This window comes from Salinicoccus sp. CNSTN-B1 (assembly GCF_054792835.1).
This window is the reverse complement of the sequence record NZ_JBTWMN010000004.1, coordinates 749,328-806,998: the sequence shown is the minus strand read 5'-3', so window position 1 is coordinate 806,998 and position 57,671 is coordinate 749,328. Positions and strand designations below refer to the sequence as shown.

Sequence of the window (57,671 nt, the reverse complement as noted above, 5' to 3'; positions counted from 1 at the left end):
GCTTATCTTTAAGCTCAGCATCCTGCTCCGCAACGAATGTCTCCAATTTCGAATCATGTCTTAAGATTTTCTTGAAGTTATTGAATATCGCATTGTAGACCCCTTTATTCATCATCCACATGAATCCGCCGGCTATGAACAGCAGTAGCCCAACCATGAAAAATAAGTTAAGATATTCTATCGGTATGTTTACGGCAACAGGCAATAATATGAGACAGGCTGCTGCAGTGAGATAAATTAAAACTGTTTTTTTACTTACTGTCTTCAATCCATTCCACCCCTTTACCTTCAACCTGCTCTTGTCTATATGCTTCCATTTCTTTTTCGGTGCATGACACGAAGTGCCCCGGGTCACTTCCCTCATCTGGCCGGGATCCTTGACCTTCTCCCAGGCGATGTCTTCTTCCTTACTTCGGTTCTTTTCATTGCGCGGATCAGGCACCGGTATGGCGCCAAGCAAAGACTGCGTATATGGATGCAAAGGGTTTTCGAATAGTTCATCACTATCTGCAACTTCCACTAATCTACCTTTATACATTACCCCGATCCTGTCACTGATGTGTTTCACCATCGACAAGTCATGGGCGATGAATAAGTATGTCAGTGCATTCTCATTCTGCAGTTTTTTCAGCAGATTGATTATTTGAGCCTGTATTGATACATCCAATGCTGAAATGGGTTCGTCCGCAACGATGAATTCCGGTTCTACGGCGAGGGCTCTGGCAATCCCTATCCGCTGTCTCTGTCCCCACTGAATTCGTGGGGGTATCTGGTGGCATGTTCAGAATTCAACCCTACTGTTTCCAATAATGCCTTTACTTTTTCCCTACGTTCTTTCTTATTTTGATATAGACCGTGTATATCCATTCCTTCTGCGATGATATCCTCTACGGTCCAACGTGGGTTCAGAGATGAGTACGGATCCTGGAAAATCATCTGCATCTGCTTATGAAGTTCCAATTTGTTCTTCTCTGCCAGACTCTTGCCTTTAAAATGTATCTCGCCTTCTGTCGATTGATATAAATTGACTAGATTCCGGCCCGTGGTCGATTTCCCGCACCCCGACTCACCTACCAGCCCGAAGGTTTCCCCCTCGTAGATTTCGAAACTCACCCCGTCTACTGCCCTTACTTCGTTTTTCTGGCCTTTATTGAAATGCTGTTTAAGGCCTTTCACTTCCAATAGCTTGTTGCTTCCTATCTTTTTCTCGCTCCGTACTTCCTCATCCTTATCGGATTCAAATATCTCTTCAACTTCATCCTCTACTGCCTTACTCACTTTTTCGTGCAGCAGCCAAGTCGCCGCGTGATGTGTTTCCGTCACTTCGAACATGGGTGGATTATATAGGAAATCTATTTTCAGAGGTGCTTTATTGCGTATCGCAAATGCATCCCCTTCAGGGGGGTTCATCAAATTTGGGGGTGAGCCTGGAATCGAGATCAATGTATCGTGGGAATGCTCCAGATTCGGCATGGCTTTCAACAAGCCTTTGGTGTAGGGATGCTGCGGATTATAGAAGATCTCTTCCACTTTTCCTATCTCCACTATCTTTCCGGCGTACATGACCGCAACCCGATCTGCAATATTGGCTACCACACCCAAGTCATGGGTGATGAATATGATTGAGGTGCCGCGTTCCTTTTGAATTTTCTTGAACAGATCGATCACCTGCGCCTGTACTGTAACGTCTAAAGCAGTCGTTGGTTCATCCGCTATCAGTATTTCGGGATCGCATGCTAATGCCATGGCTATGACCACTCTTTGCTGCATGCCTCCGGAAAACTGATGGGGATATTGATTGATCCTTTTTTCAGGTTCATGTATCCCCACTGAACCCAATATTTCGATTGCCCTCCCTACAGCCTCTTTCTTCGATATTTTACTATGTGTCAAAATCCCTTCTATAATTGGTTTTTCACGGTCATGGTCGGATTTAAGGATGACATCGGATCTTGGAATACTATTGATATTTCTGATCCTCTCAATTTCCTCAACTTTTTTTTATTATATTTCAATATATCTTCATCTTTATATTTTATATATTCTCCGCTGATTTTCCCCGGAGGTTCGGGTATAAGCCCCATGATACTTTTCGACATCACTGATTTGCCAGAACCGGATTCACCTACAACTGCCAGAGTCTCGCCCTTTTTCAAATCAAAGGAGACGTTCCTGACTGCCTGGACCACCCCGGCATAAGTATCGAAAGTGACATCGAGGTTTTTTACAGAAAGTATTTCATCCAAACTCATCACTCCTACTTTCTCATTTTAGGATCAAACGCGTCTCTCAAACCATCTCCCAATAGATTGAAGCTGATCATGACCAGACTGATTATGATAGACGAGAACATGAGCATATGGGGGTAAATCTGAATCAGTTCAAACCCATCGTTCACTATCGTCCCTAAGGAAGCTATCGGAGGCTGCAGCCCTAAACCAATAAAACTCAAGAATGCTTCTGTAAATATTGCGGTTGGGATAGTGAACATCGTCGTTATTATAATCGGCCCCATTGAATTTGGGATGAGGTGACGCCAGATCAATCTCGTGTCTCCCGCCCCTAGTGTTCTCGAAGCCAAGACGAATTCCTGACCCTTCAGTTTCAGGACTTGTCCTCTTATGATCCTTGCCATATTCACCCATCCTGTTATGACCATCGCCAGTGTAATCGACATGATTCCAGGCTGGAGGATGAGTATGAGCAGAATGATTACAATGAGGTTCGGAACTCCTATAAGGACTTCTATAATGCGCTGCATAACATTGTCTACCCTGCCGCCATAGTAAGCAGAAATACTGCCATAGGTGACACCGATAAGCAAATCCAGAAGCGCAGCCAAAAACGCGATGTACAAGGAGATACGGGTGCCTTCCCATATCCGCGTCCAGACATCCCGCCCGAGGTTATCCGTCCCGAACCAATAATAGCCCTCTACATTCTCCGCTTCGTATATATCAACACCGTTGATATCCGTTCCATTCAAATTCAAGAATGGCACATGCTCTAAAACTGGAACTTTAGGTGGCATGTTGCTTATTTGGAGATTCTGTTCATCAAATTCGTGATCATTCATATAAGGGCCCAAAATGGCGAGGAGGATGATGAGTATGATTAGCACCAGTCCCACTATCGCCCCTTTATTCTGTTTGAGACGACGCCATGAATCTCCCCAATAACTTATTGGCTTTGTCGAAATGACTTCTTTGCCGCTATGCAGCTGATTTTCCACTTCAAACAAATCATCCGTCAATTTATGCTCAGGTATGCTAATTTTTGCCACCTCCAGAAAGTCGGATTCTCGGATCTATAATGCCGTAGAGGATATCGACGATGAAGATGACGACTATGAACAGGAGACTGAAAAATAGTGTAACTCCCATAATTACTGGATAATCATTGGTCAGTATTGAATTTACAAATTGTTCTCCGAGACCTGGGATGCTGAAAATACGTTCCACCACAAGCGTGCCTGTCATAAGTGACACAGTTAAAGGACCGATGATGGTGATGATTGGTATCATTGCATTCCGGATTCCATGTTTCCTGATCACCTTCCATCTATCCACACCTTTTGCATGAGCGGTCGTAATATAATCCTGCCCAAGCACCTCGAGCATTTCCGAGCGCATATACCTGGCGATGGTCGCCATTACAAACGCGGCCAGGGAAATTGTCGGCAGGATGGAGTATTCAAATCCGTCCCAAAACGCCACCGGCAGCCATTGGAGTCTCACGCCTATCCAATACTGGAGAAGGCCGGCAAAGACAAAGTTGGGGATCGATAGTCCCAAAACAGCTGCAATCATCGCCGAGTAATCGACCAGTGTGTTCTGCCTTATCGCAGCAATGATGCCAAGGAGCCCTCCAACAACAAGCCCAAGGCCCATCGCCTGGGCCCCGAGTATTGCTGATACTCCTATCCTTTCTCCAATGATGGTGGCTACTGAACGACCGTCGAACTGAAATGAGACGCCCAATTCGCCGACCATTATATTTCCAAGGTACTTAAAATACTGTACCGCCACAGGCTCATCCAAGCCGTATCTCTGATTCAATATTCTTTCCTGGGCTTCACTCAGTCTTTCATCATTAAACGGGGATCCCGGCAATGTCTGCATCAGGAAGAAAGTCAATGATGCGATCAATAAAAATGTGAAAATCATATACCCTAATCTGCTTAGTATATATTTTGCCACTTGGACACCTCCTGGATATCTTCACAGAATCGTTTCATTCAATGTTATTTTTCCATGGTCACCCACTTGAATGAGAATGTATTATCCGGGTGCGCGGTGAAATTATTGACTTCCGGTTTTATGAGCCTGGCGTTTGCTGACTGGTAGATTGGGGAAATCGCCGTTTCCTGATCGATTAGAATGCGTTCTGCTTCCTGCAGGTCAGCAAACCTCTGATCCAGATCGGAAAAATCCGTCTGTGCCTTTTTGACAAGGCTGTCGTACTCTTCATTCTCAAAGTCCTGCCAATTGTAAGGCCCATCAGATAAATGGATATTCAAAAACTCGACAGGATCGCTCAGATCGTTTCTCCAGCCCGAAAATGACATATCGTAATCTTGTTGGCTTTCCAAGTCAAGCTTCTGTTTGTTCGGCTGCTGGTTTATGTTCACCGTTAATCCTGGAAGGTTCTTCTCCCATTGGTTCTTCATATATTCAGCCATGGATTTTCTTTGGTCATCGTCATAACTCAATAACTCCAGAAGTGACCGAATCTTTCCCCAATTCCTCCAAGCCTTTTTCCAGATTTTTGGGCCTCTTCAACATCAGTCATATTGAAATCACCATATTTCTCCCTGAAATCTTCCCCTTCACTATTTTCAACGAAGTTTTCAGGAACCAGGAAGTATGCAGGTATCGAACCATTCTTCAATATCGAATCTGCCGCTTCTGCCTTATCGTAGGACATATCCAATGCCTTTCTGATATTGCCATTATTCAAATCTTCATTTCTGGAAATTGAATCTGACGAAATACACTTCTGTATTTATGTTTGTCGTATATTCTTCACTGTCCGCATACATATCTACAAATTCAGAAGTGAGATTTACAACATCAATATCACCTGTTTCATATAGATTCACTTCAGTTGAAGCATCTTTGGCGACTTTATAGTCGACGGCATCGAGTTCAACCGCATCACTATCCCAATACTCTTCATTTTTGCTCAATACCCAGCCCTGGTCATGATTCCAGTCATCAAGATAAAAAGGACCATTGGAGATGACATTTTCAGGTTCCAATCCATAGTCATCCCCCTGCTCAGCGATGAAGTCTTCATTTTGTGGAAACATGACTGGATTGGTCAGCACTTCCAAAAAGTACGGGACGTTGTTATTGAGTTCAACCACTAGTGTTTTATCGTCAGTCGCTTCCACACCGAGTTCATCTACTTTGCCATACAACTCATCGTCAGGATCCTGGATTTCATTGGCATTGACTATGGGTGCCATCAAGTATGCATGTGGAGAAAATGTTTCCGGATTCAATGCCCGTTTCCATGCGTATGTAAAATCATGTGCTGTAACGGGATCACCATTTGACCACACTGCGTCTTCCCTGATATTGAAAGTATAGGTTACGCCACCATCTTCATTTTCCGTCATCTCATAATCTTCAGCCATACCTTCAGTCAACTCATTGTCCTGATCCAATCTGAACAGCCCTTCATAAATGTTCAGCATGATTGTCTGGGACAAGCCATCCAGATTACCGTTCGTCTGGACCGTCGGCAGTTCGCCAGGGGTGGCCATATGCAATGTTCCGCCACTGGAGCCATCAGCAGTGCCTTCAGATTCTCCTCCGTCCCCGCCTGAGTCTTTTGCCGACTCTTCCCCACTTCCTCCGTAACATGCTGTAAGCAGTGCGGCCATCATGACAAGCAGAACCATCATAAAGAAACGTGATTTTTTCATTTATAACCCTCCATTTTTTAAATATTCGGAATAATATCCTTAAAAATTTTTGCCCTTAGGCTACTGCAGCAGAAACCCTTCAGGCATCGTGTCGGACGGTTCCAATACAAAGTTGTTGAAGCCGCTTATATTCGCTTTTCCGGATATCTTTGCGATGATCGAGCTGTATTCGCCGACAGTCGTTTCAGCGGTCACTTCCCCTTTGAAAATTCCCCCGGTGATGCTCCGGTTCATGAACGCGTCCCCCACCCCGATGGTTGAATCATTAAAGAGTTGGGCTGCTTTCGCACTCGTGCCCGTGCCGCACGGGGAACGGTCGATTTGCTTATCTGCAAAAATCGTGACGTTCTTCCACGTTCCAGGTTCTTTCAATTCTTCCGAAAAGATGACGCCGTAGATGCCGTTCAAGTCTTCCTCGAGTGGATGCTGGATGGTATATTTTTTCTCGACTTCCGCTTTGATCGCTGCACCCCAGTTTTTGAATTCAGTCAGATTCTTACGTCTTTGTGTTAAATTTAGAAGACTGTTGTTAAGAAACACATAAAATGCGCCGCCAAAAACCACATCGGCGTTCAGCTGCTTCCCCTCAACATCAGAGTGATATCTTCCAGATAGACGAATGAAGGGACGTTTTCAAATGTAACCAAAAGTTCTTCATCCACGTCATATTGCGCATGGGCAATGACTTTTCCTGCCGGGCTGTCTATCACAAACCTTCTCTTATCGGAATTGTCCCGAAGGCGCCCGTCTCGATCATCACAGTGACGACCGCAATAATGCCGTGCCCGCACATCGTGCTCCATCCCTCGTTATGCATGAATAGCACGCCGAAATCGGAATCTTCCTGTGCCGGGGGTGTAATGATGCAGCCGTACATCCCTTCATGCCCCTTGGTTCATTCATCAAAAACTTTCGGATACCGTCAAGATTTTCCATGCAGTAGGCACGGCGTTCCAGCTGTGTCTCTCCTTTAATGGTTGGCAACCCGCTCATGATGATCCGAAGCGGCTCTCCTGCCACATGCATGTCGATGGTATTGATCATTCTTTTGAAGTTCAATTCATTCCCTCCTTTTCCTTGTTATAGAGTATAAAGAAATTTTCGTGCCACTATTTTCCGGTTAGACGCATTGCCTGCTTTTCGATATACTGGAAAGAATCAAAATTTTGGAGGACTACTATTATGACCATCGATTATACATCAGAAAAAATGCACTGATTTCCAATCTTAAAGAAAATGCGGTTGATGCCGTACTCATCACCGATCCGTCAAACATCTATTATATGACCGGCTTCTTTGCCGATCCCCATGAGCGCTACATGTCGCTCTTCATCGATGTAGAAAGTAAGGAAACGCACCTTTTCCTTCCGGCGCTCGATAAGGACGCAGCAGAAGTTGCGGATGCAGACCATATCATCCCGATTTCTGATGAAGAAGGTCCATTCGCCATCATAAAAGACACCATCAAAAGTGACGTGAAGACAATGGGAATCGAGATGAATGTCGTCACTGTCGCCCACCACAATGGACTGAAAGATGTCTTCCCCGAAGCACGCTTCACCGATATCCAGGAAGTGCTGAATCTGCAGCGGACATTCAAGAGCCGTGAAGATGTCGACGGCATGAAAGAAGCCGTGCGCATCATTGAAACCGTGCTCACAGAAGGTCTTAAAACCATTAAAGCAGGCATGACTGAAGCCCAGCTCGTCGCCCAATTCGAATACTTGATGAAAGTCCATGGCGCTGCCGGCCCATCATTCTCCACCATGGTCCTGGCCGGCGAGAAAGCTGCACTGCCGCACGGCACCCCGGGCGACAGAACGCTTGAAAACGGTGATTTCCTGCTCATCGATTTTGGTGTCATCACTCATGACCGCTACTGCTCGGACATCACGCGCACCTTCATCATCGGCGAAGCGACCGACAAGCAAAAGATATCTATAATATCGTCAAGGCTGCCACAGAAGCCGGTGTTGACGCCGTTAGAGCTGGCGTGCCACTCAAGGAATTCGACATCGCAGCGCGCAGCGTCATCGAGTCCCACGGCTACGGCGAATACTTCAATAACCGCGTCGGGCATGGCCTCGGCATCGAAGTCCATGAGGCTCCGTCCATCCATCACTTGAACGAAGATGTCGCCAAACCTGGCATGCTGTTCACCATCGAGCCTGGCATCTACATCCCCGGCTATGGCGGTGTCCGCATAGAGGAAGAAGTGTACATCAACGAAGCCGGAGAAGCGGAAGTCCTCACCACTTTCCCGACGGAATTGCAGACGATAAAAATCTAATGCTATCTCAACAAATAAATAACTGACTGCCCCTGTCCGATATATTTTAATATCGGACAGTTTTTTATCTACTCCACCATTAATCCATTAGTGTGAAGACGATCAGCATCCATTATTAAGTAGTTTATGTAATCACTTTAAATAATCTGAATTTTAAAATATAATGGAGCGATAGAACATTTTACATGCATTCTGATACTAGTATGAACAAAAGGAGTGGAAATTGATGAGTGGATTAGGTGGATTGAACAAATCACCAAATGGTGTGGGAATCGGGCTTGTACAGCTACAGTTGCCTGTAACCGAAACTAAAGAGGACTTGAAAGCACAGACGGAAAAGGTATGTGAGATGGTGCGTAAGGCGAAGCGGTTCACCGCCCCAACTGATATCGTCGTCTTCCCGGAATACATGCTGCACGGTTTGTCCATGAGCATGGACGACGCGATCATGTGCGATATTGACGGCCCGGAAGTCCAGGCGTTTAAGGATGTCTGCAAGGAAAACGAAATATGGGGCTGCTTCTCCATCATGGAATATAACCCCAACGACAATCCCTACAACACAGGATTGATCATCGACGATAAAGGCGAGATCAAACTGAATTTCCGCAAACTGCACCCATGGGTGCCTGTAGAACCATGGGAACCAGGTGACCTCGGCCTGCCTGTATGCGAAGGGCCGAACAGTTCCACACTCGGTCTGGCAATATGCCATGACGGCATGTTCCCTGAAGTCACCCGCGAACTTGCCTATAAAGGCGCCGACATCATACTTAGAACGGCTGGCTATACTGCACCCATCCACCATTCGTGGCGCATCACCAACCAATCCAACGCCTTCTGCAACTTGGCCTACACCGCTTCAGTCGCCATGTGCGGCAGTGATGGAACGAACGATTCCATGGGCGAAGGCATGATCGTCAACTTCGACGGCGTGCCGATGGTCGAAGGCAGCAACCGCCCTGATGAGATCATCACCGGCGAAGTCAGGCCGGACCTGGTCCGTGAAGCGCGGACGCATTGGGCTTTGGAAAATAATATGTATCAGTTGGGCCACCGCGGTTATGTTGCGGTCGAAGGTGGCGTCACCGACGCGCCCTACACTTATATGACGGACCTTCAAAACGGTACTTACAGATTGCCTTGGGAAGACGACATCGTCCATACAGATGGTCAGGATTATGGGTTCCCTGCACCAAGGAAGAAGTAGGTTTCAATACAACACCATCAACGGCACAACAAAACCACTGGTCCATTTAGACCAGCGGTTCTTTTCTCGGTAATTTGATTCACCACTTCTTTATAAGCAATGATTATTCCGCCCTCTTCTTCCCGAAATAAAGGAGACCAGCAAGCAACCCGATCAGCAGCATGGCTGAAGCAAATATAAGGAAAGGGATCGGGCCGAACTGGAAGATGAGCGGTGCGGATAGCGCAGTGACGAGCCCACCGCCAAGGAATGGTTCAAAGACCAGCTGCTTGTAGCCAAAACCTTCAAGGGCAGGCGATTCCGTCTCGGGGTCGGCCACACGGACCAGCATCAGGCCGGTGGCTGTCACCCCGGTCGACTGACCAAAGTCACCGATGGCTCGCTCCAGCCAATAGTCCGGCAGCATCCTTGGACCGAATACAAAGAATCCGAAGACATTCCATACGATGCCGAATAACGCCAGCAACAGAAATGGCACCAGATACTCACCCAGCACAGCCAAGGAAACAGTCGCAATCGCACTGGTGATGAGGATATCAAGGGCAAATCCTTGTATAGTTGTAATCATCTGTCTATCTACAAGACGGGCTGTATCGTATTTGTCCACGAAGAATTGAACAGCCAATCCCCCAACATCGCCAGCGGGAACAGCGGGACATATGTCATAAAGTTCGAGCCGAATGAGGCAGCTTCCAGCCATTTAAGGCCTTCAAGAAGAAGGTAACCGATAAAGATGGCAAGGCCCACTATCGCAAAATGAAATGTAAGTGTTTCAATAGATTCGGCGCGTACCGTCTTTTCAGGACCGGAACCACGATCTTCCTCCTCAACGATACCTGCTTTCTTCGTAGCTGACATTCCTTTTACATTACTGATGATTTCCGTCTTGTTCCGACGGACACCCCAGTTGATTAGGACAATACCGAAAATTACCCCACTCAGAATACCGACGGTGGCCATCCCGACAGCGAGGTCATAGGCTTCAGGGAACCCGAGTTCTGCGAATGTCTCCTGTAGGCCGGCCGCTGTACCGTGGCCGCCCTCAAAGCCGATTTCAACAAGCGCACCGACAAACGGCGGCAAATCATAAAACGGCACTAATATGAGAATTGTCAGCAGCAGACCAATGACATACTGACCCCAACCCAAGGTCCAGCCGAATGCCAGTTGTGGCCCACCGACATTCCATATTCTCTTAACATTGGGTAAAACTGTGCCGATGAACAGCGTTGCAAACACGATATTAATCATAAGACCTGGAAGTGACGACCAGACTTCCATAATTTCTTCAGTTAATATCCCGGTTGTCCAGAACGAATCCTCCCCGACAAAGTTTCCAGCGATCCGCCCCAGTACTCCTGGTCCTAAAAACAGTGCGACGAACCCTCCAATGACGGACGCCGGGAGGAAAAGATTCTGCATCAATTCCACGCGCATCCGGATCCATTTTCCGATGAGGAGGAAAATCCCTAGACAAAGCAGCGCAAATCCGATATGTTCCGGACTCATATTTACACTCCTCCCAATAAACTAAAAAAAGTATAATCATCGCATATTACCTTTTGTAAACAATAGGTATTATTATCCTCCTCTTCCCGACAATGATATTATGGAAACGTGAAACCAATGACAAAATGGATGGGTATATGAGTAATAATCGGTACAACCGCAAAATCGACCCTGAAAATTTCGAGGAGGCTTTCCTAGAGGAAAACCCGACGTCCATATATGACCAGTGCATTGTGGACTTCAAACCCATCATCGTCCTCGACCTGCTCGAGAAGATGGTGCATGGCTACAACCAGGAGGATCGAGCAGTAAGCTGGAGCCCGTCTCCTCCTCGAGGAGCACCAGCATCATTTGTGGCGCGATCAGATTGATAAGAGCGCTGAGCGTCTATTTCGATTCGGCAGCCCACTCACCCCGGAGTTTCTGAGAAAAGTGTTCAAGTTTTTGAAAGGAGCAGTTGATATGGAGACCATATACTTAGCCGGCGGATGCCTATGGGGCGTCCAGGCTTTCATCAAGACCCTGCCAGGCGTCAAAGCGACAGAGGCCGGGCGGGCCAACGGCACGAGCGACACACTCGAAGGCGCCTATGACGGCTACGCCGAGTGCGTGAAGACAGAATTTGATCCGGCAGTCATCTCCGTCGATCGATTGATGCGCCACCTGTTCGAGGTCATCGACCCGTACAGTGTGGACCGTCAGGGGAAGATGTCGGCAGAAAATACCGGACCGGATTATATAGCGAAGATCCAGTGCATCTGGAAGCAGCGAACGCCTTCATAAAGCAGAGGGAGGATCACGCGAAAATCGCCGTCGAAGTCCTCCCCCTCACCAACTATGTAAGAAGTAGAGAGGAGCATCAGGACCGTCTGGATAGATGCCCCGATGACTATTGCCATATCCCGAAGGAATTATTGATGAAGTACCGATGAGCGCCACTGTCATTACTAGTGGAGCCCTGCCCCTCCTCCCCATTGCACTGGATTCCCGAAGGTAATAGTGTTATAATACAAGTAACAAATAGGATGCTGTACATGAAACACCGAACCCCCAATCTATGCCAGTAGATTGGGGTTTTATTTGGTGTATTGACTGCGTCATCTGGTCAGTCATCACGATTCTCGAGCCAATAGGCGAACAACGTGAGGGCTACACCTGTAATGACAGGTGCAACCAAGACTTCAAATAGGGTGCTGTACATGACTTCACCTCCTTCCATGCTGCCACAGCACGGAAGTGGACCAGATGACTGCCATCATTTTATCATAGATACACCCTTTCCTTATTGATGCCGGATACTATCCAATCTACAATTTTAAGCCTTCCCCTCTTCAGTCCGGTACACGATATCCGCCGTCCTTTCCACAAAATACTTATCATGCAAAGTCAGGATGACTGTCCCTTCATAGGCTTCGACGAATGACTCCAATGCTTCACTCGTGTCATTAACGTTCGAGTCGTATGATATGAGAAATGATGATGCCATATAAAAACCCCTTCAGATACTTTTCTGAAGGGGCCTTTAAATATAAATATATAGTGTTTTAATCTCCAATATTCTTATTTAGTTTTGACCTGATTCATTCCGGTGGACTGGGTGGATTATACCCGTCATATGGTGCACCACTTCCTGATCCTTCAAGCTCCGGTGCATCTGTTTCATATAGTTCCATGCTCGATCCCCCACCATTTTGTTCAATCAGGCTCGTGTCTTTCTCTGGATGCTCTTCGAGGATCTCTAATTGATCACGGTATAAATAATCGATTTCTTTCAATCCATCCAGAGGTTCAGGGTTATAGAAACGCAGAAGATCTTTCATCAGAACTTCGTCGGAATGGCTTAATTCTTCTCTCGCATTATCTCTATAGCGATAAAGCTCTTCCAATTCTTCTTCGGTTAATTGATCCTGCAGCGCCTCCCCTGTCTCTGTATCATAGATATCCTCTCCTAAGAAAGTATATTCCGGCGTCACCACACGTCCATCTCTGAGTGGGACGGTATTATCGTGTTCTTCTGATAAAATATCCTGTCCCATAAATAGATAGCCATCTGTTTTCATGCCGAGTAGATGCATTAAGGTTGGAAGCATGTCCACCTGACCACTGTATGTGTCGAACACTTCACCATTTTCAACGCCGGGGACATGCATAATGAACGGCACTCTTTGCATTTGAGTATCATGGTATTGATTCCACTCCTGCGGATCTTCACCCACTAAAGGTGCCAATGCCGGGTTTCTCATCTCGGAAATACCATAATGGTCACCATACATGACGATGATCGAATCCTCATATAAGCCGCTTGACTTCAAGTAATTGAAAAATTCCTCCAAAGCCTGGTCAGCATAATGTGCTGTAACGAAATAATTGTTGATTGTGCCATCCTCGGTTTGGGCAGCTGGAAACTCCACATTTTCCTCGTCCAGTGGATAAGGGAAGTGATGAGAGACGGTAAGGAACTTGGAGTAGAATGGTTGAGGCAACTGTTCAAGATACTCCACCGAATCATGGAAAAATAATTTATCTTTCAAGCCATATTCCATTGATCTGTCTCCGGACACATCATAAAACTCGGAATCAAAGAAGAAGTCATAGCCGAAACTTTGGTAAGTATCCGTCCTGTTCCAAAAAGAGCCGACGTTTCCGTGAAAAGCAGCTGAGGTGTAGCCCCCATGCTGCGCTAGAATATTTGGCGCTGAATGGAATGTATTTGTGGATCCCAATGATTGAAACATACTGCCTTGAGGAAGACCATACAATGACAACTCCCCTAAAACTTCAGCGTCTGATGACTTGCCTTGGCCAGTCTGATGGAAAAAGTTCTCAAAACTATATGAGGCCTCATTGTCATATAGACTCGAAAGGAATGGCATGACTTCGTGAGTTTCACCATATTCATCTTCCAGCTCGTAATCAATTAAAAACTGCTGCACACTTTCCAATCCAATCATAATAACATTACGGCCCTCTGCCGCCCCAAAATATTCTGGGTTTGGCGCTGCATGATTTTCGGCCGAAAAGTTAAACACCTTCGCTAAATCTGACTCGTCGGCACTCACTCGCATTTGGCTTTTTTGCGATGCTTGGAACACATCATAACCGGTAAAGAAATTCAAACCTAAATATTTGACGATATAGTTCCTGTCAAAAGTGCGCGTCAATAATTGAGGGCGATCGATCTCCGCCAATATCAGGTTCCCTGCCAAAAGCAGGACACCCACTAATGTAACGAAGGCTTTGGTACGCCTCTTCTGTTCTTTCCTATCTTCGGCGAGCGGTGCCTCCTTTTTATAGAAGAATAGATAGCCAAACAACATGAGATCGACCCAATATAACACGTCCCAGACCCGCATCATTTCAAATGTGGAAGTGAATAAGGCGCTGGTCACATTATTGGTACCCGATACGATATTGAATGTCAGGAAATCAGCGAATTCCCTGTAATAGAGTATGTTCACATATAATAATAGAGTCATGAGCAGTAATATTACGAACATTGCCCACTTCCTTAAACGTGAGCTACTGAAAAATAGCGCAATCGACAACAATATGACGCCGGTCGCAACCGGGTTGATGAATAATATGATGTTTTCGAATATACCGGATACACCTAAACTGAATTCAATCCAGTAAGCCATGTATGTTTTCAACCAGAATAAAAAAAGGAAAAGGATGAAATATCCATAGCGTCTATTCAATAATTCTTTTATTTTTGACATGCTTTCACTTCCCTATTCTCTATCTTATCTCCTAACCTCTAATGGGCCGTAAAGGTTCCATAGAGAGTATTCATAATGAATTAAGATAGAGTAAAATATAAAAGATTCTTCAAATGGCATGGAGGGTTTGATGACGGACAGTAAGTTAAGTTGAAATGTCTTAATATCAAGAGTGGCGATCATTCAACACCAATCTATGAACAGTTACTGCATCGTCTTCAACGAAGTATTCTCCCTTATGTAGAGTCTCTATAGGTGATTTCATTCTTTTTACTCAATATGTCATAATTTTACAAATATTTAACGGAATTTATCATTACTCTTTATTATAGAACAACATGTGGTTTTTAAGCAAAAAATACTCGTTTATTATCAATGACATCTACAAATATTTTATGAAGTAAACCGGTTCCTATAAGGGGTCTACTCCATTGTTCGGTTATGCCGCATGACATTACGTCCCTTAAGGAACACAACCGGTTCAGTAAGAATTGCGAAATGGAATGATAAATAAAAGGAGACTCCCCTATAGTAGAAAGTATTGGAGCAGAGCAATCTGCTCCTTTTTATGGACGTTTAAAGAAATGGTTAGTTTCAGTCAGAAGCGGTAAAAAGATAGTAATCACTATATGGAGGGATGAAGATGAAACGTGCTGATGATATAGAAGTCATTCCAATAAAGGTCGAGGACGATGGCAAGATACCCAACCACCCCGCTTTTCCCCTTCTGATCTATAAAAACGTATTTGAGGATGGGGATGACATCCCAGCCATACTCAACTCCAATGACTGGTCGGGGAATGGCTCGGCTCTGTCCATCCTTTCCACCACTATCACAGCAACACCCACGAAGTGCTTGCGGTCAAAGAAGGTTCTGCCACACTGCAGCTTGGTGGCGCACAAGGCGAGATGGTCGAAGCGATGCAAGGCGACGTCATCATCCTGCCGGCAGGCTACGGGCATAAGCGGATTGATGCGAGTAATGATTATGCAAACTACGGCGCCTATCCAGGCGATGTCGATTTTGATATGAACTATGGCAAGGCGGAAGAAAGACCTGAAACGATCGACAATATCGCACAAGTCCCACTCCCCGATTACGACCCCGTATTCGGTCAGAACGGTCCACTTTTTGACCATTGGAAACGCTGATGCCGTCATGAAAATGAAAGGCATATAAGTTTAACATCCTGATTTTAGAGAAGATATGTAGGAGATCATTTAAACCGAATAGGAGCTGTCTAAAAATGAAAACAAATTTTGATTTGGTTGTAGTCGGTACAGGTTCTGCCGCATCCACTGCCGCAATGGAATGCAGGGAAGCGGGATGGGAAGTTGCCATGATTGATTCACGACCGTTTGGAGGCACTTGTCCTTTAAGAGGATGCGACCCTAAAAAAGTGCTTGTAGGCGCAGCAGAGATGATCGACGGTGTGGAAAGAATGAGCGGCAAAGGGGTGGCTCCCGGTGCGGCCATCAACTGGTCCGAATTGATGGCGTTCAAGCGGACGTTCACAGAACCGGTGCCCGACGGAACAGTCAAGAAGCTGCATGAGGCAGGCATCCATACGTTCCACGGACAGGCTTCCTTTGTAGATGAAGAAACGATTCAAGTTGGAGAAGATCAGCTTACAGGCAAGCACATTTTGATTGCGAGCGGTGCAAAGCCGGTCGAGCTGCCAATCGAAGGGACCGAACATCTGACCTATAGCGATGAGTTCCTGGAACTGGATGCACTGCCTTCAAAAGTGATTTTTGTCGGTGGTGGATATATCTCGTTCGAGTTTGCCCATATCGCAGCCCGTGCCGGTGCCGAAGTGCACATCATCCAACGTGGGGCGCAACCACTTAAGGAATTTGAACCGGGGCTGGTCGACCTGCTGGTGAAAAGTTCTGAAGAAAACGGTATTCAAATCCACTTGAACACAGAAGTCAAATCCATTGAGAAGGCGGGATCTTCCTTTACGGTCGAAGGCACAAAAGATGACGAATCCTTCAAACTGGAAGGTGACCTCGTCGTCCATGGCGCAGGCCGTGTCCCTGAAATCGATGATCTGGATCTTAAAAAAGGAAATGTCGACCGGGAGAAAAAGGGCGTCTCCGTCAATGAGTATCTGCAAAGTGTCAGCAACCCCCGTGTGTATGCAGCGGGAGATGCAGCAGCGACAAAAGGGCTGCCCCTGACTCCGATTGCTTCCATGGAATCCCAGGTCGTCGCGGCCAATCTACTCGGCGGAAATCAGCGCACACCAAACTATGAAGTAATGCCAAGCGTTGTATTTTCACTGCCAAAACTCTCGGCAGTGGGATTGTCGGAAGAAGCGGCCAGAGAACAAGGCTACAACATCAGGGTCAATAAAATTGATACTTCGGAATGGTATACCTACAAGCGGACAAATGAAAAGTACGCAATGGTCAAAATCATTATCGATGAAGATTCCGATCAGGTGCTTGGCGCCCACCTGCTCAGCCGGGAAGCGGATGAACTCATCAATCATTTCGCCACTGCGATTCAGTTCAATCTGAAAACAGAGGACCTTAAACAGATGATGTATGCCTACCCGACTGCTGCTTCTGATCTCGGTTCCATGCTTTAAAAAATTGAATCCGCCCCAATATAAATAAATCACCAGACGCGAATATCCCCACATACTTTTGTAGATGGGGGATATTTGTGTTTTATTTCTGCAGATCAATCAGCCACTTCTTACCTTCCAGTTGATCGAGACGTGACGCCATCGCTTTCGATGCACTATGCAGTTTCTTCTACAGTTTATTATGGTATAATGCGCAGAGGATTTCAGTGACATCAAAATGATTACGAGGTGGATAAATGGACTGGTTTTTCTTCGATTATATATTTGATACTTATATACTCAGCATCATCACTACAGTCATCATAATTTTAAATATCCTGCTGGCGATCAGCCTCATCTTTCTTGAACGGCGCAATGCACAAAGCCTTTGGGCATGGCTGTTGATTTTGTTCTTCCTGCCCATCATAGGGTTCATCCTATACATGCTGTTTGGCCGCACCATATACAGAAAAAGCATATTCACCATTCCAGAAGATGAGAAATTGGGCATGTCTCACCTTGTTGAAAATCAGCTGAAAGACTTGGAAGATGGGTCATTCGAGTTTCCAAATGCAACCACAAAAAAATATCACCAGATGATCCACATGATGCTCTATAACGACCAGTCCTTCCTGACGACGAACAACAGCATCCAGACATTTACAAACGGACGGGATAAATTCGATTCCCTGCTTGAAGATATCCGCAACGCAACAGACCACATCCACTTCCAGTACTACATCCTAAAATTGGATGGCATCGGCCAGACGCTCTATGATGCGCTGCTCGAAAAACAGAAGGAAGGCGTCACGGTCAAAATCCTTTATGATGACATGGGGTCCCGTGGCCTTAATCTAAAAAGTTTTGGCACGCTCAAAAAAGAAGGCGGGGACGCCAAATCATTCTTCTCCAGCATATTTCCATTGATCAATCCACGTGTGAACAATCGGAACCACCGAAAGATTGTCGTGATTGATGGGAAGATCGGATACGTTGGTGGATTCAACGTAGGCGATGAATATTTGGGACGGGATAAGAAGTTCGGCTTCTGCGCGATACGCATTTAAAACTACAGGGGAATGCGGTCAGATCGCTCCAACTCCGCTTCCTGCTGGATTGGAATTCGCAGCCTGGCGGAGATCGCATAGAAAATGAAGATCGCTATTTTCCTGAAGTACCCTCCCACGGCGAAAAACCAATCCAGATCGTCACCAGTGGCCCTGATGAGGAATGGGAGCAGATTAAATATGGGTATATGCAAATGATACACAGCGCTAAAGACTCCATATATATCCAAACACCCTATTTCATCCCAGATCAAGCCTTCTTTGAAGCATTGAAAATTGCCATTTTAAGTGGGGTCAAGGTCCACCTTATGATTCCGAGCTTCCCAGACCATCCCTTCGTCTATTGGGCGACATATTCCAATGCCGGCACGCTGGTCGAAATGGGCGCGATCGTGCACACCTATGAAAAAGGCTTCAACCACCAGAAGATCGTTATGGTGGATGATGAAGTCCTCAGCATCGGCACAACGAATGTCGATGTCAGAAGCTTCTCCTTGAATTTTGAAGTCAATGCTTTCATATATGATAAAGAGCAAGCCAAGCATTACCGTGAGATATACGAAGCTGATATTCAGGATGCCACTCTGCTCACTGAAGAAAAATATAAAGCCCGCAGCAATTGGATCAAAGTGAAAGAAGGATTCGCGCAGCTTGTGTCGCCGATTCTTTAGGAGTACGATTATAAAAAACTCAATAACATTAAGAAGCACCCCTGAAGTTGAATGCCAGAACTCAACTTTAGGGGTGCTTTCGTATACTTAGAAATCCAATCATTTCTCGTTGCCTTTATTTTTCTCAGGTTTAAAGTCAATGACCTCTTTAGCGATCATGCCAAGCATACTGACCATTACGCCAACCCCCACGACCAAGTACATCATGGTGAATATCTTTCCGGCGTTGGTGGCGGGTGCCATTCCTATATCTACACTACTCGGAACCAGGCTCACCACTCCAAAATAGATCGCATCCAACACGTTCCACCCTTCTACGCCAGTATAAAATAATGTTCCGGATAAAAGGATCAGAAATAGCGTGAACAATAAGGATTTAAACACCGGACGAGCGAATGCTTTGCCAATGGCTTTCAATAAGCGTAGTGCAGTTAAAAAGAATGAAATCATATCTTTGTATTATCTCCATTATTTAAGTTTATGTTTCTTGTTGAATTATACTCTAAATTATCCTTTTATATTGATTGATTATTATATCGAAAAAGTTATAATCTGTTTTTCTTTTACATCATAAATTCACTTGGGATATTTTTCTTTATTCTTTTCAAGTTTTTTTAAGATGGCGTCTTCCATATCAATACCAATATCATCGGCCATCATCAGACCATAGATGAATACATCAGCCAACTCTTCCTCTATATTCTGTCGATTGTCCTCGAGGCCTTTTTCTGGAGACATCCATTGAAAATTTTCAAGAAGTTCCGATGCTTCAAGTGAAAGGGACAATGCAAGATCTTTAGGGTTATGGTATTTTCTCCAATCCCTCTCATCTCTAAATTTATTAATTTCTTCTATCAATTCATCCATTCTCCGTTCCTCCTCGGTATTTCTTTTTTAACACAGATTGCAACTTCTTATCACTCGCATAAACATAAAGCCCTTTGACGCCTCTCTTCATCAACACATTGATGGAATTTAATATAATCTGTTCTTTCATTTCTTCTGTATTGTATTCGACCTTGGCTTTAGAAGATGTTCTGAAAGCTTCTCGGTCCTTATATTTTTGGGGTAAAAGTTTCAACTCTTCCTTTTCTTCATCATATGAAACCGATGGCCCCAATATAACCCCCACATAGTTTAAGTCAAAACCTTGTATCGTATATATAGATCCTACTTCTTTTACCGTTTCAGGATGTTCTGCCCAAGTTTCTTTATAGTGAGTCCTATTCCAAACTCCTTTGAATCCAGGCTCCTCTACATAATACTCTTCCCCATTTTTCTTATGCTCATAATCAAAAGTTGCGACTACCCGCGAGAGCTGGTATGTTTCATCTTTTTCTTGAATAGCTTCGAACATTTCTGTAGCATCGTCAAAAAACTTCAGTTCATAATCCCCAGTCTTTTCAGGGAATGGCTTGATCTTCTTATCGACAAAGGCATCTATCCAATCAACCACTTCTGGATCCGCCTGTATCCTGAATTGATCAGTAAGTTCATAGTGCTTTGTTATTGCTCCTTCCGTCATTTCTTCAAGGAGATTACTGGACCAATGGCTTTTTAGTTTCAAGAATTGTTTTTCATCGAAGACTACAATCGTTACTTTGCTTCTTAAACTGATGTCCCGTAATTGGTTCTCTCCGGAATAGTCATTGTATTTATCCTCTCTCGACAAGAGAAGATGCGCTTCATCGACAAATGTGATATCAGCCACTTCTCCAGTCTTATCCATTTGGTTAATAAAGGTTGTTGGTTTCTTAAAGTTTTTCTTTTTGAGATTAGGTAAACTCTCAGAGATAGATTCGTATGTCTTAATCATTTCATTATGATTTACTAACAAGAAATTATTTGTATTTTTCAGTGGTGAATCTTTCTCTTTACTTAAATCTTGGATGGCATTGAAGGTTGAACTCAGAACCACACTCTTTCCTGTGCCCGCATCTCCTTTAACAAGAAACACTGAACGTTCATCTGTATTGATGTGATGTTTACAGAAATCGAGTATTTCCTCCTTCAGTTCTACTTGTGATTCCGAAAGTTCTTTATAAGGAGAGAGCTTAAAGACATCTTTATTCTGCAAATATTCCAGTGTATTATCTGCAAGGTCATCAGCCCTTAGACGCTCCCACAACTCTCTGAAGATACCCTCGTTATACTTGTGTTTATCATAATAATTATGCGTCACCGCATTTGTAGTCTGACTCACATTTTTCAATATATATTTATTATCTGCTATAAAATAGTTGATCAGATTTGTCTCTATATTATAAGTAGCGGACTGATTAAACATTTCATGAGCAATCAGAAGAACTTTGTCCATGTCTTTTTTCTTTTTATCTTTAAGATGCGCTTTCATTCTTCGTCTCATCTGAACAGTCTGCCCAATATAAACATGCTTCTTTTTGTCATTATTATGGAGGATATAGACAATAGGATAATTGTTGTAGTCCATGCTTTTTAAAGTATCTACGCTTTTGTTGTCGAATGGGAATGACTTTAGTTCTAACCCTTTCATATTTACACCTCTAATACGGTTGTTAAGAATATTTTACCATATTGATTAAAATCTATTTTATCGTAGCATTAATCTGCTGAAAAATTATAATTATACAACTTTCTGAAGTCTATCGTTAATCTTAAGAACTTTTAACTGCTTACCTCTGCATATAATTTCATCGCACTTCCATTCTCCTTGCACAGCATTAAAAATCCCCGTTTTTTGGGAAAATGCTTACCTTAATAATCCTCCAAACCCCTTGCCAGCCGTGGGCTCAAGTGGATAGATTTCTGTTTATTAGGACTAATAGCAAAAGAGTTGTAATATGCCATCATTATCTAGTATTATGAATCGGTGCTACTCAAGTGGCATACAAAAGGAGGGTTAATATGATAGGTCTTAAAAAATTGGGGAAAATGAATTTCGAGAAGATGCGGTTATTCATGTCACCGGTCTTCACGGTGCAGACGTTGTTGAACATCGCTGCTGTGATCATCGGTTCGTTCCTTTTTTCTGTAGGCGTCAATGCCTTCATGATTTCGGGCAACCTTGGGGAAGGTGGCGTCACGGGCCTGGCCATCATACTCCTGTATGCATTTGACATTTCGCCGGCCATTTCGACTTTGGTACTGAATGGCATCCTGCTTCTGGTGGGCTTCAGATACCTTTCAAGACGGGCGATGTACTACACGATATTTGCCGTCATCCTGATGTCGTTCTTCCTCGGGTTGACTGAGCCGATCACACTTCAGACGGATGAAGTGATGCTGAACGTCATCTTCGGCGGCCTGTTCATCGGGATGGGGAACGGCCTCGTCATACGGATCGGCGCGACGACGGCAGGGTCTGCGATACTGGGCCGGATCGCCCACAAATATCTGGATGTAAAGATCGCAAATGCCGTCCTCGCATTTGACCTCGTGGTCATCCTGCTCAGCTTGACGGTCCTGCCGGTCGAAAAAGTACTGTTGACCATCGTGGCCATGTATATCGCGGTGAAGGTGATGGACTTCATCATAGAAGGGATGAATCCTAAAAAGGCCATCACCATCATCTCCAAGCATCCCGAAATGCTCGGCAGGCTGATCAACAGTGAAATCGGCCGCGGCGTGACGATGATGAGCGGCAAAGGATTCTATGCCCGCGAGGAGAACGATATCCTCTACGTCGTCATCAACAAAAACAAACTGACCCGCCTCAAACGGCTCATCAAGAAATATGATGAAAATGCGTTTGTCGTGGTGAATGATGTCAACAGTGTCCTTGGCAGTTCGTTCGTATAAAATAGACGCAGCACCTCTGGGGTTTAGCCCCGGGGTGCTGTTTTTATATAACTTTTTAGGTCGATTGCACGAGAGAGCGGGTATAGTAGTCTGTCACCCATCATCCAATGGAGGTGAGATATATGACAACACCAGTATTGATCGTCGGTGCGGGGCCGACGGGGCTTGCGCTCGCCGTCGGTCTCGAGAAGCACAATGTGCCCTTCCGCATCATCGAACAGAACGTATCTTCCGGCACGACTTCCAGGGCGATCGCCGTCCATGCACGAACGCTCGAATTCTACCGGCAGTTCGGCTTGGCTGAGCGATTGCGAGACGCAGGCATCGTGGAAGATGCCATCCATATCCATAAAGATAAAAAGGAGGTGGGCCGCATCCCGCTAGGAGAAATGGGCCGGGGTATCACGCCCTACCCTTATTTGTTGAGCCTCGCCCAAGATGTCCATGAGTCGATCCTGGTTGAATACTTGGAGTCAAAAGGGATCGATATCGAATGGCAGAGCAGTCTGGTGTCGTTCAAAGATAAAGGCGATCATGTCAAAGCGATCATCGACAGCTGTGGGGAGCGATCGGCTTCAACTTTCCAGTATGTATGCGGCGCTGACGGCGCCCACAGCACGGTACGCCACCAACTTGGACTGGACTTCCCGGGCGGGACGTACAGCCAGATGTTCTTCGTTGCGGATGTTGAGAACACGCAGCCGTTCAAAGGGATGTCGGCCGGCTTCCAGGGCAGCGAATTCAACCTTGCCGTCAACATTCGTACAAGTGGCACAGTCCGTCTGATCGGTGTCATCCCGTCCTACCTCATGAATCCAGACCCACCGGAAACCTTTACTCCACTTATCCCGCATGTCGAAAGCGTGCTGCCTGTCAAAGTGGGGACCATCAACTGGTACTCATCCTACAAAGTCCATCACCGCGTGGCGGAATCGTTCAAGGTGGGTCGTGCCTTCATTTTGGGCGATGCCGCACATATCCATAGTCCAGCAGGTGGCCAAGGTATGAATACAGGAATCGGGGACGCCTTCAATCTGGCATGGAAACTGACCTTCACCGTGCAGGGCCGGATGGATGCTGCCGTCCTCGATAGTTACGAGCCGGAACGGATGGCCTTCGCACGGAAGCTCGTTGCAACGACGGATAAGGTTTTCAAGGAAGCAGTCAACCGAAAACGGTTCCGCAACATCATCATGCCCTATGTTCTTCCGCAACTGATGCGTTTCGCCGCAGTGCGCCGGATGCTTTTTAAGATCATTTCCCAAACTAGGATCCATTATCGTGACAGCCCATTGAGCACCAGCAGAAGCGGAAGTATCCAAGGCGGTGATCGGCTCCCGTGGATTAGGCTCGCGGACGGTGATAACTTCAGCCCGCTTGCGAGCGTGGACTGGCAGCTGCACGTCTACGGACGCCTGAACGCCAAAGTTAAAGCGCTGTCCGATCGCTCCGGTCTACCGCTTCACCACACGCCGTACACGAAAGCGATGAAACAGAAGGGCATCCGCAAAAACGCTGTCCTATTGATCCGTCCGGACGGGCATGTGGCAGTGGCTACGACGATTGATGACCTCGACAGTATTGAAGACTATATCGCACGGTTCGGACTGAAGATGGCTTAGAAGAAAAGAGGCAGGATGCTGGTATGCCTTCCTCTTTGAAACTTTGATTATTGGCATGTACTCCATAGCCTGTACCTGGACTATAATGCCCCACTCATAAAGTGCCATTCCAAATACGATACACTCTAAACGCCACCATTCATACTTATTACTGGCGGCGCTGCAGAGCGGCAAACAATCAAATGGCTCATTTTCGTGTATAATGTCTGTACAGTCCGGCCAATCATAAAGGAGGAAAGTTTAATGAAAGAACAGAACCTACCGGGTATCGGAAAGAAATATTCATTGATCTCCAGTGAAGGGCTTGAAATTTATCTGATCCTGCATCTCAATGGAAAAAGAGAATTCTATATTTTGGAGAATGACAGGAAGGTCAACTATAATTTTTCGCTCACCCCAAATGAAGCGATGGATGTCGCCATGAAGATGATGGATGTAAACAAAGACACGGTGGTGCAGGAAGACTTTGAACGATTCCGCCTGATACGTAAACAAATGATGGTGGATTGGTTGAAGGTCAATTCCGGCTCCATCATTGCAGGCCTCACAATTGAAAAAGCAGAACATCATGTCCCTGACGGGGTATCCATCGTCGGAGTAAGCCGTAACAATGATATTACGCCAAAACCGCAGCAGGATTTTGTGATAGAAAAAGAGGATATATTGCTCGTCATCGGAGAATATGATCCTATCGAGGCTTTTGAAGATGCTTGTAAAGTGAGGCAGTAGACATGGATATCTTTACCGTATCCGAACTGTTTTTAACAGGACTGCTGCTGATGGTGCTGTTCGTCGGTGGATTTGCCGCACATAAGTTCAAAATTCCCGACGTCATCATATTTTTATTTTCGGGCCTTGCCCTCGGTCTTTTCATGCAGCATTCGGATTTGATGGAATTTGCCGCTGAAGTGGGGATTGTCATGCTGTTTTTTATGCTCGGCATGGAATTTCCCATTCAACAGTTGAGATATCTTGCCATGAAAATCTACAAGCCCGGCCTGATCGACCTGGCTTTATCTTTCGGGGTTTCCACTGCCATTGCACTGCTGTTCGGCCTCGATCTACCGAGCGCGTTGCTGGTAGGTGGCGTGGCTTATGCCACCAGTTCCTCCATCACTGCAAAATTGCTTGAAAAGAACAACCGCCTGATTAAAAATGACGCCGATTTTCTTCTTGGAGTGCTCATTTTTGAAGATATCATCGCCCCTATCCTGGTCGCGGTCGTCGCAAGTATGTATTTGAGCGGCAGCATCTCGCCGACAGAAATGATTTTCGTCTTCGTCAAAATCATTATTTTAATCATTGGCGCCCTCGCGATAGGAAAAGTGATATTCAGCAATATGAAAGATTTCATAGATCATTATGTATCAGAGGATTTTTTCATCCTGTTCGTCGTCGGGCTGGGTCTGTTATATGCAGGGCTTGCCCTATCACTCGGGTTGTCTGAAGTGCTTGGAGCATTCCTGGCCGGAATAATGCTTGCAGAATCGCAGCAATCTTCTGTATTGCAGAATCAGATCCGGAACCTACGGGATCTGCTCATGCCCGTCTTCTTCATTTACTTTGGTACAACGATAGATATCTTGAATGGCATACCAATGCTCGGACTGTTACTCGTCCTCCTGACTTGGTCGATTGCATCCAAAATAGTTGTCGGTATATATGGTGGCCGACAATACGGATTGAACCGTGAAGAAGCATTGCGTGCAGGCCTGTCCTTCACCCAGCGCGGAGAGTTTTCGATCATCATCGCTGCTTTGGCGACAAGTGATCTGAAAACATTCAGCGGTATTTTCATACTCTTTTCCGCTCTGATTGGAGTCATCATGTTCCAGAATGCCACAAAATGGGCAAAACGGATTGTTGGACCAACCAAATTAAATTCATAATAGACGAAACAAAGGACAGACCTAAAAAGGACTGTCCTTTGTTGTAGATGGAAATATGCTATTCTGCGAACATCCGCATCACGCCGCTTGCCACCGCAAGATCAAAGTATCCTGCACCGACGCATTTATACAATGTGATCTCCTCGTCGGATTCTCTGAGGTATGGGCCATCAAAGTAATCGACGAGCGAACCTTGGATGTCATCCCATCCGATGACACCCTGCTCTACAGCGTGCATCAGTTCACCAGCCTCTTCTTTTATGGCTTCAATGTCATCGACATATACTTTATCAGCACGCTGAATTGTTTCATTATCCATTTCACGCATGGAAGGCTTGAATGATCCCACTCCGTTGATATGGACGCCTGGCTTCAGGTTGCCTCCGTCAAATACCGGTTCAGTCGACTGGGTCGCACAGTTGATGATATCGGCCTTTTCTATAACTTCTGAAACACGACCCGCCACTTCAAATTCCGCCTTGACGCCAGCCGACTTCAGCTGTTCTGCGAAACGATGCGCTTTTTCCTCTGTCCTGTTGAAGAGTACGATTCTTTTGATGTCGCGCACCTCAACCACACCGATGACCTGTTCGAACCCCATATTGCCGGTGCCGATGACACCGAGCACTTCAGCATCCTTACGCGCGAGCTTATCGGTTGCGATGGCGCTCATCGCACCTGTCCTCAGGCGCGTGAGATAGGATGCATCCATCGTCGCTTTATGTTGGCCATCCGATAAATCCGTCACAAGGACGTTCCCTTGCGTTGTCGGCAGGCTGGCATTGGTCGGGAAGATGGACACTGTCTTTATGATGGAAGTCTTCGATGCCCGGCTGATGCATGGCATGTAAAGCATTGAACTGTCTTCATCGACCGGCAGCACAGTCCGGACCGACTGGAGAATGCCGTCATCCCTTAAATCCTGCAGCACGTGTTTAACATCTTCGATCGCATGTTTCATCAAATATTCTTTCTGGATCTGTTCATCAGTAAGTGTAATCATAATAAGCTCCTTCTATACTTTTGCTTTTGCCGCCTGGTCCTGTGCGTATTCGAGATCCTGCGCCTGGACGCCTTTTATCGCCCATACTGCTGTTATTGATACGATTGCGGTAAATATGATATAGAGTGATACAGGTACACTCGAACCGTTGAATTCATTCATCAGGAACTGGGCGATCAATGGGGCAGATCCACCTGCCAACGCAGCTCCGATCTGGTAACCGATCGTAACGCCTGTATACCGTACTTCCCTACTGAATGCTTCAGAGAACATCGTGCCGAGCACTGCAGTGATCGGTGGCCAGATTACGGTCAGGCCAATCAATGTTGCGATGATGACAAGTATCGGTTCATGCGTATTGACGATCAGGAAATACGGGAACGCATAGACCAACATGGCAAACGAACCGATTAAAAACATCTTACGGCGCCCCACTTTATCAGACAAAGCTCCCATGATCGGGATCATGATCGTCGTCAGGAATGCGGCGATGACGATTGAAATCATCATGAATTCAAATGATACATCAAGCTGGCTGGTCCCATATCCAACGATGAACGTCGTGAATATATAGAAGGGCCCCGTTTCAACGAACTTTGCACATGAGGTGATCAGCACTTCTTTTGGATGACGCTTGAATGTTTCGATTAAAGGTACTTTCTGCACGGATTGGGTTTTCTTCGCTTCCTGGAAAGCAGGCGTCTCGTCCAGATCCTTACGAATCCACAAGCCGAATCCAACCAGCAGCAAGCTCAACACAAACGGCACACGCCAGCCCCACGTTTCAAAAGCTTCCGGCGATAACAGCCCTGTCAATATGAAGAAGCTCGTGTATGCCAGCACCAGACCAATTGTGATACCCATCTGGGCACACTGCCGAAAAAGCCACGCTGTTCCTTCGGCGCATACTCTGTAGCAAGCAGTAGTGCACCGCCCCACTCTCCGCCTATACCGAGACCTTGGATGAGTCTGAGGACCATCAGTAAGATCGGTGCCATAAGACCGATCTGTCCATATGTAGGCAATAGGCCAATCAGGGCCGTTGCGATTCCCATCATGCTTAACGTAATGATGAGTGTCTTCTTACGCCCCACCCTGTCTCCAATATGGCCGAATATGACACCACCGAACGGACGGATGAAGAATGACAGTGCCAGTCCAAAGTAGGCAAGCATCGTCGAGACGACCGGATCATCGGTTACAAAGAACTGGTTGTTGAAGACGATTGTCGCGACTGCCGCATACAGAAAGAAGTCGAACCATTCGATCGAGGATCCGACCAGACTCGCGACCAGCACCTTCCTCCTTAATTTTTTATCCATTTCCATACCTCTTTTCCACTAAATTTTACATCAGTTATTACCTTATCATAATATTCTTTAAATTCCCACATCTATTAAATACTCCGGATATTTTACTGTAAGGGGTAATGGTCTAGTATTACTTTTAACTATTTTTCGATAGTCCCATACCTTGTGCATTCTTTACTATGTCAAGAAACTGTTTGGTAAAACCACCTGAATAAATAAAAAAGCCGGTGGACAGAGACCTTACGGCTTCCGTTACCGACAACACTTGAATTATTAGGTTTTTTTCGATTCCGTCCCACGAAAATTGTTTAATTGAACATTATCTGTTGAGAATAATTTTACCGAGAGTATAAATGCTTGTACTGAAGATTCCGACACCTAGAAGGAATAAAAATACCAACCCACCAAAGAAGAATAATGTTTGCATAGTCAAAATCCCCCTTTTATTATTAATTATCTCTTACCATGCTTTAGAGTTTTGAAACAAATACTTGTGGCAAGTGTTTTTTATGTATAAAATATTAATAGAAGATACAATTTGGAATCCATAAGAACGTGTAGAATATTTAAATCTCAATCCTTTAAATCATCACTAGATGGAAATTTCTTATTCAAAAATTTTGTGAAATAAAACTGAATGATAATAACAATAAATAAAGTAATGATGAATTTCACAAAATCATCCATTATTTCAGGAACAAAGAATAATACACACGTATATATAATAGGTAACGCCAAATTTAACCAAGCTTTCTTATTTTCATTCGTCATAAAGTATATCCTTTCGCTTTCTTATGTTATAGAGTTGTTGATATATACCTTCGCAAAATTGGAACAAAGGCATTTTTCTATTTTGCTCAAATAATCCACGAGAAATAATTTCTCATCAACATTAAAAAAGGAGTATTCTATGCTTTTCATATTGAGACTCATCTTTGCAGGTATCACTGCTACATTTTCTTTGTGGGTACTAATCACCGATAACAATCAATTGATGCCGTGGGCCTTTATAGCTATGGCCATGCTATTCCTGACAATCGCAATTGATGACTACATAAAAGGATACAAGAAAACAAGCATCTTATTTCTTGCTGCCTTTGTATATATTATATTTACTTCTATTTATATCTTTTAGTAAGAGCGTAAAATATCTTGTGTAAATGAATAGATGGAAAAAGAACCCTTTATTTTAAAATCAAGCTGTCAATTCCAATCCCAAAAATATAAAACACCTCAAAATGGATGTTCCTCTTCATTCGATAGTTCAACAAAAAAGGATATATTATAGCTGCTAGAGGCATTACGACTAAAATGGCGAATAAGACAATATAAGAAGATCCAAAGAAAAGATTACCTAACAAAATTAAAAAAATCACTATAGGCATAATTAGGGTGCTTCTTTTTCTCATCTGTGCTGTGAGGTACTGTTTCTCCCCACAATATGGACAAATCATTCCACCGATTAATATAAACGACCGCTTAAAGGTCTGCTTCCAACTCCATTTACTACCACAATTTTGGCAAGTCGGCATCGTTGTCTCCTCCCTTCCGCTCATTTCTAACCGCTTCCTTTATTCACTTTAGCTAAAATCCTTTTGACATTCAATTCCTAGAATAATATAATTATACGAATTAACAAAATGGCGCTCAAGCCGCTTTACATCAATGAAATGAGGAAATTACATGCTGTCTCTGCTCGGCTCGGCCGTAAACGTACTGGCCATCATCACCGGAAGCTTCATCGGACTGTTCTGGCGCAACATCAACGAGAATATGAAAACCACCATCATCCAAGGGCTATCCATTACAGTCATCGTCCTGGGCATTGATATGGCCATGGAAAGCAAACGCCTCATCATTGTCGTAATCAGTATAGCGTTCGGCGCCATGCTTGGGGAGAAATGGCAGATTGAAGAAAAGATGAACCACTTCGGCGTCTGGCTGGAAACGAAGACCGGCGCGAAAGAAGGTGGTGTGGCGGCGGCGTTCGTCACAGCGACGCTCGTCTATGTCGTCGGTGCGGTCGGCATCGTCGGGGCATTGGACAGTGGCCTGCGTGGCGATCATACGCTGCTGTTCACAAAGTCGTTGATAGATGGAATCTTCTCCATCTTCCTCACCTCGACACTCGGCATCGGCATCATATTTTCTGCCCTACCGGTGTTTTTGTTCCAAGGATCCATCACCCTGTTTGCAGCCCAGATCGACCGCTTCATCCTGCCTGAAATGATGGCGCAGTTCATCGCCCAGATAACCGGGGTCGGCGGCATCATGATCATCGCCATCGGCATCAGGCTGCTCGGTATCGTCAACATCCGGGTGGCCAATATGCTGCCGGCCATCCCGATCATCATGCTGCTCGTCTTCATCCTATACTAATGTTAATACTAAAAGGCGCCATCTAAAATATTAGATGGCGCCTTTTGATTGTGTCATTCCTAACGCGATCCAGCAGTGGCCTGATCGTCCGCTTTCGCAATGCCGATGCCGGTCTTGGCATTGATCATTGCGAATACGACACATAAGTAGCAGGGAATTGCCCAGATCCAATAATCTGCGACACTCACGCCGAGAATCTCCCAGTAGTAGATGCCGGAGACGCCCCACGGTACGAATGGCAGCAGCATGGTTCCCGAGTCTTCCAGCGTCCGTGACAGATTTTTGGCATGAAGCCCCTGCTTGGCATACGCATCCTGCAGAAGCACACCCACCATGATAATGGAGATCGAAGCGACACCGGCTGTGAATACAATGATTGCACTGCCGAGTATCGTCACACCCACCAGCTGCCATGTGGAGTGGATGAGGCGTGAAAAACTCTCGAGGATCTTATCCAGGCAGCCTGCCGCCTCAACGATGCCGGCGAAAGCATACCCACAAAAGATCGTCACTACAATCGTCGTCATGGAAAATATTCCGCCGCGCGCAATCAGCGTCGTCGCGTTTTCGGACAAAGCTGCCGCATCGAAGCCTGATGCTTTTATCATGTCAGTACTGAAGCCGTTCGCCATCGCAGTAAACCCATCGACGAGTGCGAAGCCGTTGGAGAACATCCCGATGAAGACCGCTACCAGCGACGACAAAAGCATCATCGGCACAACAGGTTTTTGGGTGAAAGCCCCCCATAAAATGATGATGAACGGAATGAGCATGAACAGGTTCCAATTGTAGACCATATCCAACTCACCCAGTAATCCTTGCACATTGTCGGCAGACGGTGAACCATACTCCGTATTGACCCCTACGAAGAACCACACGGTGAGCCCGACGATTGATGCCGGTACCGTCGTCCAGAGCATATGCTTGATGTGATCAAAGAGGTTAACTTCGACGACAAGGGGCGCAAGATTGGTCGTATCCGACAGCGGGGATAGTTTATCGCCAAATACACCACCGGAGATGACCGCACCTGCGGCCATGGCCAAGGAGACATCCAATTCAGCCGCAATCCCCATCAGAGCGACACCTGCAGTCGCTGTGGATCCCCAGGCCGTACCGGTGGCGACGGATACTACCGCCACAATGACGAAGGCCGTGACAAGAAAATAGGTCGGATTGATCATCTGCAGACCGTAGTAGATCATCATCGGCACTGTGCCGGCGTAGATCCAAGTGCCAATGATGATGCCGACAGAAAACAAAATGAATATTGCCGGCATCGCCGTTTTGAGCCGGAGGATGATGCCCTCTTCCATCTCCCTCCACGACAATCCGACACGCAGCGCGATGAGTGCTGCATAGGCTGCTGCAACCAGCAGCAGCGGCTGGATCGGGATGCCGAAGTAGCCGAATCCGACTCCGACGACCAAACCTAAAATTATAAAACATGATATGGATTCAAAAAATGTTGGTGCACGCTTCATATATCCTGCTCCTTTATCTGTTGCGTTATTTTATACACTCCTGATCAGCTCTTCTGCTGATTGTCCTGAAAAGCCAAGGCTGTCCAAGGTAAGTCCACTTTCGTAAAAATCTTCATCAAGCAAGGTCGAGCCTAAAGTGATGATGGCATCAATGTTCGGGGTTGCAACACCAGCTGCTTTCGCCATCCCTGACCATAATACGAGGCCACTTGAAATGTCTTCGGTAAAATATCTGGCGTTTACGGAAACCGGCCCTTTTATATTGGAATAGACTGCGCTTGTATTGAACAGTTCTTTAAGTGTCCGCCCATCATCTTCAAAGTAACCCCGGTTGGCCCTACTCTCTCTCGCATCCTCCAAGTCGTATCCAAACGCCTTGCCGATTGCCATCCGTTCTCTCTCGACCGCCTTCAGCAGTTTGACTGTATGGTTGGTGATGCCTTCCTTGTACAACCAGAATTCGCCTTCCGAATAATCAATCCTGCCGCATTCAATAAAGCAGGGCCAGGATGCACTTCAGGGTTGCCGTTCTCCAATGCTGCATGCCAACTGCTTTCAGCGGGCACAAAGCAGTCATACAATTGTGAACAGACGTTCAGCACTTCGTCCGTCTTCGAGCTCGGGTATGCAGCAAGGAAGACTTTTTTGACGTACAGAGACACCTCGACCCGCGCCTCTTCCGGGAACGCACGCGTGCCATATGTAAGCGAATTGGTCTCCCCGATAGTGAAAGCCTTGTCGATGCCCAATTGCCGGGCCTTATTCACAAATCTCACAGCACCCATCGCGGCTGCACCGTTAATCAATACCACTTGTTTTTCCGTCATTACAGGCGCAAGCTGCTCCGCTATATTTTCAATCGCAAAGCCAGGCACGGTCAACATGATGACATCCGCTCCTGAAACGGCAGCTTCAATGTCCGAGGTGACGTTCGAGAACGGCACAAGACGCTCCCCCTTCTCGTCCTTCAAAGTGATGCCCCCATTCTTTTCGATTGCTGACAAATCATCCGTGAACCCCATCGCGCCGAACAACGAAACCTCGAATCCCCTATCAGTAAGATCTGCAGCTGCAGTAATGCCGCCGTTCCCGGCACCAATGATTGAAACCTTCATGATATCTCCATCCCTTTCTTCAAAATATCCATGATCTTCTCATTTTAGTGCCCTACACCATCGGGTTACCGAATAATACAATAAAAATAAATGCAATAGGCATTCCCAAAATGAACGTCAAAACTAATTTTAATATTTTCAAAAAACCCTCCCCCTTTGAACGTAATTGATATAAAGTTCAGTCACCACACATTTTAAGCTTAAATGTCCTTACACAAACAATCAATCGTTAACTGTATGTTGAAAGACCCACGACTGTGGTGATTTGACTCTATAGCGTAATTTGCACCGGCAGGGGCGCCCTCATCTTACGGAATATAAGTATATTCACTGCCTCATACAAAAACCGCGGCCCTAGAGCAGTGCCCCAGGGCCGTGGTTTCTCTTATTATATTCTGTCGTTTCTTCCTTTGTTGTCATCGTAGTCAAAATCAGACTGTCTTCCATCTGCTCTATCTCTGTCCAGGTCTTTATCAAAGCCGCGATCCTTATCCAGTCCGCGGTCTCCTGCGTCTTCCTGGATGTCGACATCTTCATGGCGTACATCTTCGGACACATGTTCAGTATCTTTGACTTTATCTTTCTTGATGACGACTTCTTCAGATACAACGCTCTCTTTATCGACATTGACACGTTCTTCATTGACCGGCACACGGACCGATTCATCGCTGTCTGTGAAATCGCCGCCAGCTGGACGCTCATCATCCACTTTACGTCTTTCAACCGTCACTTCTTCGCGCTCAACAGGCACTTCGAATTCCTGACGTTCAGTTTCAACATGTTTATCTACGTTGACTTCACCTGTTTGTACATTATCTTTTTCAACATTGAGACGTTCTTCACGCAATTCCATCGTGGCTTCATCGTCATGATTCCGGTCTTTGCGGTCTGCATCGAATCCGGCACCAGGCTTGTCGCCCAGGTTATCGTCTTCGCGGTCGACACCAGGTGTGTGACCTGCTCCCGCAGCGCCTACAGTGCCGCTGCCGTAAGCTGCATCATTTCTATTCATATCACTTTGAGCTGTATCGTTTCTACTGCCTTCATCTGATACATGGAGCAGAATTTTATCTGCATCCAATGCATCCCGGTATTCACGTTCTTCTTCCGAGGACAGGTTCATGCTATTGAGTGTCTGATCTTCAGGGTCATCTCCAGTGAAGAATGACATCACTTTGTCCCAAGTACTGCCTGTAGAATGTTTGATATTAACGCCGGAATAGGCACTAAATGCACCTCCAGCTTGCAGGTCGCGGTTGGAGACGAGTGTAATGTCGTCCTCTGCGACGCCTTCTGCTTTAAGTTCATCAAGTCTCTGTTTTACATCTTGTTCTGTAGGGAGTGCTTCAATCTTACGCATTTTCCATTCCTCCTCGTTACAATTTGTGAGTACTGCGATATGGATATTTCCATATATGCTGGACTCATTCAAAATATACCCATGCATCTATCATTGAAACGTTTTTTCATATGCAATAAAAATAAATGGAACCATGGGAAGTCACCGGCCTACTTCTTCCTGCCTGACTTGTAATCCTTATTGAAAAAATCATATTTAAGTACACTCTCGAATAGCACTCTTATCAGAATGGGTGGAAGGATTATGATCGTCACTATAAAGGCCACGGGAAATGCATCCGGCGAGGAGGCAAGTATTATTCGAATCACTGAATAGGATGTAATCACCCAAGTCAGCCCGAGTACGATTGCTGTTATGTTCCATTCACGCATACCAGACCCTCCATATTCGTAGTCATTCAAGTGTATCATATTACACCCCTCACCATCCTGGCCTCTTACATGGGACGCTGATATCTGATAGAATGGCTTATTATATGCTTAAATCATTTAATAAATAGGGGGGTCACTTTTATGACGGATACAGGATTGGTGCTTGAAGGTGGCGGTATGCGTGGATTATATACGGCTGGAGTGTTGGAATATTTCATGAGTCGAGGGCTCTACTTTCCTTATGTCATAGGGGTTTCTGCAGGGGCTTGTATGGGCGCCTCCTATCTGGCGCGCCAGAAGGACCGCAACCGCAAAGTGAATTTGGACTATATGGACGACAAACGCTACATGTCCTTATCGAACTACATTAAAAAGCGTGAGCTGTTCGGCATGGATTTCATATTCGATGAAATACCCAATACACTTGTCCCATTCGATGTGGATACATTGCTGGAGGAGTCGGAGGAGTTCGTCATCGTCGCCACCGATTGTGAGACGGGGAACCTGCCTACTTCAAGAAAAGGGATTACGACGCCACATCCATCGCGACACTTCTTAGGGCTTCCAGTTCTCTGCCCTTCGTCGCTTCGAGTGTAGAGTTTGAAGAGCGGGAACTGCTGGACGGCGGCATCTCCGATTCGATTCCGATCAAAAAGTCGGAAAATGATGGTTTCCATAAAAATGTCGTCATCTTGACCAAGCCACGAGGGTACTATAAAAAGCCCGGCCGGATATCGAAGCTCATTAAATACAAAAACCATCCGGCAATCAACGACAGGCTTGCCACCCGCTACCGCTTCTATAATGAATCACTCCACTATGTACACAGACAGGAGAAGAATGGTGCAGCTTTCATCCTCAGCCCTTCAGTGGATTTGAAGGTCGGACGTGCAGAACGGAAGAAAGAACGGCTTGAAGCCCTTTATCAACTAGGCTGGGAAGATGCCAAAACCCATTACGATGCACTCCGCTCTTTTCTCAGGCCCACTTCATCCACCCAGACTCAGGGTGCTCAAGGTAAAACGACATAGTACGACCTCTTAAAAGGCGCATACGATGTATGCGCCTTTTAGACTCTTCTACGCTCATTTCCAATAATCATTGGCAGCAGCAATCGTCTGGTAATGGATCGCAATCACCTGGGACGCCATTGTGAGACTGTCTGCATTTTCTGCGTAGTGCCGCCGCAGTTTTTTGCGCACTGCCGCATCGGGCTACGTCAGCCCTACGCCCTTACGTGCCAACTTCACTGCCAGATCGAATCCCTGCTGCGGTGTGTCTGTCTTTAAGGTTGTCAGCCATTCTTTCATAAACGGATCCCTCCCGATATATTGTATGCCTCACCTACATTATATCGAAACCGAGACCTGATTGTAACTTTTTACCATCCCATTCTATGCATAATCATTGTTGTAGTTGTCGACACATCAAAAAATATTCTCTATATTTCCATTTTACAGACAATTATGAGATAATAGAGGTAACAAATATTGGATGAGAAGTACCGTCATTTTCTCAAATGGAAAGGAAGGATATTTCATGGGGAAAGTTACAAAGTTGATTGGTGCAGCGGGGATTCTGGCAGGAGCTGCCTATCTATCGAAGGAAGAAAACCAGAAAACGGTCAAACGCGGTGTAGACAAGGTCATCAAGAAGGCCAGTACCTGGACGGATGACCCTTATATGATCCAGTTGGGCAAGCCAGAACGAAGAACATGATGCCAACATGGTCGACGAGGGCGCGATGACAAGCGTGCTGTACTATAATGAACTGCGTGAAGAAGCGTCTAAGAAGCAGCAATAAAGTAAAGCGGGGAATCCGATGTTTGGGATCCCCGCTTTATTTTTTGACTGCACAATTGGCTCTCTCTAAAATCATTTAGACTGATTCTCTATCCTGCCCATATAAGCAAACAGCTTCTGCAACTCCTCATTTTTCGTTTTGTCCCTCAGTTGATCGAGCAGTTCGGCGTTTACATGGGCATCCGTGTAGTTGCCCAACGCATTCTGGATCTTCTTCATCCTTTTAATGGTCTTCTTATGCTTCTTCCCTGTCAAAGGCCTCAAATAACGGGCAGAGTATCTCAACTTCTTCGCCCGCTTCCTGACGTCATGCACTGCATTGTAATCGGTCATATCCAATTCTTCATATTCTTTGACGAGCGCAGCCCTTTTCGTTTTGAGCCTGTCAGTGATGTAATCCTCAAGACTTGTATCCATTTCGATGGATAACATATCGATTGCCTGCTCGACGGATTCGAGCATTCTATTAAATGCTTCGACGTGCGTTTTGTTGAACGTCCGCTTCATCTCCCTATTGCGTTCTTCCCGCAGATGTTTGAACATATCGTAATAATGGTCGCTCAAGTCCGGCTGCCTCAATGCGATTGTACTGCATACTTCCGTCAGTACATCGAGTTCCCTAAGCCGCCCATAAGTCTTTCCGAATGCCTTCAATTCGCGGTTGATAAGATCATATTCCTTCTTACCGAACGCATGCTTGAGGAAATGGACAATGCTCCTTAGTTTCTGGCGTTCACACGCAATTCATGCACCAATGCCGGATTATATGGATTATTTTCGTAGTCCCTATACGCCTGCTTCAGTTTCTTCAGCCGCTTATATAATATCTCCTGAAGTGCTTCCATTCTGTTCCTCCCCTTTCTCTCATGCTTTTCACCCTACTATACCCTTTATCGACATAATTACTGCATATCGAGAAGTCTCCCTGCCAACTGAACAGATGAATTGATAAATATAAATTCGACTTGTATAGTATGTTTTGTTGCAATAAAGAGTAGAATCTGAGGAACCCTATATGATGACCAAAGCATATGAACCATTGTTCGAAACGGTGCAACTGCCAAACGGTACTGCACTCAGAAATAGATTTGTCCTCGCACCCCTGACGCATATTTCTTCAAATGAGGATGGGACAGTATCCGAGGCTGAAATTGAATATCTCCGTAAACGCTCCAAAGATGTCGGTCTGGCGCTTACAGCCGCAGCAAACGTCTCAGGCCTCGGCAAGGCATTCCCAGGTCAACCGTCGATTGCCCGCGACTCTGATGTAGAAGGGATGTCCCGCCTTGTTGAAGCAATGAAGGCCGGTGGCGCCAAGGCAATTCTGCAGATCCACCATGGTGGTGCGCAGGCCTTACCCGCATTGACGCCAGAAGGCGACTCGGCTGCACCAAGCGCCATCACCATGCAAAGCTTCAATGAGAAAGAACCGCACGATGCGCGGGAGATCACGCCGGATGAAATAGAGTCGACGATAAAAGCATTTGGCGAAGCGACGCGTCGTGCTGTAGAGGCTGGCTTCGATGGTGTCGAAATCCATGGTGCAAACCACTACATCATCCATCAGTTCGTGTCCCCCATTTCAATAGGCGGACAGACCAATGGGGCCAGGACCGCTACCGCTTCCCGCTCGCAGTGGTGGATGAAGTGGTCCAGTCAGCCAAAAACCATGGAGATGAAGATTTCATCGTCGGCTACAGGTTTTCACCTGAAGAACCGGCTGACCCGGGTATCGATATGGAAATCACCAAAGAACTGATCCAGAAGCTCGTCACCCGCCCTCTCGATTATCTCCACGTCTCATTATTCGACGTCCATTCCACAGTGCGTACGGGTAAATATGAAGGGATGAAGCGCGTTGACCTGCTCCATGAATGGATAGACGGCCGTATGCCATTGATCGGCATCGGATCCATATTCGAAGCGGATCAGGCAGCAGACGCAATCAAGACCGGACGCGTCGATCTGCTTGGGCTCGGCCGTGTTCTCCTGCTTGACCATGAATTCGTCCATAAGATCGAACACGGCAAAGAAGATCAGATTACAAATGTGTTCGATCCGGACAGAACAGACAAGCACGACTTGCCGGAACCCCTTTGGCAGCAGCTCAAAAAAGGATTCTATCCGGTGCCCCGTAAAGACCAGTAAGCATTATAACGATGGTTGTCACCGCCCTTCCCAGGGTAGATGCATTGTAGTACTATCTATAAGGAGGCGTCATGATGACTGATGTTAAAGCCGAAATCGAAAAACTGCATGACTGGACGCTCGAAGACGAAAAGATCAAACGCACCTTCAAATTCGACCGCTATTTGGATGCCATCTCATTTGTCGAGAAGGTTGGCATCTATGCAGAAAGTGTCCAGCACCATCCTAAAATTGTGATCAACCATACCGCAGTTACCGTGTCATGGACGACTTTTCCAGAAAACAGCTTACTGAAAAAGACATCCAAGGCGGTAAAGCGTGTGAGAACATCTACCGGCTGTATGAAAATGAGATGAAATAAGTCAAAAAATAATTGGATAGAATGGAACTAGATCCCTCCAGGTTCACAGATGAAACAACGCATCTTTAAACCTGGAGGGAGTTTTTTTGTGATAGGCAGAGATTCGGTGTACCAAAGAAAAACCATAACCTGAAATTATCGCATAGAAATAGACCCTGGAGGATTCCAGGATCTATTTCATCTGCTTTCATGTTTGTCTCCTGTAAGTACATAGAAGACATGTTCCGCCATATTCTTTATGTGATCTCCGATTCGTTCCAGATATTTTGCACACAATTGGCTTTGGCCTGTCAGGAAAGCATCAGTCTCCTCAAAGATGTCTGATGTGGTGATCTGGACGAAGAGTGCGTCGATATCTTCATCCCGCATGATGATTTCAGTGCAGAGTTCAACATTTTCTGTGTCATAGGCTGTTTTTACATCTGCTAGCATGAGCAGTGCGAGATTTTCCATCGTGGACAAACGCAGCAGCAGCCTTTCATTCGTAATGCGTACCCGCTTCCTCACCTCTCCAAGGTTGCTGATGTTGTCGCTGATCCGTTCGAGATCATCGGCCACTTTGATGCTAGAGATGATGAGCCTGAGGTCGGTGGCCACAGGCTGTTGGGTAGTTATCAGGTTTATGGCCTGTGTGTTGATCTCCTCTTCCAACCTGTTGATCCTGAAATCATCGGCCACGAGTTTTCTTCCATACTCCGTATTTGAGCTCGAAAGGACTCCCGCACTCCCCCTCAGCCGATCGTAGCACTCGTGACCGAGTGCGTTTACATTGTCATAGAGCCTTTCCATCTCATCGGAAAACTTTTCACGGTAGGCCATCATCCAAACCTTCCGGAAACATAGTCTTCGGTACGCTGATCTCTCGGTTTCTCGAAGATGACGTTCGTCCGGGCATACTCGATGACACGACCCTGATAGAAGAACGCCGTGCGGTCTGATATTCTGGCTGCCTGCTGCATATTGTGTGTCACGATGATGATGCTGTAGTCCTTCTTCAGCTTCTGCATCAGATCTTCGATTTTGGTTGTGGAAATCGGGTCGAGTGCACTTGTCGGTTCATCCATCAGAATGACATCCGGTTCAATCGCCAACGCGCGGGCGATGCAGATCCTCTGCTGCTGGCCGCCGGAAAGTCCATAGGCGTTATCGCTCAGCCTGTCCTTCACTTCATCCCATATGGCCGCGCCCTTAAGGCTTTTTTCCACCACCTGATCCAGCACCTTTCTGTTGCGGATGCCATGAACACGTGCACCGTATGCGACATTGTCGTAGATGGATTTCGGGAATGGGTTCGGCTTCTGGAATACCATGCCCACCTTTGTGCGCAGCTCCTCCACAGCCAATGATTTATCAAAGATGCTCTGATCCCTGTAGAGTATGTCCCCTTCCGTCCGCACGATGGGCACGAGTTCCACCATACGGTTCAGGGCTTTTATGAAAGTGGATTTGCCGCACCCGGAAGGACCGATGATTGCGGAGATTTCATTCCTGTTGAAGTCAAGGTCGATATTCTGCAGAGCATGGTTATCCCCATACCACAGGTTGAAGTCCTTTGACTGGAAGACCGGCTGGGATTGCCCTACCGGCTCGATGACCCGAGGCCGACCTCGGGTCATCGGGTCATCTATTATTTTAATATCTTTTCCTCTTTTACTTTTGTCAAAGTCATATTAAAGCCTCCAGATTAAAAACGTTTAGAGTATTTATTCCTTATATAAATTGCTACGGAGTTCATCAGGAACAGGATGAACAGAAGCACGAGTATCGCTGCCGCTGTAATGGACTGGAATTCTGGATTGGGCATTTTGACCCACGAGAATATCTGCATCGGCAGCGCTGAGAATGTATCGAATACACTTGTCGGTGTAAACAGCAGAATCGTCGGTATGCCGATGACGACGAGGGGAGCCGTCTCCCCGATTGCGCGGGAAAGTGACAAAATGATTCCTGTGATGATCCCCGGTAATGAGGCGGGAAGTATGATTCGGGTAATCGTCTGCCATTTTGTCGCCCCCATGCCAATGGATGCTTCACGTATGGAAGATGGAACCGACCGGATGGCCTCTTGGGAAGCCACAACGATGACGGGCAGGATCATAAGCGACATCGTCAGTGCGGCCGCAAGGACGGAATTCCCGAGTCCGGCCATTCTGACGAACAGCGTAAGGCCGAGTAGACCGAACACAACCGATGGTACCCCAGCGAGATTCGAGATGTTTATCTTTATGAAGCCGGTAAGCTTATTTTTGGGTGCATATTCTTCCAGATAAAGGGCTGTACCTACAGAAAGGATGATTGCGATGGGCGCTGTAGTGCCCATCAGCCATAATGTACCGATAAGTGCGCCTCTGATGCCTGCATTCTCAGGACGGCTCGAGCTGAAGTTCGTGAAAAAGTCAGCCGTCAAGTAGCTCCACCCGTCGATGATCGTATCGATCAACAAGGTTGCCAAAACGACCAGTCCCACCAGGGTGCACAGGAGGAAGATGTACTTCAGCACCTTGTTGAGCATCAGCCTTCCTTTCAATCTCTTTCCTATAGACTTTTTATCGATCAATTCCATCTTAATATTCCTCCCTGAATTTCCGTGAGAACCATTGTGCCATCACATTCATCAGCAGTGTGAAGACAAAAAGCGTCATGCCGACGGCGTAGAGGCTGAAGTAGACGTCACTGCCGTAAGTGGCGTCGCCCGAGGCTACTTGAACGATGAAGCCCGTCATCGTCTGTAGGGACTCCATGATGTTCAGGCTTGCATTGGGAGTACTCCCTGCTGCAATCGAAACGATCATCGTCTCGCCGATTGCCCGGGAAACCGCAAGGACAATCGAGGCCATGATGCCCGAAACGGCAGCAGGCAGGACAACCTTGAACACCGTCTCGAGTCTTGTAGAGCCGAGACCGAGTGCCCCTTCCCGAATGGTATTCGGAACGGAGCTCATCGCATCCTCACTCAGGCTTGCAATCATCGGTATGATCATCACTCCGACGACGAGACCTGGACTGATTGCGTTGAAAAGGTTGACTTCAGGCCATACGCCCCTGATCAGAGGAGTGACGAAAGTCAAGGCGAAAAACCCATAAACGACAGTCGGTATGCCGGCAAGGATTTCGAGTATCGGCTTGATTACCCGGCGCACCCGATCGCTTGCATATTCACTTAAATATATGGCAGCCCCAAGGCCAATCGGTACTGCAAAAGCGACTGCAATCACAGTGATTTTCATAGTTCCCATGATCAGGGCAAAAATACCCCACTCAGGGTCAGAGCTGAACGCAGACCATTCGGTCGAAGTCAGGAATTCCACCGGGGAGACCCGGGTGAAGAACATTACCGTCTCTGACAGTAATGTTATAAGGATACCTATGGTCGTCAATACGGATACCGACGTGATGAGAAGTAAGATGATCGGCACTGCCTTCTCCATAAAGACTGTACTCCGTCTGCCCTTTTTATTGTCTATCATTTCACGAATATTATAATCACTCATAATGAACCTCGTTTCAAAATGCTTTAAACTGGACGGGGACTTCCCGTCCAGTTGCTTTTATTGTGCCAAATACCTACTTGAATGCTTCGAGCTTGTCCTTCTGTTCCTTCATTTCATCTTCAGTCAGTGCAACATATCCTGCCTCTTCCGCTGCAGATGAAGCATTGTTCAGAGTGTATTCCATGAACTGCATGAACGATTCGTTATTTTCAAAGGATTCATCCTTGGCGTATACAAACAGTGGACGTGACAACGGATATTCATAGCTCATGACAGTCTCTTCTTTGACTTCAACAGGCTCTTCACTTTCCGTACCTTGAATCGGAACACCTTTCAGATTTTCCTGGTTCACCATGTAGTAGTTATATCCGAAGAATCCAATCGCATCTTCGCTGCTTGCCACAGATTGGGAGATGACATTCGTGTCCTGGTTCAATTCAGCTGTAATGTCTCCATCATCCATGACCGCTTCCTTGAAGAAGTCATGAGTGCCATGTGACTGGTCCGGTGCATAAGCTGTTATTTCTTCATCAGGGAATTCATCACGGACATCGCTCCAAGTTTCAGCTTCGCCATTGTAGATCGTCTGCAGCTCTTCGAAAGTCAGGTAGTCGACGAAATCATTCTCCGTATTGACTGCAACCGTCAGGCCGTCATTCGCAACTTTAAATTCTGTAAAGTCGATGCCTGCCTTTTCCAGCTCAGAAACTTCCTCTTCCTTGATTTCACGGGATGCGTTCTGAAAGTCCGTCTCACCGGCTACAAACTTCTCAAAACCGCCACCTGTACCGGAGACACCGATGGAAACCTGGACTTCTGGGTACTCAGCGTTGAAATCTTCGTTTATCAGTTCAAAAATCGGGGCTACTGTTGAAGATCCGTCGCCGGAGATGCTGCCTGATGCAGAAGCTTCTGCATCTGTACTGGCTTCGGAACCATCTCCGCTTCCGTCCCCTGTGCTTCCTTCAGATGGATCACTTGCATTGCCCCCTCCGCACGCTGCCAGAATGAATACTAGGCTCATAAGCAATGCAGCCATAAAGATACTCTTTTTCATTACCCGAACTCCTCCAATAAAATAAGTGTTGTGTTTCCTACAAGCCCTACTCTATCGGATGAATGTAAATTTGAAATGAATAGTTTGTAAAGATTGTGTAAATATGAAAAAAACACCAAAGCCGAACCCCAGGTCACCATTTAAGTATTTTGAATCACATTCAGCTTAGAACCTATTAAGTATTTTCTATGCATATAAAAACACCCCTAACGTTGAACTTTGGAATTCAACTTTAGGGGTGCATCTCAGAAGAAAGCAGAGGCTTTTTATTTTTACGTGCTTTGGCCGGAATCCGCACACAGGCTGTTAGCTGTCTTCCTGCTTTTTCGGCAGCGTCACGATGAAGGTCGTGCCTTCGCCTTCACGGCTTTCGACCTCTATTTCACCGTGGTGAGATTCTATCAGGTGTTTGACTATGGCAAGGCCGAGGCCTGTGCCGCCGGAGTGGCGGGAACGTGCCCGGTCAACACGATAGAAGCGCTCGAATATGCGTGGGAGGCTCTCTTCAGGGATGCCGATGCCATCATCCTCTATAATCAGGCGGACGTTATTCGTATCCTCCTTCAGTGATAACTTGACAGCCCCACCTTCGGCAGTGTAGTTAATGCCATTTCCCACCAGATTGAGTATGATTTGTCTGAGACGGTCTTCATCCCCCTCCAGATATACATCCCTTGATGGATCTGGAAGGGCCAGCCGTGTCTTCTTCTCTTCGATGGCCCCCTGCAGTGTAACGGAAACCTCATGGGCGAGTGCCGTCAGGTTTAGAGGCTCGAGGTTCAGAGGCATCTCCTGCTTCTCTATTTTGGAGAGGTTCAGAAGGTCCCTGATCAGGCGATCGAGCCGCTGGCTTTCATCGTGTATGATCTTGAGGAACTGCTGAGTGGTTTCTTCATCGGTCACTTCCCCGCTCATCAGCGTCTCGGAGAACCCCCTGACCGAAGTGACTGGTGTCTTCAATTCATGCGAGACATTGGCCACAAAGTCACTGCGCATCTTTTCAAGTCTCCTTATCTCCGTAATGTCATGGAGGACGATGATGACGCCACACTGCTGCCATCCTTGGCCATAGTAGGGGGCAAGGTGGGCATCCATGATGCGTTCGTGCGGATAATAGGAGTGGACTTCTTCGTGGACCTTCTCATTGGTTTCAAAGACGGCATGTATATGCGGACTGAGGGCGAATCGTTCACCGACTTTCTCATAGGGCTGGCCGATCAGGTTATCCTTATGCTGGGAAAGGAACTTTTCCATCGATGCATTCATCAATGCGACCTTCCCGTCCTGGTTGACGAGCATGACGCCACTCACCATATTAGAGATGATGCTCGTAAGCTGCTGTTCATTCTCCTCTATCTCCTTCATCTGGCTCTGCAGGCTTGCAGCAAGCGCATTGATGGACCGGGAAAGGTCGCCGATTTCACCTTTTGCCTCCGTGTTCACCCGGCTGCTGTAGTCCTTCCTTCTCAGGCGGGAAGTGACATTCATGATGTTGTCGATCGGTCGTGTAATGCTCCTTGCAAGCATGGTGGTCGCAATGGCGGCTATCAGGAACATCAGGCCGAGGGCAATAGACAGGCTGAACCTTAGCTGGTCCATAGCATCATCAATGATGCCGAGGGACAGGGAGCTCCTGACTGCTCCTACAGTCTCCCCTTCGGAAACGAGTGGCAGGGCGACATACATCATATTGAAGTCCTGCGTTGTACTGTAGCGGATTGATTCTCCGAATGTCTCATTCTGCTGAAGTACATCCTGTATTTCAGGACGGTCGAAATGATTGTTCATTTTTTCAGGGTCGTTTTCGGAATCGGCAAGCACGACACCTTCCGTATCCACAACTGTAAAGCGCATCTGAATCGGCTGCTCAAAGTTTTTGATGAGTTCCTGCAGCTGTTCACGCTCATCATAGCTTTCCGAGGCGCTGATGAGCTGTGTGACCATCTGTGCATTTTCGATAAGATGATCGCGGGTCATATCTGTATAGGCATTCTTCAGCAGTGCTGCAAGGATGAACCACAGGATGAGTATCAGGATGAGTATCAGGATGAAGAAGGCGGATGCGATCCTGAACCATAGACGCTTCATTCTGAAGGAACCTCGAGCTTGTAGCCGAACCCCCGGATGGTCCGGATGTAGGCAGGACGTTTCGGGTCGGCCTCGATCTTTTCGCGCAGATGACTTATATGGACATCAACGATCCGCGTATCGCCATCATAATGGAAGTCCCACACCCCATTCAGCAGCTGGTCGCGGCTCAGGACTTTGTTCTTATGATTTGAAAGATAGAGGAGCAGTTCGTACTCCTTTGGGGTGAGTACAAGCTGTTCACCGTGGGCATAGACATCATAGCTGTCGGTATGGATTTCTAGTGCGCCGAGCTTGATAACTGCCGTTGCATCGTCAGGGGTCTTCTGTACCTGTGTCCTGCGGAGGATTGCCTTGACGCGCGCCACCACCTCCCTTGGACTGAAAGGCTTCGTCATATAGTCATCGGCGCCGAGCTCCAGGCCTAGAATCTTATCGAATTCCTCATCCTTTGCTGTGAGCATCAGGATAGGTGTTTCGACCTTTTCTTGCCTGAGTGTCTTGCAGACATCCATTCCATCCATTCCTGGCAGCATCAGATCCAGTACGATCAGGTCGGGCTTTTCAGTCAAAGAAAGATCCAACCCCTGCCGACCATCCTCCGCTGTAATCACTATGTATCCAGCCTTTTCCAAATTGAATTTTATCAATGTAACAATGGATGGCTCATCATCCACTACAAGGATCTTATGCACAGTAATTGCTCCTTCCGTATATATCAGGTTTTTTTAATGTTTTCATTTGTCGGAAAACCATTTTGAGTATATCATGTGGGACCTTTCTATCTGTCTAGCTTAACTTTACAACCGACGAAGTGTTTACTGTCACTCAAAATCTAAAAGACAATTGATATGTTCGAAATTTGCGCATACTGGGATTTGATGGTGTTTTTTAGCTTTTCATGATAAGATTCTTCCTTTTTTAAAGAACTTGATCTATCTGTTTTTCTGTCGCCACACTTCATAAGTGCGGGCATATCTGTTCTTGCCATCCACTGGCCGCTTCAAACACTTTACTCATTTGACCTTCAAAAAGAGCAGAACTCCACTCGTTATCCGGATTTTGCGTAGGGTCAACATACTACCGTGAAGGTTTCCCAGCTACTCATTAGGTCTTACTTTTCTTTTATCTACAACGGCAGCTCCAATTATGTCACCCAATACATTGGAGGCAGTCCCTCCCATTCCTATTATTGCATCCACACCAGCTATTAAGGCCACAATTTCTAACGGTAAACCGAATAGACTAAGAACAGCTGAAAGAGTTATGAGACCGCCAGCAGGGATGCCAGCAGTACCGATGGACAAGATTGTTCCTATGGCTACAATTATAAATAGATTTTCTAAAGATAGATCCATTCCGATTACGTTGGTTGCAAATACAATGGACACTCCCATTCTGAGGGCACCGCCATCAGAATTAAATATGGTACCCAGAGGAATTGAAAAATTCACAACCTCATGTGAAATATCAGCTCTTTTGGCAGACTTGATTGCAATAGGCAAAGAAGCGATGCTGCTTGAGGTGAAAAAAGCAGTTAAATAGGCTTCTTTAGTATCTTTTAAAAATCTCAAAACAGATTTATCCGCTAATTTTAAAAAGCTGAAATAGACGAGGAACCATAAAATAAAAATCCCTATATAGAAAGTGAGTGTAAATAACAATAAAGACTTAAAGGAGTTCAATCCTTGAGAACCGAATGTCGAGGCGCTGATACCAAATACACCAATTGGTGCATAGAGCAATATACCATTTAATATAACATTAAAAACTTTGTTCAAAGTTTCAAAGAGTGAATAGAGGGACTGTGTTTTTTGTTGTGTATCGTCATCAGATGAAGATAACAGAATCGACATCGAAATGCCTAAAATTATAGCTATGAATAATATTGACAATAACTCACCGGAAGAAAATGTTCCAATTAAATTATCAGGTATTATTTTATACAGTATGTCTGAAAAATCGGGGATATCGGGTTGATCAATTGATGTTTTTGGTAAGGTCAAATTTTCACCAGGATTTATAATCAGGGCAACTATTACACCAATCAATACAGATAAACCTGTTGTGACACTGTAATATAAAAATAATTTCCCGCCCATCCTTCCTAGACTCGCTAAATTAATTCGACTTAAGGATAATACTATAGTCAAAAAGATGATGGGTATAGCGATCAATTTTAATAATCTAATGAGTATCTGGCCTAATGGTTCCAGAAATTTAGCGTTTTCACCTAATATTAAAGCAACAATTATGCCTGCTATAAAAGCAATCGTCATTTTTAAAACAATTGAGCTGTCTTTATACTTTCTCCACATATATTTGATCCTCTCTTTTCAATGACCAAGTGTTGCTTCGTTCTTCTGGACCCGACAGCAACCTTAAATATAATACGAGTGCTATTTGAGTTCGATGTAATTTATGTAGTACAGTTGATGAATTTGTTATAAACAATTATATAGATGTTCAAGTAAATATTCATAAAAAATGGTTTAAAGGTTAAAAAATAATCTTTTGAACAGGCATTCAAGGTCACAAAAATCCCCTCCTGATTTACAAATGTTTCGTTGCATCCGTAAACCTGGAGGGCGTCAATTCAATTCTATGCACCAGTTTTTTGATTTGGGTTATTCCTTCCGCTGCCACACTTCATAAGTGTGGGCGTACTTATTTTTATCATCTACAGGCCCCACTTCAGATTGAATGCGCTCGAACTTGTCGTAATCGAAGTCTCGCGGGAAATACGTATCCCCTTTGAAATGTTCATTGATAAGGGTGCGATAAAGGATCTCCACATCGTCTTCAAACATCTTAAACAGCGTGGCACCACCGATGATGTACAGATCCTCCCCATACTCTTTCCCAAGGGCTAGCGCTTCTTCCTTGGAATGGACCACCATCGCTCCGGGGGCCTCGTAATCTTGGTTGGTAGTCAATACAATATTACGACGTCCTAGAAGCGGTCTTTTTGGGATGGTCTCATAAGTCCTGCGTCCCATTACGATATCACCTTGCAGCGTCACCTTCTTGAAAAAAGCCATATCAGCCGGCAGGTGCCACGGCAGTTCACCGTCTTTGCCGATGACTTTATCTTCATCCTCGGCCCACACATACGCAATCATCTCGTCCCCTCCTTTCTGTCACTTACGTTCGTCAGGACATCCACCTCAGCAAGATTGTGATGCCTCATAGAGCCACCCCCATTACCCAGTCCGCTGTCCACGCAGCTTCGATACCGCCACAAATACAGCTATTGCAATCAGCAACAGGGACGTAACGACCAGGGTGATATCGAGGCTCGCATACGCTCCTTCATTTTTAGTGTATATGGCAAAGAATGGCCAGAGCGCTATAAGCGGGTACAGCCAATCTTTGAAGCGGAGTCCGATGGCTGCAATGATCAATGTGGCTGCCATAAGGATGATGATCGTCCATGGCAGTTCACCCATGCCGAACAGCGTTCCAATACCGCTGCTGACGATAAGTGTGAAGACGTTGACCACCGTCGCAATCGTAACCCAGCTGTAATAGACTGAAATCGGCAGGCGATCAAACCAGCGGTATCCTTTTTCAGTCAGCAGCACATGCATCCTCGCCAATGTAAACAGCACTGCGCCAATGACAAGTACTGAAGCAATCAGCAATTGTTGGGTGAATACGACAATCCACAGGCCATTCAGCAAAAAGTTGGCAATGGGCCAGAACCTAAGTTTTTGGACGACTGAATCTTCCCATGTTTTCTCGAAAAACAGGCGGATGAGCCATATCAGCAGCAAAATGTAGATGATGCCCCATATCGAAAAGGCGTATCCTGCCGGCTGGATGATCGTCTGATTGTCATTTGCGACAGAGCTTACGTTAGCCGCACTTAAGTAATTGAAATACAGCATGACGGCAAATGCTGCGATATATCCTATGGTCCATTTCCTATGTTCAGACATTTTATCGACTCTCTCCTCCATAATATTTTACCTATACCCCAAATACTATTTAGCCACTCCCTAGAGGGGGATACGTTTTTTTTAATATATGAAGTGGATGATGACGAGAACAAACATGGAGATGCCGAGGCCGATATGAAGTTTCCTGATTTTAAGCCTCGGATCGACCAGCAGCCGGTACCATCCTGAGAGAACCAGGCAAAGCAGATTGAACGCTGCGATGGTCCCTGTCAATATCTTCATATTGGATGGGTCGAATGTATAGAGGTCGATGACCAGGAAACCATGCAGCAGGATGATGATCAGCGCTCCTGTCCCGACATAGCGGTGATAGGGCCTGATGCGTTTCGAAAATTGGGCCAAGACGGATTTTCTTCCGCCTGTCCCCGATATTGCGTATGGTCGAGAAAACAGCATTGCGTGTCCAGTTGAATATGAACAGTAAAAAACCCGTAAAACCAAGCAATATATGTAGATATGGCGTGTTGGCCGAGAACCCGGATGCAACATTCCACACAGCCCAGATCACTAATATGAAATTCAATAGGAACCAGATGCTCATACAGATGCGCCCCACTTTTTTTACTTATAGAAGACACTCATCAAGTTTTGGATGTAGTCTTCCTGCTGCCCCATCATACTGTTTTTAGCTGTCTGTCGGCAAGTCTCGAAATGAATTTCAACGTTTCCATTTCATCAAGCTGCAGCTTCCAGTAACGATTCATTTAAAAATACCCCCCTGTAAATACTTAACAGGGCGGTTATTTCGTAAATTATGCTTTTTGATGGTACGTGAACTGGAGTTGTCGCACTTCTTCGGCCAACGTGTCATCGGGGCCATCCACTTCAGCATCCGTCAGCACTTCGGTGATGGATAATCCTTTCAGTGGGCCTGATTCCAGGCCCATTTCCTGCTGCCATGCCTTCAGCTGCTTGGTGGAACTGGCATATACGATGCGGCCGAGGCCGACAAGACCGTGCGCCGAGGCGCACATGGAGCAGTGTTCACCTGAAGTATAGACGGTCGCGCTGCGACGGTCTTCCTCATTCAGATGTGAAGCCGCCCATCTTGCGATTTCAAACTCGGGATGGCGCGTGGCATCGCCGCTGGCGATTCTGTTGTGATCTTCAAAGAGTACTTCCCCATCTTTTGAGACGAGGAGTGAACCAAATGGTGCGTCTCCTTTATCGAGCGCAGTCCGGGCGAGTTCTACGCATCTCGTCAAATATTTCCTATCTGTTTCAGTAATCACATGATCATCCTTTCCAGAACGTATTCTACAGGCAATGATACATATCCCGCCGCCTGCTTTCAAAAATAGGCACTTCCTGTCTGATGCGCGCCACTTCCTGCGAATCGATTTGTCCACTGACTACCGCTTCAGACTGCCCTTTTGCTTCGCTGATGACTTCACCCCAAGGATCTGTAATCATCGAGCGTCCTGCGAAAGTCTGCCCACCCATCTCACCATACGTGTTCGCTCCGATGATGTAGCACTGGTTTTCGATCGCCCGTGCTGAAAGGAGCGTTTCCCAGTGCTTCTTCCGTGCATCCGGCCATTGGGCTGGCACAAAGATGATGGAAGCACCTTTTAATGTCAGGTCCCTGAACAGCTCCGGAAATCTTAGGTCATAGCAGATCACCATGCCGCACTTGCTGCCATCAATCATAAATGTCTCCACTTTATTGTCCCTGCCGCAAGATGTTTCGGTTCATCGAGCATCGGCACAAGATGCATCTTGGAGTACTCATATACAAGCGTCCCCTCACGGTCGACGACGAACGCAGTGTTGTAGACCTTATCCGGGTCATCCTTTATGTTGGCGACGGAGCCGGCGACGATATTGACATTATATTGCTGCGCCAATTCCGATATGAACGACAGGGCCGGCTCAAGGTCATGACAGGCATGCGCCGCTATATGTTCAAGGTCATACCCTGATGTCCACATTTCAGGCAGCACAACGATATCCGTCTCTTCAAGCGTCTCCTGTTCGAATTGTGCACGCACCTTATTGAGATTACCTTCGAAATCTCCAAATTCCACCTGGTACTGTAGGACTTTTACGTTGATATCCCCACTCCTCTACTTCATATGATTTAATGTCGATGAAATATCGCTCACCGTCAAAATGAACGTGTCAGAATCATTCAATATCTACTTAAAGTATATGGGACATGCCGAATACTTGCAATTAACGATGGCAAGTCCAGCGCTTTCACGTTATCCTTATAATTAAAAAGAGGTGGCCACATGATTGAGGTAAGGCAGGATAAAGATTTACGGCAACACGACCTTGAGCAGCTCTATATGGCGAAGGGGCAATCCAGATATGAATCGCGATTCGGTGAACTCCATAAAGCAGTCATTGCATCTGATTATCTCATCACCGCATGGTCGGATGAACAGCTGACTGGTATTCTGCGTTCTTCTGGTGATGGGGCTTTTACGCAATACATATCCGACTTCATCGTCCACCCCGATTTCCGTTCACAGGGCATCGCTTCATCCCTAATGGATACTTACCTTGAAGCTGTCGCACATGTTGATGAAATCTATCTTTTCTTTCAAAATAGCGGACCCAACACCTTCACTGGAACGTGGCTTGCCTACAGGGGGTTTTCCGAAATAAAAGGGGATCCGTCCCCTTCATATACCTTCGCAAGAAAGCATAAAAATCCCGCTTAAAGATAAGCGGGATTTTGGTTTTATATAAAATAGTTGCCGAGGACGCTGTTGACGTCGTGCACCACCACAAATGCATTCTCATCATAATGCTTGATGAGCCGCTTGACGCGGGGCAGCTGGTTCTTGTTGATGATGACATACAATATATCCTTATCGGCCTGGGTATAGAAGCCGCGCCCCTCCATGATGGTCACACCCCGCCTGATTTCACTGTTGATCATCTTGCCGAGGCGATCCGGATGGTCGGAAATGATGGTGATCGCTTTTTTGGGGTTCATACCTTCGATGATGAAGTCCATCACCTTCATACCGATGTAGAGTGCAATGACAGTCAAGAGGACCTGCTCGAGCGTCATGACGGTCAGACCGATTGTAATGACGACCAGGTCAAAGAACAGCAGGGCATAGGAAACGTTGATATCCATGTATTTATTGACGAGACGTGCCAATATCGTCGTACCGGCAGTGGTCGCACCGATGCGGATGACCAGACCGATGCCAAGACCGACGAACAGCCCACCAAAAACGGTGTTGATCAATATCTGATCAGTTCTGGATCTGCCAGTCTTCAGTCAGCCATAGAAACAAGGATGTCAATATGACTACGACGATTGTATAGTACATGGAGCGTCTACTTAAGAATTTGAACCCCACTACAAGTAAGACTGCATTCATAAGGAAGTTCGAGATTGCCGGTGAAATATCAAATGCATAATACAGGATGACTGCAAGCCCAGTGACGCCCCCTTCGCCGAGATTCCCGGCGATCATGAAGGTGTTGACGCCGATGGCGAAAAGGAATGACCCGACGATGATGGTCACGATATTGATCAATGTCTGTTGGGTGATCCTTGAACTGATCGGTAATTTACGTTTTTCAAAATTCATGTTCTTAAGTTTCTCTCTGATTTTCACAATAATCCTCCTCCTGGTCCATATTTCTCTTGGGTGCATTGCACTTTAGAAAGTATTTATTCAAACTGTCGTATATGGCCTCTACTCTGCATAGGCCTCTGGCACGTTGACTCTGAGGCATCCTTGGAGCAATCTGATATCCATCGCTTCAAATTCATGTGGGTCCCCGTCAATATCCATCGTTTCAAGACGGTCTGTATCCAGATGGAGTGTTTCAGCCTTCATGTAATGCACATTTTCGTGCTCAGCAATCGTCCCCTGAAGGCCGCAATGATGATTTCAATGATTGCCTTCGGATTCGATGGCGTGATGTTGAGGATATGCAGATGGCGGTCGTCGATGCTTGCATGCGGCAGTAATTTTTCAAAGCTGCCGACGGATGAAGTATTCGCTACAATCGTCAATATGGAATCACTCATCACTTTTTCCGATTCCGTTTCGATTTTCACACGATATGTCTTCATTGTGACGAGCGCACGTAATCCGGCGTAGAGATAGGCGAAGATGCCGAAGCGATTCTTAGCGGTCGAGCCCACGCGGGTGAAAGATTCCATAAAATCACCGAGCGCGATCAAATAGGCGATATGGCGGTCATTGCCTTTCATGACATCCGCTTCTATAGTCTTCTGGGCGATTTCAGGTTATTTATGGCCGTATCCATGTCAAGCGGCAGACCCAGTGCGCGGGTGTAATCGTTGACGGTCCCTGCCGGCAGGATGGAAAGCGGTGCATCTGACCCACTCTCCACCATCCCATCGATGATTTCGCCAATCGTACCATCGCCGCCTGCTGACACAATCAGATCGACATCTGATGCAGCCATCGCGATTTCCTTTGCGTCCGATCCATCCGTGTAGTGGATGTCGACTTTATAGCCCTGACTATTCAGTGCATCGAGCACTCGGTATTCGATGGGCGGTTTCTTTTTTTTACCCGAGTTTCTGTTGATGATGACTGCGGCTTTTTTCATATATTACTCCAATCCGGCCATTACAGCCCATTTGATTGCCTATGGTAATCAATATATATGATAGGGTAAAAAGATACGCGGCGCAATGATCAATGCTCGCATTATTTTTTATGTAGTGACTGGCACACTGCTCCATCGCAGGGGCATAGCAGAATATCTTAAAAGGGACGGCTCCAAACCGTCCCTTTTGCCTTATATCCTTTGAATCTTTTTGGATGCTTCCTTTAGACACATGTCCAACGACCCAATTTTTATTTGCTCAAAATTGATATGCAGCTAGAGAACGTTCCTCATCAGAGAAAGGAAAAGATCGTCTGCACCGTTTCATTTCCATAGAGGATGTATACGCCAAGGCCAATATATATGATCGCCATAATCCATGTGCCGTACTTTTCGATTGTTTCCCCGATCAGCGCAGTACGTGCTATCCTATGCGCTGTAAAGGCCAGCAGAAAGATGAGGATGAGAAGTACTATTAAAGAGACAGCCAGGCCGCCTGCATCGATCGTCACAAAATATGGAACGAACAAACCAATATTATCAGCGCCACAACTTCCGATTATGATCATCACTACTTTTCCCGCTAATCCGTCCAACCCCTTCTTATCCAACTGTGCTGTTGCCTCCGCCTCATCGGAATCACCCACCAGCAAGACCTTTACCCCGAAGTATATCGGTATGAGTCCAAGCAATCCCAAAATCCATTTTTCAGGTATGAAACCGAGCACATAGGCCAAGATGAGACTGACTATGATCAATATCAACGAACCCACATACTGGCCGATATAGATTTGTCTGATCTGCCTGTCCGTCTCTGCCCTGGCAAAAAGATCAGCAGTATTGCGATCAGGTCGATGGCGGTAGCCATGTATAAAACCGCGGCCGTCAATATTGTCTGCAACATGGAAGCACTCCTTCCTTAATCCCATATACCCAGTTGACCGTTGAAACATCCACCCTGTTCCTGGCATGAAAGAAACCCCGGGCATTGCCCGGGGCTTACGTCTAATTTAATATATTCTTATGGACGACGCCCTCTTTGGCTACGACCGTCACCTTGCTGTTATCCTTCAGCGACCCGATATCTTCCAACGGATTGTCTTCCACCAGGATGAAGTCGGCCACAAAATCTTCCTTGATCAGGCCGATGTCCGCATACCCCATGCATTCTGCCGCCGTCTTCGTCGAAGCGACGATCGCATCCATCGGCGTCATGCCGCACTCGACCATCAGTTCCAGCTCCCTTAGGTTGGTGCCGTGCTTGAACACTCCTGCGTCAGTACCCATTGCGATCTTGACGCCTGCCTTATAGGCGCGTGTAAAGCTTTCCTTATGGTATTCGATGACTTCCTCCGACTTTTCGATGGCTGTCTTCGGCATCCCTAGCTCTTCGGCGAATTCGAGGACGGACACCGGCGCCAACAGTGTCGGCACAAGATAGGTGCCCTGATCCTTCATCAATCCGCACACCTCGTCATCCAGGAAGATGCCGTGCTCAATGGAGTGGATGCCCGCTTCCACACATTGCCTGACACCTTCCAGGCCCTGGGCGTGGGCCATGACCTTCACGCCATTCCTGAACTTGGCCTCTTCGACGATGACCTTCAACTCCTCAAGTGAGAACTGGGTGAATTTCGGATGATCCGTCGGGCTCGATACGCCGCCCGTGGCGTGGACTTTAATGATATCCGCCCCGGCCCTCAACATTTCACGCGTCTTCTTCCTGACTTCCTCCACCCCGTCACAAATACCTGCCGGCATGCCGGGATGCGGTTGGAACAGGTCCGTATTGATGCCTGAATAGTTGTAGCCGTCTCCATGGCCCCCTGTGATGGTCAGTGCGTTGACGCTGATCTGCATGCGCGGTCCGGCCACGAGTCCATCGTCTATGGCGCGCTTTAGGCCGAGATCACTGCCAAGAGCATCGCGCACTGTAGTGACTCCGGCGTCAAGCGTGCGTTTCAAGTATCCCATCGCCTGATAGAAATTATAGGAGAAGGGCGTAACCAGCCGTTCTTCCATCGGCTTGAACTCAGTCATCATATGGACATGCGTATCGATCATCCCAGGGAGCATATACCGCCCGCCCCCTTCTATGACTTCCGCACCTTTCACTCCATCGTCCGCATTGATTGCACTGAATCGGCCATCTTCCACCAGAACATTTACATTTTCGATTACTTCAGAACCTGTACCATCAATCAGATTAATGTTTTTTATAAGCAGTTTAGTCATCAGTTACACTCCTGTTTTATATTTTTAGATTAGGCTCATGACGAATGTGGCAACGAATATGGACGCTGTCGTAACGGTGATGAATCCACCGATCAGCATCGGGGTGACCAACTCCTGGAACAGCGTATTCTGATCTTCTATGTTGTCCGTTTCACTGCGGGCAACCTCCTCGCAGATCAGGTAGTCCCCTGGGAAACCGATCAGGGCAGTCAGTGCGACTGGCACACCCTTATATGGGTGCCACCCGACGAGCTTCGAAGCGAGGAACCCACCACCGATGATGCCGACGATACCAAGCCCCAAGATCATGGCGACCGCCGGAATGTTGGTGACGACATCCTGCGGGGTTATCCCTCCCATCGTCCCGATGATGACGAATATCAGCGCCACCATCATGAAGCTGAACGAGTTCGCAGACTCAAGCGCACTTTTTGGCAGCAGATTGAAGTTCAATGCCAAAATACCGAACAGCAGGCAGTACAGCGTATAATGGATGCCTGTCAGATCGCCGATGACGACACCAAGCATGCCCAGGAAGAAAATGACGAAGAGCTTGATTGTGTTGTTTTTCATCAGGCTGAAGCGGGAAGCCCCCCGCAGTTCTTCAAATCCGACACTCTTTTCCTGCGTCAATCTTTCCCCAGCCATGAACGTGCGGCCATACCGCTTCATGAAGGCTGTGGCAAGC

55 protein-coding genes and 12 pseudogenes (2 of these 67 cut by a window edge) are annotated in these 57,671 nt (G+C 46.3%); 17 read left to right on the top strand and 50 right to left on the bottom strand.

The annotated features are described in order from the left end of the window. The 9 genes and pseudogenes from ACYF68_RS04680 to ACYF68_RS04640 form a co-directional block, all read right to left on the bottom strand. Positions 1-292, bottom strand: the 5' portion of a protein-coding gene (locus ACYF68_RS04680) for a DUF3899 domain-containing protein (protein ID WP_461045547.1). Its footprint begins 89 nt before the window's first position; the window shows 292 of its 381 coding nt (coding positions 1-292); it begins with the start codon at positions 290-292; the stop codon falls past the left edge of the window. Next, positions 252-1,200, bottom strand: a pseudogene (locus ACYF68_RS04675) (ABC transporter ATP-binding protein). Before ACYF68_RS04675 ends, ACYF68_RS04680 begins: the two are co-directional and overlap by 41 nt. A gap of 45 nt (positions 1,201-1,245) precedes the next feature. Next, a pseudogene (locus ACYF68_RS04670) lies at positions 1,246-2,246 on the bottom strand (ABC transporter ATP-binding protein); the annotation flags it as partial. Positions 2,247-2,257: 11 nt separating this feature from the next. Then, positions 2,258-3,268: an oligopeptide ABC transporter permease gene (opp3C, locus tag ACYF68_RS04665; RefSeq protein WP_461047493.1), complete on the bottom strand. Its 1,011-nt coding sequence runs from the start codon at positions 3,266-3,268 to the stop codon at positions 2,258-2,260. A 1-nt stretch (position 3,269) separates the two neighbouring features. After that, entirely contained in the window at positions 3,270-4,199 is a 930-nt protein-coding gene (gene opp3b, locus ACYF68_RS04660; RefSeq protein WP_380569775.1) for an oligopeptide ABC transporter permease, read from the bottom strand. 44 nt (positions 4,200-4,243) lie between these two features. Further along, a complete protein-coding gene (locus ACYF68_RS04655) occupies positions 4,244-4,711 on the bottom strand; it encodes an ABC transporter substrate-binding protein (RefSeq protein ID WP_461045546.1) in 468 nt (155 codons plus the stop codon). After that, positions 4,708-4,959, bottom strand: coding sequence for a hypothetical protein (locus ACYF68_RS04650; RefSeq protein ID WP_461045545.1), 252 nt, complete (start codon positions 4,957-4,959; stop codon positions 4,708-4,710). The genes ACYF68_RS04655 and ACYF68_RS04650 overlap by 4 nt, the downstream gene beginning before the upstream one ends. Positions 4,960-4,963: 4 nt before the next feature. Next, positions 4,964-5,932 carry a peptide ABC transporter substrate-binding protein gene (locus ACYF68_RS04645; protein ID WP_461045544.1) on the bottom strand — a complete coding sequence of 323 codons (969 nt, stop codon included), beginning with the start codon at positions 5,930-5,932 and terminating at the stop codon, positions 4,964-4,966. A gap of 60 nt (positions 5,933-5,992) precedes the next feature. Further along, positions 5,993-6,991: pseudogene (locus ACYF68_RS04640) on the bottom strand (proline racemase family protein). A gap of 107 nt (positions 6,992-7,098) precedes the next feature. Here ACYF68_RS04640 and ACYF68_RS04635 point away from each other — a divergent pair. Both ACYF68_RS04635 and ACYF68_RS04630 read left to right on the top strand, forming a co-directional pair. Beyond that, positions 7,099-8,222 (top strand): annotated as a pseudogene (locus ACYF68_RS04635) (M24 family metallopeptidase). Between the two features lie 226 nt (positions 8,223-8,448). Continuing rightward, the gene (locus ACYF68_RS04630) at positions 8,449-9,432 is read left to right on the top strand and encodes a formamidase (RefSeq protein ID WP_461045543.1); all 984 of its coding nucleotides are present in this window, start codon (positions 8,449-8,451) and stop codon (positions 9,430-9,432) included. Positions 9,433-9,535: 103 nt separating this feature from the next. Here ACYF68_RS04630 and ACYF68_RS04625 read toward each other — a convergent pair whose 3' ends face one another. Next, the gene (locus tag ACYF68_RS04625; RefSeq protein WP_461045542.1) at positions 9,536-10,057 is read right to left on the bottom strand and encodes a hypothetical protein; all 522 of its coding nucleotides are present in this window, start codon (positions 10,055-10,057) and stop codon (positions 9,536-9,538) included. Next, the gene (locus ACYF68_RS04620; protein WP_461045541.1) at positions 10,009-10,941 is read right to left on the bottom strand and encodes a sodium/glutamate symporter; all 933 of its coding nucleotides are present in this window, start codon (positions 10,939-10,941) and stop codon (positions 10,009-10,011) included. Before ACYF68_RS04620 ends, ACYF68_RS04625 begins: the two co-directional genes overlap by 49 nt. Positions 10,942-11,078: 137 nt before the next feature. Between ACYF68_RS04620 and ACYF68_RS04615 the strand changes: the two genes are divergently transcribed. Together ACYF68_RS04615 and ACYF68_RS04610 are read left to right on the top strand one after the other, a co-directional pair. Next, complete coding sequence (locus ACYF68_RS04615; RefSeq protein WP_461045540.1) at positions 11,079-11,312, top strand: hypothetical protein; 234 nt, start codon at positions 11,079-11,081, stop codon at positions 11,310-11,312. A 91-nt stretch (positions 11,313-11,403) separates the two neighbouring features. Further along, positions 11,404-11,873: pseudogene (locus tag ACYF68_RS04610) on the top strand (peptide-methionine (S)-S-oxide reductase). A gap of 173 nt (positions 11,874-12,046) precedes the next feature. Here ACYF68_RS04610 and ACYF68_RS04605 read toward each other — a convergent pair. The 3 genes from ACYF68_RS04605 to ACYF68_RS04595 all read right to left on the bottom strand — a co-directional run bounded on the left by ACYF68_RS04605 (position 12,047) and on the right by ACYF68_RS04595 (position 14,660). Beyond that, the gene (locus ACYF68_RS04605) at positions 12,047-12,142 is read right to left on the bottom strand and encodes a type I toxin-antitoxin system Fst family toxin (RefSeq protein WP_461045539.1); all 96 of its coding nucleotides are present in this window, start codon (positions 12,140-12,142) and stop codon (positions 12,047-12,049) included. Between the two features lie 114 nt (positions 12,143-12,256). Continuing rightward, the gene (locus tag ACYF68_RS04600; protein WP_344701728.1) at positions 12,257-12,427 is read right to left on the bottom strand and encodes a hypothetical protein; all 171 of its coding nucleotides are present in this window, start codon (positions 12,425-12,427) and stop codon (positions 12,257-12,259) included. A gap of 94 nt (positions 12,428-12,521) precedes the next feature. Further along, positions 12,522-14,660 (bottom strand): LTA synthase family protein, encoded by a 2,139-nt coding sequence (locus ACYF68_RS04595; RefSeq protein ID WP_461045538.1) that lies wholly within the window; start codon positions 14,658-14,660, stop codon positions 12,522-12,524. A gap of 852 nt (positions 14,661-15,512) precedes the next feature. Here ACYF68_RS04595 and ACYF68_RS04590 point away from each other — a divergent pair. The 3 genes and pseudogenes from ACYF68_RS04590 (at position 15,513) to cls (ending at position 18,974) form a co-directional block, all read left to right on the top strand. After that, a complete protein-coding gene (locus ACYF68_RS04590) occupies positions 15,513-15,812 on the top strand; it encodes a hypothetical protein (RefSeq protein WP_461045537.1) in 300 nt (99 codons plus the stop codon). Positions 15,813-15,907: 95 nt separating this feature from the next. Continuing rightward, positions 15,908-17,257, top strand: a complete 1,350-nt coding sequence (locus ACYF68_RS04585; protein WP_461045536.1) for a dihydrolipoyl dehydrogenase family protein — start codon at positions 15,908-15,910, stop codon at positions 17,255-17,257. Between the two features lie 236 nt (positions 17,258-17,493). Continuing rightward, positions 17,494-18,974, top strand: a pseudogene (gene cls / locus ACYF68_RS04580) (cardiolipin synthase). Positions 18,975-19,073: 99 nt separating this feature from the next. On the opposite strand, the gene ACYF68_RS04575 reads toward cls, so the two are convergent. The 3 genes from ACYF68_RS04575 to ACYF68_RS04565 all read right to left on the bottom strand — a co-directional run bounded on the left by ACYF68_RS04575 (position 19,074) and on the right by ACYF68_RS04565 (position 21,486). Continuing rightward, positions 19,074-19,424, bottom strand: a complete 351-nt coding sequence (locus ACYF68_RS04575) for an ion channel (RefSeq protein WP_461045535.1) — start codon at positions 19,422-19,424, stop codon at positions 19,074-19,076. Positions 19,425-19,550: 126 nt separating this feature from the next. Further along, positions 19,551-19,841, bottom strand: a complete 291-nt coding sequence (locus ACYF68_RS04570; protein WP_461045534.1) for a nucleotide pyrophosphohydrolase — start codon at positions 19,839-19,841, stop codon at positions 19,551-19,553. After that, positions 19,834-21,486, bottom strand: coding sequence for a DUF2075 domain-containing protein (locus ACYF68_RS04565; protein ID WP_461045533.1), 1,653 nt, complete (start codon positions 21,484-21,486; stop codon positions 19,834-19,836). The genes ACYF68_RS04570 and ACYF68_RS04565 overlap by 8 nt, the downstream gene beginning before the upstream one ends. A gap of 425 nt (positions 21,487-21,911) precedes the next feature. Here ACYF68_RS04565 and ACYF68_RS04560 point away from each other — a divergent pair, with 425 nt between their 5' ends. From ACYF68_RS04560 to ACYF68_RS04545, 4 genes are all read left to right on the top strand, one after another. Then, positions 21,912-22,751 (top strand): YitT family protein, encoded by an 840-nt coding sequence (locus tag ACYF68_RS04560; protein WP_461047491.1) that lies wholly within the window; start codon positions 21,912-21,914, stop codon positions 22,749-22,751. A gap of 122 nt (positions 22,752-22,873) precedes the next feature. After that, complete coding sequence (locus tag ACYF68_RS04555) at positions 22,874-24,373, top strand: FAD-dependent monooxygenase (protein ID WP_461045532.1); 1,500 nt, start codon at positions 22,874-22,876, stop codon at positions 24,371-24,373. Between the two features lie 243 nt (positions 24,374-24,616). Next, the gene (locus ACYF68_RS04550; protein WP_344701767.1) at positions 24,617-25,102 is read left to right on the top strand and encodes a cation:proton antiporter regulatory subunit; all 486 of its coding nucleotides are present in this window, start codon (positions 24,617-24,619) and stop codon (positions 25,100-25,102) included. A gap of 2 nt (positions 25,103-25,104) precedes the next feature. Beyond that, positions 25,105-26,262, top strand: coding sequence for a cation:proton antiporter (locus ACYF68_RS04545; RefSeq protein ID WP_461045531.1), 1,158 nt, complete (start codon positions 25,105-25,107; stop codon positions 26,260-26,262). 58 nt (positions 26,263-26,320) lie between these two features. On the opposite strand, the gene ACYF68_RS04540 is transcribed toward ACYF68_RS04545, so the two are convergent. The 4 genes and pseudogenes from ACYF68_RS04540 to ACYF68_RS04525 form a co-directional block, all read right to left on the bottom strand. After that, entirely contained in the window at positions 26,321-27,265 is a 945-nt protein-coding gene (locus ACYF68_RS04540) for an ornithine cyclodeaminase family protein (RefSeq protein WP_461045530.1), read from the bottom strand. 12 nt (positions 27,266-27,277) lie between these two features. Continuing rightward, positions 27,278-28,587: pseudogene (locus ACYF68_RS04535) on the bottom strand (MFS transporter). Positions 28,588-29,148: 561 nt separating this feature from the next. Next, positions 29,149-29,346 carry a hypothetical protein gene (locus ACYF68_RS04530; RefSeq protein ID WP_461045529.1) on the bottom strand — a complete coding sequence of 66 codons (198 nt, stop codon included), beginning with the start codon at positions 29,344-29,346 and terminating at the stop codon, positions 29,149-29,151. A 413-nt stretch (positions 29,347-29,759) separates the two neighbouring features. After that, positions 29,760-30,107 (bottom strand): TIGR04104 family putative zinc finger protein, encoded by a 348-nt coding sequence (locus tag ACYF68_RS04525; protein ID WP_461045528.1) that lies wholly within the window; start codon positions 30,105-30,107, stop codon positions 29,760-29,762. Between the two features lie 151 nt (positions 30,108-30,258). Between ACYF68_RS04525 and ACYF68_RS04520 the strand changes: the two genes are divergently transcribed. After that, positions 30,259-30,954: a DUF554 domain-containing protein gene (locus ACYF68_RS04520; RefSeq protein WP_461045527.1), complete on the top strand. Its 696-nt coding sequence runs from the start codon at positions 30,259-30,261 to the stop codon at positions 30,952-30,954. Positions 30,955-31,013: 59 nt separating this feature from the next. On the opposite strand, the gene nhaC is transcribed toward ACYF68_RS04520, so the two are convergent. From nhaC to ACYF68_RS04495, 5 genes are all read right to left on the bottom strand, one after another. Further along, complete coding sequence (nhaC, locus tag ACYF68_RS04515; protein ID WP_344701779.1) at positions 31,014-32,438, bottom strand: Na+/H+ antiporter NhaC; 1,425 nt, start codon at positions 32,436-32,438, stop codon at positions 31,014-31,016. A gap of 30 nt (positions 32,439-32,468) precedes the next feature. Continuing rightward, entirely contained in the window at positions 32,469-32,891 is a 423-nt protein-coding gene (locus ACYF68_RS04510; protein ID WP_461045526.1) for an NAD/NADP octopine/nopaline dehydrogenase family protein, read from the bottom strand. Further along, positions 32,849-33,553 carry a ketopantoate reductase family protein gene (locus tag ACYF68_RS04505; RefSeq protein ID WP_461045525.1) on the bottom strand — a complete coding sequence of 235 codons (705 nt, stop codon included), beginning with the start codon at positions 33,551-33,553 and terminating at the stop codon, positions 32,849-32,851. Before ACYF68_RS04505 ends, ACYF68_RS04510 begins: the two co-directional genes overlap by 43 nt. 388 nt (positions 33,554-33,941) lie before the next feature. Next, positions 33,942-34,913, bottom strand: a complete 972-nt coding sequence (locus ACYF68_RS04500) for a YsnF/AvaK domain-containing protein (RefSeq protein ID WP_461045524.1) — start codon at positions 34,911-34,913, stop codon at positions 33,942-33,944. A gap of 149 nt (positions 34,914-35,062) precedes the next feature. Continuing rightward, entirely contained in the window at positions 35,063-35,323 is a 261-nt protein-coding gene (locus ACYF68_RS04495) for a hypothetical protein (protein WP_461045523.1), read from the bottom strand. Between the two features lie 102 nt (positions 35,324-35,425). Between ACYF68_RS04495 and ACYF68_RS04490 the strand changes: the two are divergent. After that, positions 35,426-36,315: pseudogene (locus ACYF68_RS04490) on the top strand (patatin-like phospholipase family protein). A 54-nt stretch (positions 36,316-36,369) separates the two neighbouring features. Here ACYF68_RS04490 and ACYF68_RS04485 read toward each other — a convergent pair. After that, positions 36,370-36,594, bottom strand: a pseudogene (locus ACYF68_RS04485) (hexameric tyrosine-coordinated heme protein). A 229-nt stretch (positions 36,595-36,823) separates the two neighbouring features. Between ACYF68_RS04485 and ACYF68_RS04480 the strand changes: the two are divergent. Beyond that, positions 36,824-37,003 (top strand): hypothetical protein, encoded by a 180-nt coding sequence (locus ACYF68_RS04480; RefSeq protein WP_461045522.1) that lies wholly within the window; start codon positions 36,824-36,826, stop codon positions 37,001-37,003. A 156-nt stretch (positions 37,004-37,159) separates the two neighbouring features. Here ACYF68_RS04480 and ACYF68_RS04475 read toward each other — a convergent pair whose 3' ends face one another. Then, on the bottom strand, positions 37,160-37,753 hold the full coding sequence (locus tag ACYF68_RS04475; protein ID WP_461047489.1) for a CHAD domain-containing protein: 594 nt from the start codon (positions 37,751-37,753) through the stop codon (positions 37,160-37,162). Positions 37,754-37,806: 53 nt separating this feature from the next. After that, the gene (locus ACYF68_RS04470) at positions 37,807-37,932 is read right to left on the bottom strand and encodes a hypothetical protein (protein ID WP_461045521.1); all 126 of its coding nucleotides are present in this window, start codon (positions 37,930-37,932) and stop codon (positions 37,807-37,809) included. A gap of 173 nt (positions 37,933-38,105) precedes the next feature. Between ACYF68_RS04470 and ACYF68_RS04465 the strand changes: the two are divergent. After that, positions 38,106-39,235, top strand: a pseudogene (locus ACYF68_RS04465) (NADH-dependent flavin oxidoreductase). A gap of 74 nt (positions 39,236-39,309) precedes the next feature. After that, complete coding sequence (locus ACYF68_RS04460; RefSeq protein ID WP_461045520.1) at positions 39,310-39,591, top strand: 4a-hydroxytetrahydrobiopterin dehydratase; 282 nt, start codon at positions 39,310-39,312, stop codon at positions 39,589-39,591. A 182-nt stretch (positions 39,592-39,773) separates the two neighbouring features. Here ACYF68_RS04460 and phoU read toward each other — a convergent pair whose 3' ends face one another. From phoU to ACYF68_RS04390, 14 genes are all read right to left on the bottom strand, one after another. Next, positions 39,774-40,418, bottom strand: a complete 645-nt coding sequence (phoU, locus tag ACYF68_RS04455; protein ID WP_461045519.1) for a phosphate signaling complex protein PhoU — start codon at positions 40,416-40,418, stop codon at positions 39,774-39,776. After that, the gene (gene pstB / locus ACYF68_RS04450) at positions 40,415-41,212 is read right to left on the bottom strand and encodes a phosphate ABC transporter ATP-binding protein PstB (protein WP_461045518.1); all 798 of its coding nucleotides are present in this window, start codon (positions 41,210-41,212) and stop codon (positions 40,415-40,417) included. The genes phoU and pstB overlap by 4 nt, the downstream gene beginning before the upstream one ends. A gap of 68 nt (positions 41,213-41,280) precedes the next feature. Then, positions 41,281-42,159, bottom strand: coding sequence for a phosphate ABC transporter permease PstA (gene pstA / locus ACYF68_RS04445; protein ID WP_461045517.1), 879 nt, complete (start codon positions 42,157-42,159; stop codon positions 41,281-41,283). 1 nt (position 42,160) lies between these two features. Then, the gene (gene pstC / locus ACYF68_RS04440; RefSeq protein WP_344701843.1) at positions 42,161-43,090 is read right to left on the bottom strand and encodes a phosphate ABC transporter permease subunit PstC; all 930 of its coding nucleotides are present in this window, start codon (positions 43,088-43,090) and stop codon (positions 42,161-42,163) included. A 70-nt stretch (positions 43,091-43,160) separates the two neighbouring features. Next, positions 43,161-44,144: a phosphate ABC transporter substrate-binding protein PstS family protein gene (locus ACYF68_RS04435; protein ID WP_461045516.1), complete on the bottom strand. Its 984-nt coding sequence runs from the start codon at positions 44,142-44,144 to the stop codon at positions 43,161-43,163. 306 nt (positions 44,145-44,450) lie between these two features. Continuing rightward, complete coding sequence (pnpS, locus tag ACYF68_RS04430; RefSeq protein WP_461045515.1) at positions 44,451-46,232, bottom strand: two-component system histidine kinase PnpS; 1,782 nt, start codon at positions 46,230-46,232, stop codon at positions 44,451-44,453. Then, on the bottom strand, positions 46,229-46,927 hold the full coding sequence (locus tag ACYF68_RS04425) for a response regulator (protein ID WP_461045514.1): 699 nt from the start codon (positions 46,925-46,927) through the stop codon (positions 46,229-46,231). The genes pnpS and ACYF68_RS04425 overlap by 4 nt, the downstream gene beginning before the upstream one ends. Before the next feature lie 405 nt (positions 46,928-47,332). Next, on the bottom strand, positions 47,333-48,550 hold the full coding sequence (locus ACYF68_RS04420; protein ID WP_344701807.1) for a dicarboxylate/amino acid:cation symporter: 1,218 nt from the start codon (positions 48,548-48,550) through the stop codon (positions 47,333-47,335). 309 nt (positions 48,551-48,859) lie between these two features. Continuing rightward, positions 48,860-49,354: a dihydrofolate reductase gene (locus ACYF68_RS04415; RefSeq protein ID WP_344701809.1), complete on the bottom strand. Its 495-nt coding sequence runs from the start codon at positions 49,352-49,354 to the stop codon at positions 48,860-48,862. Between the two features lie 81 nt (positions 49,355-49,435). Continuing rightward, complete coding sequence (locus ACYF68_RS04410) at positions 49,436-50,173, bottom strand: tryptophan-rich sensory protein (protein WP_344701811.1); 738 nt, start codon at positions 50,171-50,173, stop codon at positions 49,436-49,438. An 81-nt stretch (positions 50,174-50,254) separates the two neighbouring features. After that, on the bottom strand, positions 50,255-50,536 hold the full coding sequence (locus ACYF68_RS04405) for a PH domain-containing protein (RefSeq protein ID WP_461045513.1): 282 nt from the start codon (positions 50,534-50,536) through the stop codon (positions 50,255-50,257). 410 nt (positions 50,537-50,946) lie between these two features. Continuing rightward, entirely contained in the window at positions 50,947-51,426 is a 480-nt protein-coding gene (locus tag ACYF68_RS04400) for a nucleoside deaminase (protein WP_344701815.1), read from the bottom strand. A 25-nt stretch (positions 51,427-51,451) separates the two neighbouring features. Beyond that, on the bottom strand, positions 51,452-51,856 hold the full coding sequence (locus ACYF68_RS04395; RefSeq protein ID WP_461045512.1) for a nitrilase-related carbon-nitrogen hydrolase: 405 nt from the start codon (positions 51,854-51,856) through the stop codon (positions 51,452-51,454). Next, positions 51,841-52,221, bottom strand: coding sequence for a nitrilase-related carbon-nitrogen hydrolase (locus ACYF68_RS04390; protein ID WP_461045511.1), 381 nt, complete (start codon positions 52,219-52,221; stop codon positions 51,841-51,843). Before ACYF68_RS04390 ends, ACYF68_RS04395 begins: the two co-directional genes overlap by 16 nt. 207 nt (positions 52,222-52,428) lie before the next feature. On the opposite strand from ACYF68_RS04390, the gene ACYF68_RS04385 reads away from it, so the two are divergent. Continuing rightward, complete coding sequence (locus tag ACYF68_RS04385; protein WP_461045510.1) at positions 52,429-52,863, top strand: GNAT family N-acetyltransferase; 435 nt, start codon at positions 52,429-52,431, stop codon at positions 52,861-52,863. A 20-nt stretch (positions 52,864-52,883) separates the two neighbouring features. Here ACYF68_RS04385 and ACYF68_RS04380 read toward each other — a convergent pair. The 7 genes and pseudogenes from ACYF68_RS04380 to ACYF68_RS04350 all read right to left on the bottom strand — a co-directional run. Beyond that, a pseudogene (locus ACYF68_RS04380) lies at positions 52,884-53,751 on the bottom strand (YitT family protein). Positions 53,752-53,859: 108 nt separating this feature from the next. Beyond that, positions 53,860-54,003 carry a hypothetical protein gene (locus tag ACYF68_RS04375; protein ID WP_461045509.1) on the bottom strand — a complete coding sequence of 48 codons (144 nt, stop codon included), beginning with the start codon at positions 54,001-54,003 and terminating at the stop codon, positions 53,860-53,862. Further along, positions 54,000-54,383, bottom strand: coding sequence for a diacylglycerol/lipid kinase family protein (locus ACYF68_RS04370; RefSeq protein WP_461045508.1), 384 nt, complete (start codon positions 54,381-54,383; stop codon positions 54,000-54,002). Before ACYF68_RS04370 ends, ACYF68_RS04375 begins: the two co-directional genes overlap by 4 nt. A gap of 11 nt (positions 54,384-54,394) precedes the next feature. Beyond that, positions 54,395-54,748 (bottom strand): diacylglycerol/lipid kinase family protein, encoded by a 354-nt coding sequence (locus ACYF68_RS04365; protein WP_461045507.1) that lies wholly within the window; start codon positions 54,746-54,748, stop codon positions 54,395-54,397. A gap of 293 nt (positions 54,749-55,041) precedes the next feature. Then, positions 55,042-55,652, bottom strand: a pseudogene (locus ACYF68_RS04360) (CadD family cadmium resistance transporter). Positions 55,653-55,753: 101 nt separating this feature from the next. Next, entirely contained in the window at positions 55,754-56,983 is a 1,230-nt protein-coding gene (locus ACYF68_RS04355; RefSeq protein WP_461045506.1) for a metal-dependent hydrolase family protein, read from the bottom strand. Between the two features lie 24 nt (positions 56,984-57,007). Further along, on the bottom strand, positions 57,008-57,671 hold the 3' portion of the coding sequence (locus tag ACYF68_RS04350) for a hypothetical protein (protein WP_461045505.1). 488 nt of this gene lie beyond the right edge of the window; 664 of the gene's 1,152 nt are visible here — the last part of the coding sequence; its start codon lies beyond the right edge, outside the window; it ends in the stop codon at positions 57,008-57,010.

What these genes read in the sequence shown, in the direction of transcription:
- ACYF68_RS04385 (WP_461045510.1), top strand. Translation starts at nt 52,429, where the DNA reads ATGATTGAGGTAAGGCAGGATAAAGATTTACGGCAACACGACCTTGAG.
- ACYF68_RS04595 (WP_461045538.1), bottom strand. Translation starts at nt 14,660, where the DNA reads ATGTCAAAAATAAAAGAATTATTGAATAGACGCTATGGATATTTCATC.
- ACYF68_RS04365 (WP_461045507.1), bottom strand. Translation starts at nt 54,748, where the DNA reads ATGAAAAAAGCCGCAGTCATCATCAACAGAAACTCGGGTAAAAAAAAG.
- ACYF68_RS04370 (WP_461045508.1), bottom strand. Translation starts at nt 54,383, where the DNA reads ATGAAAGGCAATGACCGCCATATCGCCTATTTGATCGCGCTCGGTGAT.
- ACYF68_RS04585 (WP_461045536.1), top strand. Translation starts at nt 15,908, where the DNA reads ATGAAAACAAATTTTGATTTGGTTGTAGTCGGTACAGGTTCTGCCGCA.
- ACYF68_RS04545 (WP_461045531.1), top strand. Translation starts at nt 25,105, where the DNA reads ATGGATATCTTTACCGTATCCGAACTGTTTTTAACAGGACTGCTGCTG.
- ACYF68_RS04500 (WP_461045524.1), bottom strand. Translation starts at nt 34,913, where the DNA reads ATGCGTAAGATTGAAGCACTCCCTACAGAACAAGATGTAAAACAGAGA.
- ACYF68_RS04530 (WP_461045529.1), bottom strand. Translation starts at nt 29,346, where the DNA reads ATGACGAATGAAAATAAGAAAGCTTGGTTAAATTTGGCGTTACCTATT.
- ACYF68_RS04410 (WP_344701811.1), bottom strand. Translation starts at nt 50,173, where the DNA reads ATGTCTGAACATAGGAAATGGACCATAGGATATATCGCAGCATTTGCC.
- ACYF68_RS04600 (WP_344701728.1), bottom strand. Translation starts at nt 12,427, where the DNA reads ATGGCATCATCATTTCTCATATCATACGACTCGAACGTTAATGACACG.
- ACYF68_RS04630 (WP_461045543.1), top strand. Translation starts at nt 8,449, where the DNA reads ATGAGTGGATTAGGTGGATTGAACAAATCACCAAATGGTGTGGGAATC.
- pstB (WP_461045518.1), bottom strand. Translation starts at nt 41,212, where the DNA reads ATGACCCGAGGTCGGCCTCGGGTCATCGAGCCGGTAGGGCAATCCCAG.
- nhaC (WP_344701779.1), bottom strand. Translation starts at nt 32,438, where the DNA reads ATGAAGCGTGCACCAACATTTTTTGAATCCATATCATGTTTTATAATT.
- ACYF68_RS04435 (WP_461045516.1), bottom strand. Translation starts at nt 44,144, where the DNA reads ATGAAAAAGAGTATCTTTATGGCTGCATTGCTTATGAGCCTAGTATTC.
- ACYF68_RS04565 (WP_461045533.1), bottom strand. Translation starts at nt 21,486, where the DNA reads ATGAAAGGGTTAGAACTAAAGTCATTCCCATTCGACAACAAAAGCGTA.
- ACYF68_RS04615 (WP_461045540.1), top strand. Translation starts at nt 11,079, where the DNA reads ATGAGTAATAATCGGTACAACCGCAAAATCGACCCTGAAAATTTCGAG.
- ACYF68_RS04415 (WP_344701809.1), bottom strand. Translation starts at nt 49,354, where the DNA reads ATGATTGCGTATGTGTGGGCCGAGGATGAAGATAAAGTCATCGGCAAA.
- ACYF68_RS04355 (WP_461045506.1), bottom strand. Translation starts at nt 56,983, where the DNA reads ATGACTAAACTGCTTATAAAAAACATTAATCTGATTGATGGTACAGGT.
- ACYF68_RS04505 (WP_461045525.1), bottom strand. Translation starts at nt 33,553, where the DNA reads ATGAAGGTTTCAATCATTGGTGCCGGGAACGGCGGCATTACTGCAGCT.
- ACYF68_RS04560 (WP_461047491.1), top strand. Translation starts at nt 21,912, where the DNA reads ATGTCACCGGTCTTCACGGTGCAGACGTTGTTGAACATCGCTGCTGTG.
- ACYF68_RS04470 (WP_461045521.1), bottom strand. Translation starts at nt 37,932, where the DNA reads ATGGAAGCACTTCAGGAGATATTATATAAGCGGCTGAAGAAACTGAAG.
- ACYF68_RS04555 (WP_461045532.1), top strand. Translation starts at nt 22,874, where the DNA reads ATGACAACACCAGTATTGATCGTCGGTGCGGGGCCGACGGGGCTTGCG.
- ACYF68_RS04525 (WP_461045528.1), bottom strand. Translation starts at nt 30,107, where the DNA reads ATGCCGACTTGCCAAAATTGTGGTAGTAAATGGAGTTGGAAGCAGACC.
- ACYF68_RS04540 (WP_461045530.1), bottom strand. Translation starts at nt 27,265, where the DNA reads ATGATTACACTTACTGATGAACAGATCCAGAAAGAATATTTGATGAAA.
- ACYF68_RS04420 (WP_344701807.1), bottom strand. Translation starts at nt 48,550, where the DNA reads ATGTGGAGAAAGTATAAAGACAGCTCAATTGTTTTAAAAATGACGATT.
- phoU (WP_461045519.1), bottom strand. Translation starts at nt 40,418, where the DNA reads ATGATGGCCTACCGTGAAAAGTTTTCCGATGAGATGGAAAGGCTCTAT.
- ACYF68_RS04550 (WP_344701767.1), top strand. Translation starts at nt 24,617, where the DNA reads ATGAAAGAACAGAACCTACCGGGTATCGGAAAGAAATATTCATTGATC.
- ACYF68_RS04460 (WP_461045520.1), top strand. Translation starts at nt 39,310, where the DNA reads ATGACTGATGTTAAAGCCGAAATCGAAAAACTGCATGACTGGACGCTC.
- ACYF68_RS04375 (WP_461045509.1), bottom strand. Translation starts at nt 54,003, where the DNA reads ATGAAGGCTGAAACACTCCATCTGGATACAGACCGTCTTGAAACGATG.
- pstA (WP_461045517.1), bottom strand. Translation starts at nt 42,159, where the DNA reads ATGGAATTGATCGATAAAAAGTCTATAGGAAAGAGATTGAAAGGAAGG.
- ACYF68_RS04520 (WP_461045527.1), top strand. Translation starts at nt 30,259, where the DNA reads ATGCTGTCTCTGCTCGGCTCGGCCGTAAACGTACTGGCCATCATCACC.
- ACYF68_RS04620 (WP_461045541.1), bottom strand. Translation starts at nt 10,941, where the DNA reads ATGAGTCCGGAACATATCGGATTTGCGCTGCTTTGTCTAGGGATTTTC.
- ACYF68_RS04495 (WP_461045523.1), bottom strand. Translation starts at nt 35,323, where the DNA reads ATGATACACTTGAATGACTACGAATATGGAGGGTCTGGTATGCGTGAA.
- pnpS (WP_461045515.1), bottom strand. Translation starts at nt 46,232, where the DNA reads ATGAAGCGTCTATGGTTCAGGATCGCATCCGCCTTCTTCATCCTGATA.
- ACYF68_RS04570 (WP_461045534.1), bottom strand. Translation starts at nt 19,841, where the DNA reads ATGGATGAATTGATAGAAGAAATTAATAAATTTAGAGATGAGAGGGAT.
- ACYF68_RS04605 (WP_461045539.1), bottom strand. Translation starts at nt 12,142, where the DNA reads ATGTACAGCACCCTATTTGAAGTCTTGGTTGCACCTGTCATTACAGGT.
- ACYF68_RS04575 (WP_461045535.1), bottom strand. Translation starts at nt 19,424, where the DNA reads ATGATTTCATTCTTTTTAACTGCACTACGCTTATTGAAAGCCATTGGC.
- ACYF68_RS04480 (WP_461045522.1), top strand. Translation starts at nt 36,824, where the DNA reads ATGGGGAAAGTTACAAAGTTGATTGGTGCAGCGGGGATTCTGGCAGGA.
- ACYF68_RS04645 (WP_461045544.1), bottom strand. Translation starts at nt 5,932, where the DNA reads ATGAAAAAATCACGTTTCTTTATGATGGTTCTGCTTGTCATGATGGCC.